The sequence below is a fragment of the Microbacterium sp. NPDC089321 genome (assembly GCF_040684935.1).
In the GTDB taxonomy this organism is placed as follows: Bacteria; Actinomycetota; Actinomycetes; order Actinomycetales; family Microbacteriaceae; genus Microbacterium.
On the sequence record NZ_JBFBGX010000002.1, the window covers coordinates 395,325 to 451,997 of the forward strand.

50 protein-coding genes and 2 pseudogenes (2 of these 52 running past the window's edge) are annotated in these 56,673 nt (G+C 68.4%); 34 read left to right on the forward strand and 18 right to left on the reverse strand.

Annotated features, from left to right (window positions below):
- Window positions 1-532, reverse strand: the 5' portion of a protein-coding gene (locus AB0N59_RS09890) for an asparaginase (protein ID WP_363482261.1). Its footprint begins 464 nt before the window's first position; the window shows 532 of its 996 coding nt (coding positions 1-532); its start codon is at window positions 530-532; its stop codon lies beyond the left edge, outside the window.
- A 40-nt stretch (window positions 533-572) separates the two neighbouring features.
- Between AB0N59_RS09890 and AB0N59_RS09895 the strand changes: the two genes are divergently transcribed.
- On the forward strand, window positions 573-1,061 hold the full coding sequence (locus AB0N59_RS09895) for an OsmC family protein (protein ID WP_363482264.1): 489 nt from the start codon (window positions 573-575) through the stop codon (window positions 1,059-1,061).
- Window positions 1,062-1,073: 12 nt separating this feature from the next.
- On the opposite strand, the gene AB0N59_RS09900 is transcribed toward AB0N59_RS09895, so the two are convergent.
- Window positions 1,074-1,862 carry a lysophospholipid acyltransferase family protein gene (locus AB0N59_RS09900; protein WP_363482267.1) on the reverse strand — a complete coding sequence of 263 codons (789 nt, stop codon included), beginning with the start codon at window positions 1,860-1,862 and terminating at the stop codon, window positions 1,074-1,076.
- Between the two features lie 160 nt (window positions 1,863-2,022).
- Between AB0N59_RS09900 and AB0N59_RS09905 the strand changes: the two genes are divergently transcribed.
- Both AB0N59_RS09905 and dxr read left to right on the forward strand, forming a co-directional pair.
- Window positions 2,023-2,937 carry an FKBP-type peptidyl-prolyl cis-trans isomerase gene (locus AB0N59_RS09905; protein WP_363482270.1) on the forward strand — a complete coding sequence of 305 codons (915 nt, stop codon included), beginning with the start codon at window positions 2,023-2,025 and terminating at the stop codon, window positions 2,935-2,937.
- A 60-nt stretch (window positions 2,938-2,997) separates the two neighbouring features.
- Window positions 2,998-4,080: a 1-deoxy-D-xylulose-5-phosphate reductoisomerase gene (dxr, locus tag AB0N59_RS09910; protein ID WP_363482273.1), complete on the forward strand. Its 1,083-nt coding sequence runs from the start codon at window positions 2,998-3,000 to the stop codon at window positions 4,078-4,080.
- Window positions 4,081-4,138: 58 nt separating this feature from the next.
- Here the strand turns inward: dxr and AB0N59_RS09915 are convergent, their stop codons facing one another.
- Window positions 4,139-5,749 carry a UDP-N-acetylmuramoyl-L-alanyl-D-glutamate--2,6-diaminopimelate ligase gene (locus tag AB0N59_RS09915; protein WP_363482276.1) on the reverse strand — a complete coding sequence of 537 codons (1,611 nt, stop codon included), beginning with the start codon at window positions 5,747-5,749 and terminating at the stop codon, window positions 4,139-4,141.
- Between the two features lie 87 nt (window positions 5,750-5,836).
- On the opposite strand from AB0N59_RS09915, the gene AB0N59_RS09920 reads away from it, so the two are divergent.
- Window positions 5,837-7,150 carry a site-2 protease family protein gene (locus AB0N59_RS09920; protein WP_363482279.1) on the forward strand — a complete coding sequence of 438 codons (1,314 nt, stop codon included), beginning with the start codon at window positions 5,837-5,839 and terminating at the stop codon, window positions 7,148-7,150.
- Between the two features lie 21 nt (window positions 7,151-7,171).
- On the opposite strand, the gene AB0N59_RS09925 is transcribed toward AB0N59_RS09920, so the two are convergent.
- Both AB0N59_RS09925 and AB0N59_RS09930 read right to left on the reverse strand, forming a co-directional pair.
- Window positions 7,172-9,052 (reverse strand): chorismate-binding protein, encoded by a 1,881-nt coding sequence (locus AB0N59_RS09925; RefSeq protein WP_363482282.1) that lies wholly within the window; start codon window positions 9,050-9,052, stop codon window positions 7,172-7,174.
- 188 nt (window positions 9,053-9,240) lie between these two features.
- On the reverse strand, window positions 9,241-9,867 hold the full coding sequence (locus tag AB0N59_RS09930; protein WP_363482285.1) for a pyroglutamyl-peptidase I: 627 nt from the start codon (window positions 9,865-9,867) through the stop codon (window positions 9,241-9,243).
- 79 nt (window positions 9,868-9,946) lie between these two features.
- Between AB0N59_RS09930 and ispG the strand changes: the two genes are divergently transcribed.
- Together ispG and AB0N59_RS09940 are read left to right on the forward strand one after the other, a co-directional pair.
- A complete protein-coding gene (gene ispG, locus AB0N59_RS09935; RefSeq protein WP_204977113.1) occupies window positions 9,947-11,077 on the forward strand; it encodes a flavodoxin-dependent (E)-4-hydroxy-3-methylbut-2-enyl-diphosphate synthase in 1,131 nt (376 codons plus the stop codon).
- A 20-nt stretch (window positions 11,078-11,097) separates the two neighbouring features.
- Window positions 11,098-11,952, forward strand: a complete 855-nt coding sequence (locus AB0N59_RS09940) for a hypothetical protein (RefSeq protein WP_363482288.1) — start codon at window positions 11,098-11,100, stop codon at window positions 11,950-11,952.
- Between the two features lie 188 nt (window positions 11,953-12,140).
- Here the strand turns inward: AB0N59_RS09940 and AB0N59_RS09945 are convergent.
- Window positions 12,141-13,526: pseudogene (locus AB0N59_RS09945) on the reverse strand (RNB domain-containing ribonuclease); the annotation flags it as partial.
- A gap of 78 nt (window positions 13,527-13,604) precedes the next feature.
- Here AB0N59_RS09945 and AB0N59_RS09950 point away from each other — a divergent pair.
- Genes AB0N59_RS09950 through AB0N59_RS09960 form a run of 3 tightly spaced genes read left to right on the forward strand, consistent with a single transcriptional unit; the run spans window position 13,605 to window position 17,251 of the window.
- Window positions 13,605-14,375, forward strand: coding sequence for an isocitrate lyase/phosphoenolpyruvate mutase family protein (locus AB0N59_RS09950; RefSeq protein WP_363482291.1), 771 nt, complete (start codon window positions 13,605-13,607; stop codon window positions 14,373-14,375).
- A 42-nt stretch (window positions 14,376-14,417) separates the two neighbouring features.
- Entirely contained in the window at window positions 14,418-16,172 is a 1,755-nt protein-coding gene (locus AB0N59_RS09955; RefSeq protein ID WP_363482294.1) for a proline--tRNA ligase, read from the forward strand.
- A gap of 44 nt (window positions 16,173-16,216) precedes the next feature.
- Window positions 16,217-17,251, forward strand: coding sequence for a TIGR00730 family Rossman fold protein (locus AB0N59_RS09960; protein ID WP_363482297.1), 1,035 nt, complete (start codon window positions 16,217-16,219; stop codon window positions 17,249-17,251).
- Between the two features lie 5 nt (window positions 17,252-17,256).
- Here AB0N59_RS09960 and AB0N59_RS09965 read toward each other — a convergent pair whose 3' ends face one another.
- Complete coding sequence (locus AB0N59_RS09965) at window positions 17,257-18,612, reverse strand: NAD(P)/FAD-dependent oxidoreductase (RefSeq protein ID WP_363482300.1); 1,356 nt, start codon at window positions 18,610-18,612, stop codon at window positions 17,257-17,259.
- Window positions 18,613-18,717: 105 nt separating this feature from the next.
- Between AB0N59_RS09965 and AB0N59_RS09970 the strand changes: the two genes are divergently transcribed.
- From AB0N59_RS09970 to rbfA, 5 genes are all read left to right on the forward strand, one after another.
- Window positions 18,718-20,772 carry a PhoX family phosphatase gene (locus tag AB0N59_RS09970; protein ID WP_363482303.1) on the forward strand — a complete coding sequence of 685 codons (2,055 nt, stop codon included), beginning with the start codon at window positions 18,718-18,720 and terminating at the stop codon, window positions 20,770-20,772.
- Window positions 20,773-20,924: 152 nt separating this feature from the next.
- A complete protein-coding gene (gene nusA / locus AB0N59_RS09975) occupies window positions 20,925-21,908 on the forward strand; it encodes a transcription termination factor NusA (protein ID WP_363482306.1) in 984 nt (327 codons plus the stop codon).
- A 60-nt stretch (window positions 21,909-21,968) separates the two neighbouring features.
- Window positions 21,969-22,241 (forward strand): YlxR family protein, encoded by a 273-nt coding sequence (locus tag AB0N59_RS09980; protein WP_363482308.1) that lies wholly within the window; start codon window positions 21,969-21,971, stop codon window positions 22,239-22,241.
- Between the two features lie 94 nt (window positions 22,242-22,335).
- Entirely contained in the window at window positions 22,336-25,116 is a 2,781-nt protein-coding gene (gene infB, locus AB0N59_RS09985; RefSeq protein WP_363482311.1) for a translation initiation factor IF-2, read from the forward strand.
- A 64-nt stretch (window positions 25,117-25,180) separates the two neighbouring features.
- Window positions 25,181-25,609 carry a 30S ribosome-binding factor RbfA gene (rbfA, locus tag AB0N59_RS09990; RefSeq protein WP_363482314.1) on the forward strand — a complete coding sequence of 143 codons (429 nt, stop codon included), beginning with the start codon at window positions 25,181-25,183 and terminating at the stop codon, window positions 25,607-25,609.
- Window positions 25,610-25,627: 18 nt separating this feature from the next.
- Here rbfA and AB0N59_RS09995 read toward each other — a convergent pair whose 3' ends face one another.
- Window positions 25,628-26,485, reverse strand: a complete 858-nt coding sequence (locus AB0N59_RS09995) for an A/G-specific adenine glycosylase (protein WP_363484187.1) — start codon at window positions 26,483-26,485, stop codon at window positions 25,628-25,630.
- Window positions 26,486-26,570: 85 nt separating this feature from the next.
- Here AB0N59_RS09995 and AB0N59_RS10000 point away from each other — a divergent pair, with 85 nt between their 5' ends.
- The 7 genes from AB0N59_RS10000 (at window position 26,571) to AB0N59_RS10030 (ending at window position 33,504) form a co-directional block, all read left to right on the forward strand.
- On the forward strand, window positions 26,571-27,224 hold the full coding sequence (locus AB0N59_RS10000) for a hypothetical protein (RefSeq protein ID WP_363482317.1): 654 nt from the start codon (window positions 26,571-26,573) through the stop codon (window positions 27,222-27,224).
- A 19-nt stretch (window positions 27,225-27,243) separates the two neighbouring features.
- Window positions 27,244-28,137: a tRNA pseudouridine(55) synthase TruB gene (truB, locus tag AB0N59_RS10005; protein WP_363482320.1), complete on the forward strand. Its 894-nt coding sequence runs from the start codon at window positions 27,244-27,246 to the stop codon at window positions 28,135-28,137.
- Window positions 28,134-28,502 (forward strand): hypothetical protein, encoded by a 369-nt coding sequence (locus AB0N59_RS10010; protein WP_363482323.1) that lies wholly within the window; start codon window positions 28,134-28,136, stop codon window positions 28,500-28,502. Before truB ends, AB0N59_RS10010 begins: the two co-directional genes overlap by 4 nt.
- A 71-nt stretch (window positions 28,503-28,573) precedes the next feature.
- Window positions 28,574-28,966: a hypothetical protein gene (locus AB0N59_RS10015; RefSeq protein WP_363484190.1), complete on the forward strand. Its 393-nt coding sequence runs from the start codon at window positions 28,574-28,576 to the stop codon at window positions 28,964-28,966.
- Entirely contained in the window at window positions 28,963-29,910 is a 948-nt protein-coding gene (locus AB0N59_RS10020) for a bifunctional riboflavin kinase/FAD synthetase (protein ID WP_363482326.1), read from the forward strand. Before AB0N59_RS10015 ends, AB0N59_RS10020 begins: the two co-directional genes overlap by 4 nt.
- Window positions 29,911-30,104: 194 nt before the next feature.
- On the forward strand, window positions 30,105-32,255 hold the full coding sequence (locus tag AB0N59_RS10025; RefSeq protein WP_363482329.1) for a DEAD/DEAH box helicase: 2,151 nt from the start codon (window positions 30,105-30,107) through the stop codon (window positions 32,253-32,255).
- Window positions 32,256-32,475: 220 nt separating this feature from the next.
- Window positions 32,476-33,504, forward strand: a complete 1,029-nt coding sequence (locus AB0N59_RS10030) for a 6-phosphofructokinase (protein ID WP_363482332.1) — start codon at window positions 32,476-32,478, stop codon at window positions 33,502-33,504.
- Between the two features lie 93 nt (window positions 33,505-33,597).
- Here the strand turns inward: AB0N59_RS10030 and AB0N59_RS10035 are convergent, their stop codons facing one another.
- The gene (locus AB0N59_RS10035; RefSeq protein WP_363482335.1) at window positions 33,598-35,718 is read right to left on the reverse strand and encodes a S9 family peptidase; all 2,121 of its coding nucleotides are present in this window, start codon (window positions 35,716-35,718) and stop codon (window positions 33,598-33,600) included.
- Window positions 35,719-35,868: 150 nt separating this feature from the next.
- On the opposite strand from AB0N59_RS10035, the gene AB0N59_RS10040 reads away from it, so the two are divergent.
- From AB0N59_RS10040 to AB0N59_RS10055, 4 genes are all read left to right on the forward strand, one after another.
- Window positions 35,869-37,329 carry an inorganic phosphate transporter gene (locus AB0N59_RS10040; protein WP_363482338.1) on the forward strand — a complete coding sequence of 487 codons (1,461 nt, stop codon included), beginning with the start codon at window positions 35,869-35,871 and terminating at the stop codon, window positions 37,327-37,329.
- Window positions 37,326-37,658, forward strand: a complete 333-nt coding sequence (locus tag AB0N59_RS10045) for a peptidase (protein ID WP_363482341.1) — start codon at window positions 37,326-37,328, stop codon at window positions 37,656-37,658. The genes AB0N59_RS10040 and AB0N59_RS10045 overlap by 4 nt, the downstream gene beginning before the upstream one ends.
- Window positions 37,659-37,716: 58 nt before the next feature.
- Window positions 37,717-38,625, forward strand: coding sequence for a phosphodiesterase (locus AB0N59_RS10050; RefSeq protein ID WP_363482344.1), 909 nt, complete (start codon window positions 37,717-37,719; stop codon window positions 38,623-38,625).
- A 63-nt stretch (window positions 38,626-38,688) separates the two neighbouring features.
- The gene (locus AB0N59_RS10055; RefSeq protein ID WP_363482347.1) at window positions 38,689-40,149 is read left to right on the forward strand and encodes an aspartate ammonia-lyase; all 1,461 of its coding nucleotides are present in this window, start codon (window positions 38,689-38,691) and stop codon (window positions 40,147-40,149) included.
- A gap of 66 nt (window positions 40,150-40,215) precedes the next feature.
- On the opposite strand, the gene AB0N59_RS10060 is transcribed toward AB0N59_RS10055, so the two are convergent.
- The gene (locus AB0N59_RS10060) at window positions 40,216-41,085 is read right to left on the reverse strand and encodes a fumarylacetoacetate hydrolase family protein (protein ID WP_363482350.1); all 870 of its coding nucleotides are present in this window, start codon (window positions 41,083-41,085) and stop codon (window positions 40,216-40,218) included.
- Between the two features lie 59 nt (window positions 41,086-41,144).
- Between AB0N59_RS10060 and AB0N59_RS10065 the strand changes: the two genes are divergently transcribed.
- Window positions 41,145-42,416, forward strand: a complete 1,272-nt coding sequence (locus tag AB0N59_RS10065; RefSeq protein ID WP_363482353.1) for a PrsW family intramembrane metalloprotease — start codon at window positions 41,145-41,147, stop codon at window positions 42,414-42,416.
- 140 nt (window positions 42,417-42,556) lie between these two features.
- Here the strand turns inward: AB0N59_RS10065 and AB0N59_RS10070 are convergent, their stop codons facing one another.
- Complete coding sequence (locus AB0N59_RS10070; RefSeq protein ID WP_363482356.1) at window positions 42,557-43,264, reverse strand: cache domain-containing protein; 708 nt, start codon at window positions 43,262-43,264, stop codon at window positions 42,557-42,559.
- A gap of 88 nt (window positions 43,265-43,352) precedes the next feature.
- Window positions 43,353-44,144: a GntR family transcriptional regulator gene (locus AB0N59_RS10075; RefSeq protein WP_363482359.1), complete on the reverse strand. Its 792-nt coding sequence runs from the start codon at window positions 44,142-44,144 to the stop codon at window positions 43,353-43,355.
- A gap of 105 nt (window positions 44,145-44,249) precedes the next feature.
- On the opposite strand from AB0N59_RS10075, the gene AB0N59_RS10080 reads away from it, so the two are divergent.
- The 6 genes from AB0N59_RS10080 to AB0N59_RS10105 all read left to right on the forward strand — a co-directional run bounded on the left by AB0N59_RS10080 (window position 44,250) and on the right by AB0N59_RS10105 (window position 49,431).
- The gene (locus AB0N59_RS10080) at window positions 44,250-45,320 is read left to right on the forward strand and encodes an ABC transporter ATP-binding protein (RefSeq protein ID WP_363482362.1); all 1,071 of its coding nucleotides are present in this window, start codon (window positions 44,250-44,252) and stop codon (window positions 45,318-45,320) included.
- A gap of 56 nt (window positions 45,321-45,376) precedes the next feature.
- Window positions 45,377-46,561 carry an extracellular solute-binding protein gene (locus tag AB0N59_RS10085; RefSeq protein WP_363482365.1) on the forward strand — a complete coding sequence of 395 codons (1,185 nt, stop codon included), beginning with the start codon at window positions 45,377-45,379 and terminating at the stop codon, window positions 46,559-46,561.
- 77 nt (window positions 46,562-46,638) lie between these two features.
- Window positions 46,639-47,466, forward strand: a complete 828-nt coding sequence (locus tag AB0N59_RS10090; protein WP_363482368.1) for an ABC transporter permease — start codon at window positions 46,639-46,641, stop codon at window positions 47,464-47,466.
- A 7-nt stretch (window positions 47,467-47,473) separates the two neighbouring features.
- A complete protein-coding gene (locus tag AB0N59_RS10095) occupies window positions 47,474-48,286 on the forward strand; it encodes an ABC transporter permease (RefSeq protein ID WP_363482371.1) in 813 nt (270 codons plus the stop codon).
- A gap of 81 nt (window positions 48,287-48,367) precedes the next feature.
- The gene (locus AB0N59_RS10100) at window positions 48,368-48,736 is read left to right on the forward strand and encodes an FKBP-type peptidyl-prolyl cis-trans isomerase (protein WP_204976235.1); all 369 of its coding nucleotides are present in this window, start codon (window positions 48,368-48,370) and stop codon (window positions 48,734-48,736) included.
- Between the two features lie 146 nt (window positions 48,737-48,882).
- Window positions 48,883-49,431: a YceI family protein gene (locus tag AB0N59_RS10105; protein ID WP_363482375.1), complete on the forward strand. Its 549-nt coding sequence runs from the start codon at window positions 48,883-48,885 to the stop codon at window positions 49,429-49,431.
- A gap of 44 nt (window positions 49,432-49,475) precedes the next feature.
- On the opposite strand, the gene AB0N59_RS10110 is transcribed toward AB0N59_RS10105, so the two are convergent.
- Window positions 49,476-50,768: an MFS transporter gene (locus AB0N59_RS10110; RefSeq protein WP_363482378.1), complete on the reverse strand. Its 1,293-nt coding sequence runs from the start codon at window positions 50,766-50,768 to the stop codon at window positions 49,476-49,478.
- 139 nt (window positions 50,769-50,907) lie between these two features.
- Here AB0N59_RS10110 and rpsO point away from each other — a divergent pair, with 139 nt between their 5' ends.
- Entirely contained in the window at window positions 50,908-51,177 is a 270-nt protein-coding gene (gene rpsO, locus AB0N59_RS10115) for a 30S ribosomal protein S15 (RefSeq protein WP_018187174.1), read from the forward strand.
- Between the two features lie 198 nt (window positions 51,178-51,375).
- On the opposite strand, the gene AB0N59_RS10120 is transcribed toward rpsO, so the two are convergent.
- The gene (locus tag AB0N59_RS10120; RefSeq protein WP_363484193.1) at window positions 51,376-52,452 is read right to left on the reverse strand and encodes an amidohydrolase family protein; all 1,077 of its coding nucleotides are present in this window, start codon (window positions 52,450-52,452) and stop codon (window positions 51,376-51,378) included.
- Between AB0N59_RS10120 and AB0N59_RS10125 the strand changes: the two are divergent.
- Window positions 52,378-52,551: pseudogene (locus AB0N59_RS10125) on the forward strand (hypothetical protein); the annotation flags it as partial. The gene AB0N59_RS10120 and the pseudogene AB0N59_RS10125 overlap by 75 nt on opposite strands.
- 22 nt (window positions 52,552-52,573) lie before the next feature.
- Here the strand turns inward: AB0N59_RS10125 and AB0N59_RS10130 are convergent.
- The 4 genes from AB0N59_RS10130 to AB0N59_RS10145 form a co-directional block, all read right to left on the reverse strand.
- Window positions 52,574-53,599, reverse strand: a complete 1,026-nt coding sequence (locus AB0N59_RS10130) for a dipeptide ABC transporter ATP-binding protein (RefSeq protein ID WP_363482381.1) — start codon at window positions 53,597-53,599, stop codon at window positions 52,574-52,576.
- Complete coding sequence (locus tag AB0N59_RS10135) at window positions 53,596-54,606, reverse strand: ABC transporter ATP-binding protein (protein WP_363482384.1); 1,011 nt, start codon at window positions 54,604-54,606, stop codon at window positions 53,596-53,598. Before AB0N59_RS10135 ends, AB0N59_RS10130 begins: the two co-directional genes overlap by 4 nt.
- Window positions 54,606-55,607 (reverse strand): ABC transporter permease, encoded by a 1,002-nt coding sequence (locus AB0N59_RS10140; RefSeq protein WP_363482387.1) that lies wholly within the window; start codon window positions 55,605-55,607, stop codon window positions 54,606-54,608. Before AB0N59_RS10140 ends, AB0N59_RS10135 begins: the two co-directional genes overlap by 1 nt.
- Window positions 55,608-55,669: 62 nt before the next feature.
- Window positions 55,670-56,673: the 3' portion of an ABC transporter substrate-binding protein gene (locus AB0N59_RS10145; RefSeq protein WP_363482390.1), read on the reverse strand. Its footprint extends 715 nt past the window's final position; 1,004 of the gene's 1,719 nt are visible here — the last part of the coding sequence; its start codon lies beyond the right edge, outside the window; it ends in the stop codon at window positions 55,670-55,672.

The following is a 56,673-nucleotide window of genomic DNA, read 5'->3' on the forward strand; positions in this document are numbered from 1 at the left end:
CGGCAAGGCGCTCGACGACCTCGCGGATGTGCACCTGCAGGGGGTGGGTGGGGTCGAGGTAACCTTCGGTCGGCCAGCCGGTCGCCACGCACGCGCGCAGCATGAGGGCGTGCTTGCCGGAGCAGTTCATCCGCACGCGCGCCTTATCGGCATGATCGCGGATCATGTCCCGACGGGCTGCCGCGTCAGAGGGCCATGCGGCCGGGCAGCCGAGGTCGTCTTCGTTCAGGCCGCCGGCGGCGAGCATCTCGCGCACGACCTCGACATGCCGATCGGTGCCGCTGTGGCTGGCGGTGCCGAGCGCGAGCTGCTCGCCCTCGAGTGCGGCGCCTGCTGTCACGCTGGCGATCGCCTGCAGCGGCTTGAGGCTCGAGCGCGGAAGGACGAGCGCCTCGGCGTTGCCGTGCTGCGCGATGACCTCCCCCTCGGGGGAGAGCACGACCGCAGCACCCGCATGGCGGGACTCCACGAAGCCGTTGCGCTCCACGATCGCGAGTTCGACAGCGTCAGCGATGGTGAGAGTCTCGAGCACCAGACAAGCCTAATGCGCCGCACAGTGGCAGACTGGCGCAATGGCTCCGCTCGGCGAACACCACTACGCGCTCACCACCACCTGGACCGGAAATCGTGGCACCGGTACGAGCGGATACCGGGACTACGCGAGAGACGTCACCATCAGCATCCAGGGCAAGACCGATCTGCTCGCGTCATCCGACAAGCCGTTCCGCGGCGATCCTTCTCGCTGGAATCCGGAGGATCTGCTTCTCGCTGCCCTGTCCGAGTGCCACCTGCTCTCATACCTTCACGCCTGCGTCACCGCTGGCGTCGTCGTGACCGACTACCGTGACGAGGCTGAGGGCGTGATGCGGGAGGACGGTCGCGGCGGCGGGGCATTCGCCGAGGTCGTGCTCCGGCCGCAGGTGACCGTCGCAGACGAATCGATGCTCGAGGCAGCCCGCGACGCGCACCGCACGGCGAACGAGTGGTGCTTCATCGCGAACTCGGTGAACTTCCCGGTGCGTCATGAGGCCACGATCGCGGTCGCGGCCGCTGGCGACTGAGACCGTCGAGAGTCAACGGCGCTCGTGCGGGAACGCCTGCTTGATCTTCTCGATCGGCGTCTGCGCGGGGGGCTCGTTGTACACGCCCGCCAGCTCCTGACCGCTCAGTGCGTGGATGGCGGCCATGATCTCATCCGTTGCGAGCCGGCGGGCCTTGCCGCTGGTCGCGGGACCGTGCTTCGAGACATCGATCGGCGTGCCGAACCTGACCGTCACCCGCTCGCTCGTCGACGGCATCTTCGCGCCGACCGGCATCACCTTGTCGGTGCCGATCAGGCCGACAGGCACGACGGGCGCCCCGGTCTGCAGAGCGAGGAAGGCGACGCCCGTGCGGCCCTTGTACAGACGGCCGTCGGTCGAACGAGTTCCTTCGGGGTACAGCGCGACAGCGAGATCCTGCTCGAGCAGCTGGCGCTGCTGGTCGAGCGCGTCGAGAGCGGCCTGGCCTGCGCCGCGGCGCACGGGGATGGCGCCGACAGAGGTGAAGAACTGGCGCGAGAGCGCACCCTTGAAACCGGTGCCCTCGAAGTAGCTCGACTTGGCGAGGAAGTGCACGGGCCGAGGCGCGGCCACCGGGATCGCCATCGAGTCGATGAACGACAGATGGTTGCTGGCGAGGATGACGGCGCCACTGAGGGGCACGTTCTCGCGTCCCTCGATGCGAGGGCGGTAGACCACCCGCGCGAGGGGAGCGGCGATCATCCGCCCCAGTTTGTACTTGAACCCCGCGCGCTTCGGCGTGGAGTGCTCGGCCTCCCCGGACTCGGGATCGACGGGGGTGACCGAATGCTCAGAACTCACCGGAAGAGCTTATCTTTCCGTGCATGCCGAGCATGGAATGGCGGCTGCGTCACGGGAGCACTCAGCGGCAGCAAAGCCAGGTGGTTCACTATGGAAGATCCCTGTCCTGCGAATCCGAGGTCTCATCTTGCGCCTGCGCCCCGTCACCTTTGTCTCCACCGTGGCTCTCGCCGCGCTCGTGCTCACCGGATGCTCCGGTTCGCCGAAGCCCTCGGAGTCGGCCGACCCGACCGGCAGCGCCGACGCGTGCGCACAGGCGGCTGCGCCCGGGTCGTACACCGACGGCGTCAAGGTCGACGGGGAGGTCGGCAAGCCGGCGAAGGTCACCGTCGACAAGAGCAAGAAGGTCGGCGAGGTGCAGCGCACGGTCGTCAGCGAGGGCGACGGTGAGAAGGTCGCTGAGGGCGACTACATCGCCTACGCGATGAGCGCGTTCGACTCGAAGACCGGAGACCACCTCGGCGACCTGGGGTACAAGGAGGGCGAGCTCCTTCCTCAGAACGCTCTCGCGAACCAGGCGCTCGCCGAGGCGATCGGCTGCGCCACCATCGGAACCCGCGTCGCGTTCGCCCTGCCTGCGGCAGAGGGTGCGGACTCGCAGCTGTACATCATCGACGTGCTCGACAAGGTCCCCACCGCCGCGTGGGGAGAGAAGCAGAAGCCGGTCGACGGCATGCCGACCGTGAAGCTCGCGAAGGACGGCGAGCCCGATGTCGACGTTCCCTCCGGCGACGCTCCCAAGGAGCTGACGATTTCCGTGCTGAAGGAGGGCGACGGTCCTGAGGTCGCCGACGGCGACACCACGCTGCTGCAGTACTACGGCGTCGACTGGAAGGACGGCAAGAGCTTCGACTCGTCGTGGTCGAAGGGCGCACCGTACGCTGCCCCCGGCAACACCTACGTGCCGGGATTCGTGCAGGCGCTCGCGGGCCAGAAGGTCGGCTCCCAGGTGCTTGTCGTCATCCCCCCGGCGCTCGCCTACGGCGAGGATCCCGAGGCTCATGAGCTCGGTGGCAAGACTCTGGTCTTCGTCATCGACATCCTCGCGACGCAGCACGCGCCCGCTGGGCAGTGACCGACTGACGAGAGGGTGGCGATCCGGCGGGGTCGCCGCCCTCTCGCATAGGCTGGCGGCATGCGTCGCGTCATCGTCCTCGGCTCCACCGGCTCCATCGGCACCCAGGCGCTGGACGTGATCCGCAGCAATCCGCGCCGCTTCGAGCTCGTCGGCATCGCGGCGGGCAGCAACGGCGAGATGCTCGCAGAGCAGGCTGCCCAGTTCCAGCTGGAGCACACCGCTCTCGGCGCCGCAGACGCGGAGCAGATGGTGCGGGACGTCGAGGCCGACGTGGTGCTCAACGCCATCACCGGCTCCATCGGGCTCGGATCGACCCTGGCGGCGCTGAAGGCGGGGCGCACGCTCGCACTCGCCAACAAGGAGTCGCTCATCGTCGGCGGAGAGCTGGTGCGTGCGGCAGCCGCCCCCGATCAGATCGTGCCCGTCGACTCGGAGCACTCCGCCCTCGCCCAGGCGCTGCGCGCCGGCACCCGCGCCGAGGTCGGCAGGCTCGTGGTCACGGCATCAGGCGGCCCCTTCCGAGGCCGTACCCGGTCGGAGCTCGTCGACGTCACACCCGCCCAGGCTCTCGCCCATCCCACCTGGGACATGGGGCGCATGGTCACCACGAACTCGGCGACGCTGGTGAACAAGGGCCTGGAGGTCATCGAGGCGCATCTTCTGTTCGACGTGCCGTACGACGACATCGAGGTGGTCGTGCACCCGCAGTCGATCGTGCACTCCATGGTCGAGTTCGTCGACGGCTCGACCATCGCGCAGGCGTCGCCGCCCGACATGCGCCTGCCGATCTCGCTCGGCCTGGACTGGCCGCATCGCGTAGGAGGCATCGGACGCCCGCTCGACTGGCGCACTGCGACCAGCTGGACCTTCGAGCCGCTCGACGACGAGGCCTTTCCCGCGGTCGCGCTGGCCAAGGCCGTCGGCCGCGCCGGCAGCACGTTCCCTGCGGTCTACAACGCCGCGAACGAGCAGGCCGTGCACGCCTTCCACGACGGCCGCCTGACCTTCCTCGGAATCGTCGACACGATCCAGAGGGTCATCGATGCTCATGACGCGCCCGATGAGCTCACGATCGAGGCGCTCGCCGAGGCCGAGGCCTGGGCGAGGGCGAAGGCAGATGCCCTGATCGCGGCGTCCTGATCATCGAAAGAGCCGACCGCCCGGAATGGGCGGTCGGCTCTTTCGGTCGATGGCGGCGTCAGTCGGTGTACGGGACTGGCCAGTGGGATTCGGGGGCCGGCCATCCCGCGGCGATGAGCGCCCGGCGGGCGAGCTCGCGCGCGGAGTACGGGGTGCGCACACCCCGGATGTCGCGGTAGTCCTGGTGCCCCGGTCCCGCCCACAGGATGGCGTCCCCGTCTCCGACCAGGCTCACGGCGGTGACGATCGCGTCCTCCGGTGGCGAGACCTCATGGATCTCAGCGTCGGGGCGCGCCCGGCGCGCGCCCTCGACGAGAGTGGCGCGAATCGACGCCGGGTCCTCGAAGCGGGGGTGATGGTCGGTGATCACGAGGATGTCGCTGCCCTCGACAGCCGTGCGGGCCATGTCGGAGCGCTTGGTCGCGTCGCGGTCGCCGTCAGCGCCGAACAGCATGAGCACCTTGCCCGGTGTCACACGGCGCACGGCTGCGAGCGTCTTCTCGAAGGCATCCGGAGAATGCCCGAAGTCGACGTACACGGCAGGCCCGGTCTGGCCCGAGATGAACTGGGTGCGGCCGGGCAGGTGCGCGACGATGCGGCCGTCGCGGGCGAGGGCATCCGTGATGCGCTCCCAGGAGTAGCCGCCCTCGAGCAGCATGACGATCGCGAGTCCGGCGTTGGCCGCCATGTGCGGACCGATCACCGGCACGACCGTCGACAGGGTGCGTCCGCCGGGGCCGGTCAGAGTGAATGCAGTGCCGCTGGGGCGCTCGTCGTCGATCGTGACGACCCAGGCGGCCGATGCGGCGGTTTCGGGGTCTGCGGCGATCGCCGGCGTGCCGACGGTCACGACGGGAACGGTGGCACGGTCGACGACGACCGCTCCCGAGGGCGAGTCGACGCTGATCACAGCACGACGCGAGCGCTCTGGGGTGAACAGCGGCAGCTTCGCCTCGAAGTACTCGTCCATGTCGGCGTAGTCGTCGAGGTGGTCATGCGAGAGATTGGTGAAGCCCGCGACGTCGAACATGATGCCGTCGACGCGGTGCCGCGAGAGCGCCTGGGCGCTGACCTCGACCGCGACGGCCTCGACATGGCGCTCGCGCATGAGCGCGAGCAGGGCGTGCATCTCCGACGCCTCAGGAGTGGTCAGTCGCGAGACGATGACCTCGCCGGCGATGTGTCGCTCAGCGGTCGACGACAGGCCCGACACGACTCCGATCTGGTCGAGCAGTCCCTGCAGCAGGTGCGACACGCTCGTCTTGCCGTTGGTGCCCGTCGTACCGAAGAGCAGCGGAAGAGGATCGCCGGCGCCCGTGCCGTAGACCCAGGCGCTGAGCGCGCCGAGCACTCCACGTGGGTCGTCGACCACGATGACGGGCAGACCCGACGACGCGGCGATCTCGGCTCCCGCCTCGTCGGTGATGACCGCGACGGCGCCCTGATCGGCGGCGGTCTGCGCGAACTCGGCGCCGTGCTTGTTCACACCCTGGATGGCGACGAATGCCTCTCCTGCACGGAGGTCCGCGGTGGCGAGGGTGATGCCGCTCAGGTCGACGCCGGCGATGTCACCGCGGACGTCTCGGGCGAAGCGGTCGGCCAGCTCGGTCAGAGCACGACGGGGTGGGTCGGCCGGACGGAGCACTGGGGGCAGCGATGTCGTGGTCATATCCCGTCCATGATCTCACGCGACCCGCTCGCGCCCGCTCCGGTCCGGATCCAGGCGATTCCTCAGCGCTGCGGTTAGCGTGGTCGGGTGGAGATCCTGCTGTACCTGGGCGGCGTCGTGTTCATGCTGATCGGCCTCGGCCTCTCGATCGGACTGCACGAGGTCGGTCACCTGCTGCCCGCGAAGCTGTTCGGTGTGCGCGTCGGACAGTACATGATCGGGTTCGGACCGCGTCTGTGGTCGAAGCGCATCGGCGAGACCGAGTACGGCTTCAAGGCCCTCCCGCTGGGCGGCTTCATCTCGATGTCGGGCATGTACCCGCCGTCGGCCAGGAGCACTCCGGCCCGCGGCGTCTTCGCTTCGCTGGTGCAAGATGCGCGCACCGCGAACGACGAGACGATCGCCGACGGCGAGGAGCATCGGGTCTTCTACCGCCTGCCGGTGTGGAAGCGCGTGATCGTCATGCTCGGCGGTCCCGCGATGAACTTCCTGCTCGCGATCGCGATCTTCACGATCATGGCATCCGGAATCGGGGTCCAGCAGGCGAGCACGACCGTCAGCGCCGTCACCGAGTGCGTGCTGCCCGCCGGCAGCACACAGCAGGCCTGTGCGGCCGACGACCCCGTGGCGCCCGCAGCCGAGGCGGGTGTCGAGGCAGGCGACGTGCTCGTCAGCGTCGGAGGCCAGCAGGTGCAGACATTCGCCGAGGCATCGGAGATCATCCAGCGCTCGCCGGGAGAGCCGCTCGACATCGTCGTCGATCGCGACGGTGAGAACGTGGATCTGACCCTGACGCCCGTTGCGGCCGAACGGGGAGAGGTGGATGCCGAGGGTCGCCCTGTGGTCGATGCGAACGGCGATCCCGTGACGCGCACGGTCGGCTACGCCGGCATCTTCGCGCAGCAGGAGTACGTGCCGCAGCCGCTCGCCACCGGCACGGAGCTCGCTCTGCAGCAGACCGGTGCCGTCGCCTCGCTGGTCGTGAACCTTCCGGTCAAGCTGTGGAATGTGGGAGTCTCGCTGGTCACGGGCGCTGAGCGCGATCCGAACGGCCCGCTCAGCGTGGTCGGCGTCGGGCGACTCGCGGGAGAGGTCGCGGCGACGGACGCCCCGGTGCTCAACCGCCTCGTCGTTCTCATGAACCTGCTCGCAGCGCTGAACATCGCCCTGTTCGTGTTCAACCTCATCCCGCTTCTGCCGCTCGACGGGGGCCACATCATCGTCGCGCTGTGGGAGGGCGTGAAGCGGGCGTGGGCGAAGCTCACCGGCCGTGCTGAGCCCAAGCCCGTCGACGCCACCAGGCTCGTGCCGGTCACCGTCGTGGTCGCGGTGCTGCTGATCGGCATGGGAGCTCTGCTGATCATCGCCGACCTCGTGAAGCCGATGAACCTGCTCGGCTGACGCGTTCCAGCGGCCCCGCGTTCAGGTGAGGGCGTGCGCCGTCAAACGCTCGAGGGTCTCGAGCCCGTCGCGCGACAGGATCGACTCGAGGTGGCCCTGCACCGAGGCGAAGCGCTCGCCGCGCAGCGCGTAGACGTCTCCGCTGTCGGCATCCGCCGACACCTCGGCATCCCGCACCCGAGTCGTGCCGGGGGCGACGCGAGCGGTGAACGTGTTGTAGAACCCCACCGATGCGTTCTGACCGAACACCGGCACAGTCTTCTGCACGCCCTGATGCGGGAGGTCGAGCGGAACGAGGGAGATGCCGAGACGATCGGCGAGGATCTGGTGGCTGAGGCACACGGCCAGCAGCGGCGCGCCGGCGTCGCATCGTCGTGCGACCACGTGCTGCATCCGCGTGATGCGGGCTGACGCGGCGTCGCGCGGGTCTCCTGGTCCGGGGCCGGCGACCACAAGATCGGCGGCATCGATCGCGGCATCGGTCACGGCATCCCAGCTCGCGATCTCGACGTCCAGTCCGAGGTGGCGCAGCTGATGAGCGAGCATCGTCGTGAAGCGGTCTTCGGCATCGACGACCAGTGCATTCCGGCCCGCGAAGCGACCCCCGGGATGGGCGTCCTGCGGCTGCACCCAGAAGTCGGCGAGTCGCGTGTTGCGGGATGCCAGGAGTGCGGCGATCTCGGGGTCGTCGGCCAGTCTCGCGTCTGCCGGGGCGTCGTCGTCGCGCGCCTCAGCGGCGCGGTCCCGCTCGATGGCGCCGATGGCCCCCAGGACGCCCGCGGCCTTCCCGTGCGTCTCGTTCACCTCTCCCTGCGGATCGGAGTGACGCACCAGTGTGGCGCCGACCGGCACCCGCAGACGGCCGCCGTCGAGATAGACGGTGCGGATCAGGATGGGGGCGTCGAGATCGTGCCCGCCCTCCGCGTTCGGGGTGAACAGGGCGGCGACGCCCGAGTAGTAGCCGCGAGGCGACTGCTCGTGCCGGCGGATCACGGCGCACGCGTTCTGCATGGGGGAGCCGGTGACGGTGGGGGCGAACATCGTCTCGCGCAGGATGTCGCGCGGGTCGAGGCGGCTGCGCCCGCGCAGCATGTACTCGGTGTGAGTCAGCCGCGACATCTCCTTCAGGTGCGGGCCGGTGATGCGGCCGCCGTCGGAGCAGACCTGGCTCATCATCTTGAGCTCTTCATCGACGACCATGAACAGCTCCTCGGTCTCCTTCGTCGACGAGAGGAACTCGGTCAGCGACTCGCGTGTCGCCCCGCCCGCGGGGTGACGGAAGGTCCCTGAGATCGGGTTCATGGTGACGACGCCGTCGCGCGCGACGACGTGCGCCTCAGGGCTGGCGCCGACGGCGATCTGGCCGGGGGTGATGACGGCGAAGGTCCAGTACGCCCCGCGCTCGTGCTCGAGCAGCGCACGGAACCAGGTGAGCGCCGCGGTGCGGTCGTCGGCATCGAAAGCGGCGCGGTAGTCGCGGCGGATGACGAAGTTCGCGCCCTCGCCGTGGCCGATCTCGTCGGCGATGACCCGTCGGACGATCTCGGCGTAGTCGTCGTCGGAGATGTCGAACCCGCCGTCGGTGAGTGCGATCGGCGCATCGGGGAGTGCCGCGATCAGATCCGCGGGGTTCAGCTTCTCGTGCTCGGAGACCACGATGCATCGCAGCGGGGTGCCGTCGTCGTCGGCGTCGAATCCGCGCTCGCGAACCTGGCGGTATGGCACCATCGCGAAGACTTCGCGTGCCTCGGGCCCGTCGCCCAGCGGGATGTCGGCGAGACGGTCGACGTCGAGGAGTTCGCCGGTGAGCAGATCGACGCCGCCGTCGCGCGCGATGAGCACGAACGATGCCTCGTGGTCTGCGGCGAGCTCTGCCAGACGGGCAAGCGGAAGTGCGGTCATCGGGGTCTCCTCGGTCGGGGATCCGGTGCGGACAAAAAAAGACCGCCCCGGGAGGCGGTCTGATCTCGTGGGTACGCGAATCACCGCCTAGAAGGCGGGCCACCAGGAACGGGTCGCGGACATACCGTGAAAAGTAGCACATCGTGCTTCGCCGGTCGGCGCGTGTGACGTAGGGGAGTGACGATGCGTCACCAGATGGCACCGCCTGGCTCAAGGCGCTCGGGCTCGAAGACCAGGTCGACGCAGCGGCGCACCGCCCGCGCGATCACGTCGTCGGGCAGACTCGGCGCATCAGCAGGCGCCGTCGACATCGACCAGGGCACGTGCACGAAGCCGGCCGGCACTGTGGCGCGCACCGCCCCCAGAGCCGTGTAGAGCACGTGGTTGCACACGTAGGTGCCCGCCGACAGAGAGGCACGGGCGGGTATTCCCTCCTCGTCGAGCGCCGCGACCATGCGCTTGACCGGTGCCGTCGCGAAACGCGCCGCCGGTCCGTCGGGTTCGCAGGGCTGGTCGATCGGCCTCGCGCCGTCGTTGTCGGCGATCCTGGCATCCATCAGATTGATGCCCACCCGCTCGACGGCGACCCGATCGCTGCCGCCGGCGAGACCGGTCGCGATCACCGCGTCGGGGTCGTGCTCGTCGATCAGCGAGCGCAGCCGCAGCGCGGAGCCTGCGAACGACACGGGCAGAGTCGCGATGATCAGCCGCTCGGAGCCGTCGTACGACGCTGCGACGGCCGCGACCGCATCGGCCGACGGGTTCCGGCTGTCGCCGCCGAAGGCCTCGAACCCGGTGAGCAGGATGGTGCGCATGGAACACGAGCCTACGGACATCCAGCCGACCCCGATCCGGCGACGGTAGCCTGGAGTCGTGCCTGCAGTGAATCTTGGGATGCCGCGCGTCCCCGAAGTCCTCGCCCCACGTCGCAAGTCCCGTCAGATCCGGGTCGGCAAGGTGCTGGTCGGCGGCGACGCCCCGGTCAGCGTTCAGTCCATGACGACCACGAAGACCACAGACATCAACGGCACGCTGCAGCAGATCGCCGAGCTGACGGCCTCCGGATGCGAGATCGTTCGCGTCGCCGTCCCGTCCCAGGACGATGCGGATGTGCTGCACATCATCGCCAAGAAGAGTCAGATCCCGGTGATCGCCGACATCCACTTCCAGCCGAAGTACGTCTTCCAGGCGATCGACGCCGGCTGCGCGGCCGTGCGCGTCAACCCTGGCAACATCCGCAAGTTCGACGACCAGGTCGGCGCGATCGCGCAGGCTGCGAAGGCGGCCGGAGTCTCCCTTCGCATCGGCGTGAACGCGGGCTCGCTGGATCGCCGCCTGCTCGAGAAGTACGGCAAGGCCACGCCCGAGGCGCTCGTCGAGAGCGCCGTGTGGGAGGCATCGCTGTTCGAGGAGCACGACTTCCACGACTTCAAGATCTCGGTCAAGCACAACGATCCCGTCGTGATGGTGAAGGCATACCGCCAGCTCGCCGAGCGCGGCGACTGGCCCCTGCACCTCGGTGTGACCGAGGCCGGTCCCGCGTTCCAGGGCACCATCAAGAGCGCCACCGCCTTCGGCATCCTGCTCGGCGAGGGCATCGGCGACACGATCCGCGTATCGCTGTCGGCTCCTCCCGCCGAAGAGGTGAAGGTCGGCCACCAGATCCTGCAGTCGCTGAACCTCCGCGAGCGCAAGCTCGAGATCGTCTCGTGCCCGTCGTGCGGTCGCGCTCAGGTCGATGTGTACACGCTCGCCGAAGACGTCACCGAGGGCCTCAAGGACATGACAGTCCCGCTTCGCGTCGCCGTGATGGGCTGTGTCGTGAACGGCCCGGGCGAGGCTCGCGAGGCCGACCTCGGCGTCGCATCGGGCAACGGCAAGGGGCAGATCTTCGTGAAGGGGGAGGTCATCAAGACCGTGCCCGAGGCCGACATCGTCGCCACCCTCATCGAAGAGGCCAATCGCATCGCCGCCGAGATGGGCGCCGACGCCCCGCTCGGCACCGCACAGGTCGTCACCGGCTGACGCCCCGACAGGAAGAACACATGCAGTCGACGCTCGTCTCCTTTCCTGATGGCGCTCTCACCGGCGAGGGCGAGGTGCTGCTCGTCGATCAGGCCGCGTCCGTCGTGATCCTCGACGCGACGCCGTTCCACCCTGTCGATCACACCTGGCCCGACCAGCCTGGCGACGCCGGCGTGATCACATCCGGCGACGTGCGGGTGCGCGTCACCGAAGCGGTGATGGCGGCGATCAGCGACGAGGGTGCGCTCGCCGTCGGATCCGACATCCCGGTCAAGCGGGGCGGCGAAGGATGGACATGGATGGTCGGTCATCGCACCGACGGCGCCATCCCCGCTGATATCGCGGTCGGCGCGCGGGTCGCGCTGGAGGTGGATGCCGATCGCCGTGCGTCGCTGAGCCGCGGGCACACCGCGTGCCACCTGGCATCGCTCGCGCTCGACGCCGCGCTGGCCGACCTCTGGCGCAAGGAGATCGGCGCCGACCCGCTCGGCAATCCGGACTTCGAGGGCAAAGCGAACCAGTCGAGCCGCATTCACGCGGATGGCAGCGTCGACGAGTACCGCCTCGGCAAGAGCCTGCGCAAGGCCGGCTTCGACTCCGAGGGGTTCGCGTCTTCGCTCGCCGAGCGCCAGCAGCGGATCAACGAGATGCTCGCGGGCTGGGTCGCATCGGGCGGAGAGAGCCGCATCGTCGTCGACGGGCCGAGCATCATCGACCGCCGCTCGTGGCGCTGCACCCTGCCTGAAGGCGAGGTCGGCTTCCTCTGTGGTGGCACGCACGTGCGCTCGCTCGCGGAGTTCGAGTCGATCACGGTGTCACTCGATCTCAGCGACCCGCAGCTGCTCGTCATGACGACCACCGCTGTAGCGGCCTGATCGCCGCCGGTCACCATATTGCGCAGAGGATGCGCACCGCATCCTCTGCGCTGAGTCCCTCGCGGCGAGCCGCGGAGGTGAGCGCCCGGGCGGCACGCGCCACCTCCTTCGAGACAGGGGCGGCGGATCTGCTCACACGCGTGCCCGCTTCCGCTACGCGGTGAACTCGACGGTGCCTCCGAGACATCGACCGCGGCCACGCGCAGCTGCACGGTCGCGCCCGGCTCGACACCGGCGGCGACGGGCGCCGTCGCCGTCACGGCGGGGTCGGCGATCTGCACCGCGGCGCGATCTTCGCCGCGCAGCTCGATGATGGTGGCCTCGACCGTCTGGCCGACCAGGGGCTGCAGCAGAGCAGCCTCGACCCGGTTGATCGTCTCGGCGTCCAGCCGCGATGCCCGCTGCGCGGAGTCCTGCATCAGAGCGGGCAGCAGGGGCAGCGACTCCCGAGCCCACGCGGGTGCCGCCTCACCCTGAGACACAGCGAGGCAGATGGTCAGCGACCAGCGGTCGACCAGGCGACGCAGGGGAGCGGTCGTGTGAGCGTACGGGGCGCCGATCGCGGCCTGTGCGAGGTCGCCTTCGGGGAGCTGCCCGTCGAAGGTGATGTAGCCCGCGCCGCGGAACAGGGCAGCAGCCGCTTCGAGCACCGGCAGCGTCACAGGGTCGGCTGTGTCGAGCGCACGCAGATACTCGCCGTACCGACCCCTGGTCCATGGGCGACCCAGAGCCTCGGTCTGCCGCCGGAACCTGTCGAACGCGCGCTCGTCCGGCTGGGGCATGGTGCGCAGCACGCCGACCTTCGCGTCGATCATCAGTTCGGCGGCGGCCATACCCGTCATCAGCGACAGCTGCGCATTCCAGTCCTCGATCGGCAGGGGGCGGCGGCGCTCGATGTCGTAGCGGCCGTCGTCACGCTGCACGACCTCCTCATCAGGGAGGTTCAGGCTCGCGCCGCCTCGCTCTGCCTCCTGCGCTCGCCGCAGCTCGCCTATCTCCCGCAGCAGAGAGAGGTGGTCGTCGTCGCCGCGGTCGACGGATGCCTGTGCCGAGGCGTAGTCGAGCTGGGCGCGCGAGCGGATGAGCGCGCGCTCCAGCCGGAACCCGGTCTTGGCCCCCTCAGCGTCGAGGGCGAAGGTCCAGACGAGTGCGGGGCGCTCGACCTCCGCCAGCAGCGACGCGCGATCCTCCGACAGCACCCGCGGATGCAGAGGAATGTTCCCGTCGGCGAGATACAGGGTCTGACCGCGCAGACGCGCCTGGGCATCGAGGGAGCCTCCTGGCTGGACGAAGCTCGGCACATCGGCGATCGCATAGCGCACCTGATATCCCGAACCCGCGCGCTCGAGCTGGAACGCCTGATCGAGGTCCTTCGAGCCCAGCGGGTCGAGGGTCACGAACGGCACGTCTCGCAGATCCAGGTCGGGCGCAGGGGCGCTCGCCGCCCCGGCTTCGGCGATCGCCTCGGGCGGGAACTCGACCGGCGCCTCGATACCAGCCCGAAGCGCCGCCAGCGCCTCAGCGAGCTCGCTCTGCTCGGCGGAAGAGGAGACGTGTGATCGACGCTGAGGCATGCACCCACCCTACGCACGGGCTCCGCAACCTCGGGTAACAGCGGCCCTCCGTCGGTTCTCGCCCAGTAGCGTGATGACATGACGAACGCTGACAAGGCCCGCACCCTCATAGACCTCTACGAAGCGCCGGAGATCCTGCGCGTCGTCAACATCTGGGACGTCGTCTCGGCGAAGGCCGTCGCCGCTCTGCCCGAGACGAAGGCCCTCGCCACCGCCGGCCACTCGATCGCCGCGACCTTCGGATACGCGGACGGCCAGATCCCGCGCGACATCATGATCGATTTCGTCGGCCGCATCGCCGCCGCCGTCGACCTGCCGGTCACGGCCGACCTCGACGACGGCTACGGCGACGCGGGGGAGACCACTCGCCTTGCGATCGCCGCCGGGGTCGTCGGCGCGAACATCGAAGACCGACTCGCGCCCTTCGCAGAGTCGGTCGCGAAAGTCGAGGCCATCGTGAAGGCGGCCGAAGCCGAGGGCGTGCCCTTCGCCCTCAACGCCCGCACCGACGCGATCGTGCGCGGTGGCGACAAGCCGCTCGCCGACAAGCTCGCGGACGCCGTCGAGCGCGGTCGCGCGTTCATCGATGCCGGCGCGACCGCCGTCTTCGTGCCCGGCGTCCTGGATGCCGACGCCACCCGAACCCTCGTCGAGGGAATCGGGCACAACAAGGTCAGTGTCATCGGCCTTCCGGGCGCGCTCACGGCTGCCGAATACGAGGCGCTGGGAGCATCGCGCATCTCTTACGGACCGCTCACGCAGCGCGTGGCGCTCACCGCCCTGCAGGACCTCGCCACCGACCTGTACGCGAACGGTGTCATCCCTCAGAGCACCCGTGCACTGAACTGACCCACGACGGAACGCGCGATCACGGGTCACTAGACTTGGCCCGTGATCACCCGTCTGTCGAACTTCTTCCTCCGCACGCTCCGTGATGACCCGGCAGGCGCCGAGGTCGCCAGCCACAAGCTGCTGATCAGAGCCGGGTACATCCGTCCGCAGGCGGCCGGCATCTTCGCCTGGCTGCCGCTGGGTCTGCGTGTCAAGGCGAAGATCGAGGCGATCGTGCGCGAGGAGATGGCTGCGGCCGGAGCGCAGGAGGTGCACTTCCCCGCGCTCATGCCGCGTGAGGCCTACGAGGCGACCGGCCGCTGGGACGAGTACGGCGATCTGCTTTTCCGTCTGCAGGATCGCAAGGGCGGCGATTACCTCCTCGCTCCCACGCATGAGGAGGCGTTCACCCAGCTGGTGAAGGACCTGTACTCGTCGTACAAGGATCTCCCGCTGACGATCTACCAGATCCAGGACAAGTACCGCGACGAGGCGCGGCCGCGCGCCGGTCTCCTGCGCGGTCGCGAGTTCACGATGAAGGACGCGTACTCGTTCGATGCGTCGGACGAGGGGCTCGACGCCAGCTACATGGCGCAGCGTGATGCATACGAGCGCATCTTCCAGCGACTCGGTCTCGAGTACGCCATCGTTCAGGCCGACGCCGGTGCGATGGGTGGCTCACGCAGCGAGGAGTTCCTGCACCCGACCCCTGTCGGCGAGGACACCTTCGTGCGCAGCGAGGGAGGGTACGCGGCGAACGTCGAGGCCTACACCACCACCGCTCCGCATGCTGTGGGCTGGGACGGCGTTGGTCCGGCGACGATCTTCGACTCGCCCGACACCCCGACCATCGACACGCTCGTGGCCCACGCCAACGCCGTGCTCGACGGCGAGTACACCGCGGCCGACACGCTCAAGAACGTGGTCCTCGCTCTGTCGCACCTCGACGGCTCTCGGGAGCTGGTGATCGTGGGCATCCCGGGCGATCGCGAGGTCGACATGAAGCGCGCCGAGGTCGCCTTCGCGCCCGCCGAGGTCGAAGCGGCGACCGACGCGGACTTCGAGCGCAACCCGCTGCTCGTGCGCGGCTACATCGGCCCGTGGTCAGAGACCGGCGCGGTGCTCGGCGAGGAGTCGGCGACCGGCATCCGCTACCTGGTCGACCCGCGCGTCGCCGACGGCACCCGGTGGATCACCGGCGCCAACATCGACCAGAAGCACGCGCACACCGTCGTCGCGGGGCGGGACTTCATCGCCGACGGCACGGTCGAGATCGCGAACGTCCGCGAGGGCGACCCGGCGCCGGACGGCTCAGGCCCCGTCTCACTGGCTCGCGGCATGGAGATCGGCCACGTCTTCCAGCTCGGACGCAAGTACGCCGAGGCTCTCGGTCTGAAGGTGCTCGACCAGAACGGCAAGCTCGTCACGGTCACCATGGGGTCTTACGGCATCGGAGTCACGCGCATCCTCGCGATCATCGCCGAGCTGAACAACGACGACAAGGGCCTGATCTGGCCGGCATCCGTCGCTCCCTTCGACGTCCAGGTCGTCGCCGCAGGTCGCGACCAGATCGCTTTCGACGTCGCGGAGGACATCTCGAACCAGCTCGAGGCAGCCCGGCTCGAGGTGCTCTATGACGATCGCAAGAAGGTGTCGCCCGGTGTGAAGTTCGGAGACGCCGAGCTCGTCGGAGTGCCCAAGATCGTGGTCGTCGGCCGTGGGGCGGCCGAGGGGCAGGTCGAGCTGTGGGACCGCGCATCCGGTGAGCGCGAGGCGCTCTCGGCCGCCGAGGCCGTCGCACGACTGACCCGCTGACCGCGCCTGCGGCCCGTGTCTCCACCCTGTGCCAGGGTGGAGACATGACCGACGCCACGCTGAACGACGACCTGCGCCACGAGCTCACCGCGCTTCTCGACAAGGCCGGCATCCGCGCGGAGCGCGGTCTCGTCGCCAGGCTGCTGCAGACCTCGCTGTCGCTCGGGATGGAGAACACAGACCGTCTCGATCTGAAGATCGCCTCGGCCGCCCTGCAGGAGATGCACCTGGCGTTCCGGCTGTTCCAGCCGTTCCACCACGTGCCCAAGGTCACCGTGTTCGGCTCTGCGCGGACCGGCGAGGACGACCCGCTCTACCTGCAGGCCCGGGATGTCGCTTCGGCGCTTGCAGACGATGGCTGGATGGTCGTCACCGGCGCGGGGCCGGGGATCATGCAGGCCGCCGCGGAGGGCGCCGGATCGAAGATGTCACTCGGCGTCTCGATCCGCCTGCCGTTCGAGGAGCGTGCGAACACGATCGTCGCCGAGAGCACGCAGGTCGTGTCGATGAAGTACTTCTTCACCCGCAAGCTCATGCTCATCAAGGAATCGCGCGGGTTCATCTGCCTGCCCGGCGGGTTCGGCACGATGGACGAGATGTTCGAGCTGCTCACCCTCCAGCAGACCGGAAAGGCCGAGCCGATGCCGATCGTGCTGCTGGATGCGCCGAACGGCACCTTCTGGGGCGGCCTCAAGCGCTTCGTCGACGAGCACCTCGCGCCCGCAGGCGTGATCTCGCCACACGATCTCGATCGCGTGCTGATCACCGACTCCGTCGAGGAGGCGGCGGCCAGTGTCACCGGCTTCTGGCGCAACTACGACTCTCTGCGCTGGGTGGGCGACCGACTGGTGCTGCGGCTGGTGCACACGCCGACGGATGCCGAGATCGAGAGCCTGAACGAGCACTTCGGACACATGTGCGCGTCCGGCCGCATCGAGCGCACCGAACCGCTCGATGTGGAACGGACGGCGGGCGACGTCGTGGACCTGCCTCGCCTGGCGCTGCACCTCGAGCAGCGCAGTGTGGGCGGCCTGTATGCGCTGATCCGCGCGATTAACGAGCTGCCGTCGGCAGGCTGACCGCGTCAGCCGTCGGCGGATCGCTCCCTGTCGACGATCGCGGCGGCGAAGGCCGCGCGATCGACGGGATGCCCGAGGACGCTCTCGGCCGAGCGGCGGCCCGAGGCGTAGGCGGCGCCGACCGTCGCGGGCTCCTCGCCCCACGTCGCCTCGCCTGCGAAGCGCAGTCCGCCCGCGAACGGTCCCGCGAGCGCGTCGTGGTCATGATGCGAGGCGCCGATCGGCAGGTGAGAGTAGGACCCACGAGAGTACGGGTCATCTCCCCATCGGGTCACCCACGACCTCAGGGGCTGCCCGACCGCATCGCCGTACAGGGTGCGCAGTGCGTCCACCGAGTCGGCCACGATCTCGGCATCCGGAAGAGTCTGGAGGTGACGCCCCAGCGGACCGGCGGCGAAGGTGAGCAGAGTGGGGATGCCGCTGACCGCGGACACGTCGTACCAGGAGTGCCAACGCCCGCCGGCCTCGCCGAGAGCGCGGATCACATACGAGCCCTCGTTCCAGAACCGCTCGGCGAACTGCACGAACACCTTGTTGAACACTCCCATCCCGAGCTTCGCGATGCTCACGGATGCGCGTTCGGGCAGTGGCGGGTCGAACGTGATGGCCCCCGCCTGCAGGACTCCGAGCGGAACTGTGACGACGACGTCCGCGGCGTCGAAGGAGCCATCTCGGGTGCTCACGACCCAGCCCTCGCCGTGGCGGCGAATGGCGTCGACGACGTGATCGAGCCGTACGTCGAGCCCGGCGGCGATCCGCCGGGGCAGTTCGTCGTAGCCCCGCGGAAAGATGACCTCATCCCCGTCGATGGCATCCTCGTCCAGGCCGTGCGCGTCGAGGTCGCCGATCCACGCTCCGCACTGCTCCTCCACCCGATGGCGGAAGAACTCCCGGATCTCATGGATCCGCTCGGGGCCAAGCCCTGAGGCATCGAGCGCCCTCTCGGTCACGTCGAGATAGCTCTCACCGGGGGAGGAGCCGGCTATGACAGCGCTCAGCGAGCGGTCGACGGCCTCCACGTCGGAGATCCACCGTGCCGCCGCGACCGCGTCCATCCGCGCACCCGATCGGTCGAAGTGCTCCATGGGCCGCCCGCCGACCTGAAAGCTGCCGACCGTGAACTCGATAGTCGGGATCGAGAGCGCCTGCACCAGCTCCCACAGCTGCGAACCCCGAATGCCATGGATCCACGACGCTCCGAGGTCGACGGGAAACCCTGCGCCGCGGTCGGTCGACATGCGGCCGCCGATCCTGTCGCGGGCCTCCAGCACCACGACCCTCCGGCCGGCGTCCGCCAGCATTCGCGCGCAGGTCACGCCCGCCATTCCCGCACCGACGACAACAGTGTCGAATCGCTCCATGCACCCAGTATGCGCATCAGGTGCGCGGAGCATTAAAGCTCCGTTCACCTTCGCGTCAACAGTCCGCGGCATCCTGGCACCGATTCGCACCGACGAGGAGGACCGATGTCCCTGACCGAACCCACCCGACGCAGCCTGCCGATGGCCGACCACGTGCGCGGCAAGCGCTCGGCGGTCACCTGCCAGCTCAAGTGCGCCAACGCCTGCCTCGGTGCCGAGTGCAACACCTCGGCCAACGAGGACTTCCGCTCCATCGCCTCGGCCGTCTTCTCACGCCGCGCGCTGTTCGGCCTCGGCGCGGCCGCAGCGGTCGCCGTCGCGGTCGGCGTCGGGCGCCCCACTCCGGTCTCCTCGCCGGCGGCGGCCGGAGCGACCGGTGCCGGTGCGGCGTTCGCCCGACCCGGTCGCGCCGGACTCCCGTTCAGCGCCATCCCGCCGGTGCCTGCGGACGTCGACGCTTTCACTGTCCCCGACGGGTACACGTGGAAGCCCATCATCCGCTGGGGCGACCCGCTCTTCTCTCGAACGCCCGCATTCGACATCCGGAACCAGACGCCCAAGGCGCAGGCAGAGCAGTTCGGCTACAACAGCGACTACCTCGACATCGTCGCGGACCCGAGCGGCAAGACCGGCGTGCTGGTCAACAACCACGAGTACGTGAATCCGAACCTCATGTTCCCGGAGACGACCGACGCAGCGGAGCTGCGCCGCAGGGGCGATATCTACAAGGCGGCTCAGGGCATGTCTGTGGTCGAGATCCGCCGCCGCAAGGTCGGCGAGCCGTGGGAGTACGTCGTCGACGGCCGCCGCAACCGGCGGCTCACGGTCGAGACGGTCTTCGAGCTCACAGGTCCTGCAGCGGGATCCGACCTGGTGAAGACCGCAGCGGATCCGGAAGGTCGGTGGGTGCACGGAACCCTCGGCAACTGCGCGGGCGGCACCACTCCGTGGGGAACCATCCTCTCGGGCGAGGAGAACTTCAACGGCTACTTCGCCTGGGCTGCCGACACCCCTGAGCAGAAGCGCTACAGCAGCTCGGCCACGACGAGCACCTCGACCGGGTGGGAGGCCTATGACCCGCGCTTCGACGCGCACTCGGCCGAATACGTCAACGAGCCCAACCGCTTCGGATACATCGTCGAGGTCGACCCGCAGGATCCGACGTCGACTCCGCGCAAGCACACCGCCATGGGCCGGTTCAAGCACGAGGGTGCCAACGTGCACGTCGCGGAGGACGGCCGCGTGGTCGCCTACATGGGCGATGACGAGCGCAACGACTACCTCTACAAGTTCGTCTCGAAGAACCGCATCTCGGGCTCGCGCAAGAAGAACCTCACCCTGCTGAGCGAGGGCGATCTGTACGTCGCGAAGTTCCGCGGCAGCTCTCCGGCGGCGGAGATCACCGGCACCGGCGCACTCCCGGCCGACGGTGCGTTCGACGGCACGGGAGAGTGGCTCCCCCTGACGCAGCGCGGAGAGAGCGTCGTGCCCGGCTTCACCACCGAGGAGGTTCTGGTCTACACGCGCCTCGCGGCTGACGCGGTCGGTGCGACGAAGATGGACCGCCCCGAGGACGTCGAGCCGAACCCCGTCACCGGCAAGGTGTACGTCGCACTCACCAACAACTCCCGCCGCACCGCGGTCGACGAGGCGAACCCGATCACGGGCAATCGATACGGACACGTGCTCGAGCTCACCGAGACCGAGGGCCAGGCCGGCCGCCGGTTCGGGTGGAGCGTGCTGCTGCTCTGCGGCGACCCGAGCACATTCGAGAACGCCTATTTCGCGGGCTTCCCGAAGGAGCTGGTCTCGCCGATCTCCTGCCCCGACAACGTCGCGTTCGATTCGAAGGGCGACCTGTGGATCTCGACCGACGGCGCGCCGAGCACCATCGGGTACGGCGACGGGCTCTTCAAGGTGCCGCTGACCGGCTCCGAGCGCGGGCACGTGCAGCAGTTCCTGTCGGTTCCCCGCGACGCAGAGACCTGCGGTCCGGTGATCCACGACCAGGAGGGCCTCGTGTTCGTCGCGGTGCAGCATCCGGGCGAGGACGGCAGCTTCGAGCAGCCGCGTTCGCTGTTCCCCGACTACGGATCGAGCGCTCCGGGTGACGTCGCCGACGCACCGCGCCCGTCTGTCGTGCAGGTGCACCGGATCTGATCCCGAGCATGGCAGCCGGCGCGGATGCAGAGCGCCGCGCCGGCTGTCGTGGGCGCCTCCCGAGTAGCGCGTCATCTCGAGGTTTCGGCTATTCTGGTCTGATGCCCGCGGAGCACTCTTCCGCGGAGAGAGCTGAATAGAGGAGACCGCTGATGGACATCGAACTCGGACTGCTGCGCGGAATCGAGAAGGAGAAGGCGATCCCCTTCGACGAGCTCGTGTCGATCATCGAGCAGGCCATCCTCACCGCGTACGGCAAGCACGTCTCCGAAGACGGCACGGTCCCTTCCGGCGTGCGCGTCGAGCTGGACCGCAAGACCGGGCACGTGGCCGTGCTGCAGCCTGTCACCGACGAGGACGGCGCGGTCATCGGCGAGGAGGAGGCGACTCCCGAGGACTTCGGCCGCATCGCCGCCTACGCAGCCAAGCAGGTCATCAGCCAGCGTCTGCGCGATATCGCGGACGACGCCGTGCTCGGTGAGTTCCGGGGCAAGGAGGGCGACATCGTCGCCGGCGTCATCCAGCAGGGTCCCAACCCTCGCATGATCCACGTCGACCTCGGCACCGTCGAGGCGATCCTTCCGCCTGAGGAGCAGGTGCCGGGCGAGGAGTACGCCCACGGTCGCCGGCTCCGCGTGTACGTCACCAGCGTCGCCAAGGGTGCCAAGGGCCCGCAGATCACCGTGTCGCGCACCCACCCGGGTCTCGTCCGGAAGCTGTTCGCGCTGGAGGTGCCCGAGATCGCGGGCGGTCTCGTCGAGATCGTCTCGCTCGCGCGCGAGGCGGGCCACCGCACGAAGATCGCCGTCAAGGCCAACGATCCGTCGGTCAACGCGAAGGGCTCCTGCATCGGCGAGATGGGCCGTCGCGTCCGCGCCGTGACCGAGGAGCTCGCGGGCGAGAAGATCGACATCGTCGATCACCACCCCGACCTCGCGACCTTCGTCGCGCACGCGCTCTCTCCGGCCAAGGTCACCTCCGCGTTCGTGCTGGACGCGAACACGAAGGCCGTCCGCGCGCTGGTGCCCGACTACCAGCTGTCGCTCGCGATCGGCAAGGAGGGGCAGAACGCTCGTCTGGCCGCGAAGCTCACCGGCGCGAAGATCGACATCCAGCCCGACAGCGTGATGGAGTGACCCACCGCCACCCGTCCGCACGCGGTGCGGCGGGCATCGGTCTGCGTGGCGAGGTGTAAGATGGAACCTGTACGAACGTGCGTAGGTTGCCGCGGTCGTGCCTCTCGAACCGCCCTGGTCAGGGTGGTCGTGCAGAACGACCGGCTCGTCATCGACGAGCGGGCAGCTCTGCCCGGGAGGGGCGCGTGGCTGCATCCTTCGCCCGAGTGCCTGGACACCGCCCTGCGGCGACGGGCCTTCGCACGAGCACTCCGCGTGCCGCCGTCCATCGGTTTTCCCGAGGCGGAGGACGCGCAGACCATCCAACGGTACTTCCACCGGAACAAAGGCTGAACGGCTATGGAAACAAAGTGAACGGCTCGAAATGAGACCCGTCCGCGACTAGTGGTCTGCCCTGCCTGGGCGGACCGACCCAGACAGGAGAATTGTGGCTGCCAAACCACGTGTGCACGAGATCGCCGCTGAACTCGGCGTCGACAGCAAGTTCGCGCTCGCGAAGCTCAAGGAGCTCGGCGAGTTCGTGAAGAGTCCGTCTTCGACGGTGGAGCCCCCGGTGGCGCGCAAGCTGCGCGCCGCGATCGAGGCTGACCCGAACGCGAAGCCGGCTGAGAAGACCGAGGCGAAGCCGGCGTCCAAGCCCGCCGCCTCGTCCAAGGCCCCGACGCCCGGCCCCAAGCCCGGCCCGGTCAAGAAGGCGGCTCCCGCCGAGGCGCCTGCGGCGGCTGAGGCCCCCGCTGCGCCTGCGGCTCCCGCCGAGTCCGCGCCGAAGTCCGGCGCGCCCACTCCCGGCCCCGCAAAGCCCGCGGCTCCCAAGCCCGGCGGCAGCGCGCCGGCTGAGAGCACCCCGAAGCCCGGCGGTGCCCCGAAGCCCGGCGCCCCGCGTCCGGGCAACAACCCGTTCTCTTCCGCGCAGGGCATGGGACAGCGTCCCGCAGGCCCGCGTCCTGGCAACAACCCCTTCGCCTCGGCGCAGGGCATGGGACAGCGTCCGACGCCAGGCAACATCCCGCGTCCGCAGGCTCCCCGTCCCGGTTCGCCCCGCGTCGGAGCCCCGCGTCCCGGTCGCCCCGGCGGCGCCGGAGCACGTGGCGGTCAGGGCGGTCGTCCCGGTGCACCGTTCCAGCAGCGTCCCGGCGGTCCCGGCCGTCCGGGTGGCGCTGGTGCAGGTGCGGGCGCCGGTGGTGGCTTCCAGCGTCCTGGCGGCGGATTCGCCGGTCGTCCCGGTGGTGGCGGCGGTCGCGGCCGTGGTCCCGGCGGTGGCACCGCGGGTGCGTTCGGCAAGGGCGGCGGCAAGAGCAAGCAGCGCAAGTCGCGTCGGGCGAAGCGTCAGGAATTCGAGATGCGGTCGGCGCCGGTCGTCGGCGGCGTCAACGTCTCGAAGGGCAACGGCGAGATCATCCGTCTGCGTCGCGGCGCCTCGATCGCCGACTTCGCCGACAAGCTCGAGGCCCTGAACGGCTACACCGTGCAGCCCGGCACCCTGGTCACCATCCTCTTCAACCTCGGCGAGATGGCCACGGCCACCGAGTCGCTCGATGAGGCGACCTTCGAGGTGCTCGGTGCCGAGCTCGGCTACAAGATCCAGATGGTCTCGCCCGAGGACGAGGACAAGGAGCTCCTCGAGGGCTTCGGTCTCGATCTCGAGGCCGAGCTCGAGGCTGAGAGCGACGAGGATCTCGAGATCCGCCCGCCGGTGGTCACCGTCATGGGCCACGTCGACCACGGAAAGACGCGCCTGCTCGATGCGATCCGTCAGTCGAACGTCATCGCGGGTGAGGCCGGCGGCATCACCCAGCACATCGGTGCGTACCAGATCTGGACCGAGCACGACGGCATCGACCGTGCGGTCACCTTCATCGACACGCCGGGTCACGAGGCGTTCACCGCCATGCGTGCCCGCGGTGCGCAGGTCACCGACATCGCGATCCTGGTGGTCGCCGCCGACGACGGCATCATGCCGCAGACGGTGGAGGCGCTGAACCACGCTCAGGCGGCCGGCGTGCCGATCGTCGTCGCGGTCAACAAGGTCGACAAGCCCGAAGCCAACCCGGCCAAGGTCCGTCAGCAGCTGACCGAGTACGGTCTGGTCGCCGAGGAGTACGGCGGAGACGTCATGTTCGTCGACGTGTCGGCCCGTAACGGCACCGGCATCCAGGAGCTCGTCGACGCCGTCCTCCTGACGGCGGACGCAGGTCTCGACCTCACGGCCAACCCGAACAAGGCGGCCCGTGGTGTCGCGATCGAGGCGAAGCTCGACAAGGGCCGCGGTTCGGTCGCCACCGTGCTGATCCAGTCCGGCACGCTGCGCGTCGGTGACGCGATCGTCGCCGGCACCGCGTACGGCCGCGTGCGCGCCATGCTCGACGAGAACGGCGAAGCCGTCGCCGAGGCAGCGCCCTCGCGTCCGGTGCAGGTGCAGGGTCTGAACTCCGTGCCGCGCGCCGGTGACGTGTTCATCGTGACCGACGAAGACCGCATGGCTCGCCAGATCGCCGAGAAGCGCGAGGCCGTCGAGCGCAACGCCCTGCTGGCCAAGGCCCGCAAGCGCATCTCGCTCGAGGACTTCACCCGTGCTCTCGAAGAGGGCAAGGTCGAGACGCTCAACCTCATCATCAAGGGTGACGTGTCGGGTGCCGTCGAGGCGCTCGAGGAGTCGCTGCTCAAGATCGAGGTCGACGACTCGGTGCAGCTGCGCATCATCCACCGCGGCGTCGGTGCGATCACCGAGTCGGATGTTAACCTGGCGACGATCGACAACGCGATCATCGTGGGCTTCAACGTCCGTCCCGACACGAAGGCGCGCGAGGCGGCTGCCCGCGAGGGCGTCGACGTGCGGTTCTACTCGGTCATCTACTCGGCGATCGACGAGATCGAGAACTCGCTCAAGGGCCTTCTCAAGCCCGAGTTCGAAGAGGTGCAGTCGGGCGTGGCGGAGATCCGCGAGGTGTTCCGCTCCTCGAAGTTCGGCAACATCGCCGGTGTCATCGTCCGCTCGGGCACGATCACGCGCAACGCCAAGGCGCGCGTCATCCGCGACGGCGTGGTCATCGCCGATGGCCTCGCCATCGAGTCGCTGCGCCGCTTCAAGGACGACGTCACCGAGGTGCGCACCGACTACGAAGCCGGTATCGGCCTCGGCAAGTACAACGACATCCAGATCGGCGACGAGATCGAGACGACTGAGCTCGTCGAGAAGCCTCGCGGCTGATCACAGCGATACGGTGAGGGGCGCCTGCGGGCGCCCCTCATCTGTCCTCAGAAGGAACAGGAACATGGCTGGAGAACGACAGGCACGACTCGCGGACCGCATCCGCGTCATCCTCGCGGAGCGTCTCGAGAAGGGTCTTCGCGACCCGCGTCTCGGGTTCGTGACGATCACGGAGGTGCGCGTCTCAGGCGACCTGCAGCACGCCACCGCCTTCTATACCGTGCTCGGCACGGATGAGGAGCGCATCGCCAGCGGTGCTGCGCTCACCTCGGCGACCGGGCTGCTGCGCAAGGAGGTCGGTCGTCAGCTGAACGTGCGGCTGGTGCCGACCCTCGAGTTCATTCCGGATGCTCTGCCCGAGAGCGCGGGACACATCGCCGACCTGCTCCGCGAGGCGCGTGAGCGCGATGCCGAGGTCGCCAAGCTGGCCTCGTCGGCCACGCACGCGGGCGAGGCCGATCCCTACCGTCGCGACGACGAGGACGAGGACTGATCCGACCTGCTCCCGTGCTCAGCGGGGGAGCAGGAGCATGCCGTCGGCCGCCTCGATGAGGCCGTCGACCACGAGCGAATCGATCGCGCGGTCTCGCTGCGCAGTATCCGGCCAGTCGGCGACGACCTCGGAGGCCGGCAGTGCGTGACCGGACGCCTCGCGCAGGCTGCGCAGCACAGCTCCCCGCGCCTGTCGATCAGAGCCCTCGAACCGCGCCTGCCGCCGCCGTGTGTCGCCCGTGTCGGGTCGGCCTGCCGCGAGCCATGCGCAGGCGTATGCCACCGGGCAGGCGTCGCATCGCGGGCTCCGCGCCGTGCAGATGACCGCGCCGAGCTCCATCGTCGCTGCGTTGAACACCGCTGACTCCGCTTCGGACTCCGGCAGAAGCTCGCTCATGCGCGTCAGGTCGTGCTTGGCGGGCGGACCCGGCTGCGAGCGGCCGTCGACGACGCGGGCGATCACGCGACGGGTGTTGGTGTCGACGACAGGATGCCTGTCGCCGTAGTGGAAGACGGCGATGGCGCGTGCGGTGTACTCGCCGATGCCCGAGAGCGCCAGAAGCGCGGGTACGTCCCGAGGGACGATCCCGTCATGCCGTTCGACGATCTCGACCGCCGCGCGATGCAGCCACAGCGCACGCCTCGGGTAGCCGAGATTCGCCCACTGATGCACCACTTCGGCCGGCGTCGCAGAAGCCATGGCTGCCGGTGTGGGCCAGCGGTGCAACCAGGCCTCGAGGTGGGGGATGACCCTGTTCACCGGCGTCTGCTGCAGCATGAACTCGCTGACGAGGGTTCCCCAGGCGCCATAACGATCGGAGAACGCTCTCCGACGCCACGGCAGGTCGCGGGCCGCCTCTGAATACCATTCCACCAGGGCTGGACGCCACGCTGCTGCGGGGGATATCGGCAGGGGTGTCGGCACCACGCCAGCCTATTCGGCCGCTACGGAGGGTGAGCACATGACCAGTACGACGACGCGCAACATCATGCTTCTGGGAGCGGTGGTGATGACGGTCGCGCTCGGCGGCTGCGCGGCCACGCCCGCTCCGGCGGGGTCCGCAACCCCGACCTCCCCACCGGTGACATCGAGCGCGTCGCCGTCGCCGTCTGCCTCGCCTTCGGATGAGCCCACGCTCGACCTGAACGATCCCGCGACCTGGATCGTCACCCAGAGCTCGATCGGACCGGTGCAGCTCGGAGATCAGTTCTCGCAGGCGCGAAAGGCGGTGCCGACCTGGACGGTGGACGAGACGTGCTCCTGGGCCGCCTTCTGGAACGCGCCCGACCACTCTCAGACGGCGTACTTCGTGCACGACAGCTCGGAGCAGGACGGCGAGATCGACACCATCGACGTCGCGGCCCTCGTGCCGCTGGAGCCGGCGGACGGGCCTCGCACGCCAGAGGGCCTCGGCTTCGGATCGACTCGTGCTGAGGTGCTGGCTGCCTACCCGGATGCCGAGGAGCAGACGTCGACCATCGACGAAGCGAAGATGCTGCGGGTGGACGGTGCAGGCGATGGCTCGCTGTTCTTCACCTTCGGCCAGGGCGGCGACGCAGTGAGGGCCATCACGCTCACCGCTCTGGACGAACCGCCGTACGAGGTCTGCGGGTGACACGCTCTACGCTGGAGGGATGGTCTCACCCGGCATCCTGCTCGTCGACAAACCCGGCGGGCTGACCAGCCACGACGTCGTCGCCCGCACCAGACGCGCCTTCGGCACCCGCAGAGTCGGGCATGCGGGCACTCTCGATCCGATGGCGACCGGCCTCCTGGTGATCGGCATCGAAGGCGCGACCCGGTTGCTGACGTACATCGTGGGCGCCGACAAGACCTACACCGCGACGATCCGCCTTGGCGTCAGCACCACGACCGATGATGCCGAGGGTGACGTGGTCGAGTCGGCGAAGCCCGCGGCCCTCGAGACGGCTTCTGATGCACGCATCGGTGCGGGTATCGCCGCGCTCACAGGCGCGATCTCGCAGGTGCCCAGCTCCGTGTCAGCCATCAAGGTCGACGGCCGACGCGCATACGACCGGGTGCGTGCGGGTGAAGCGGTCGAGCTCGCCGCCAGGCAGGTGACCGTCTCACGCTTCGACGTGCTCGAGACGCGACGCGACGAGGCCGTCATCGACCTCGACGTCGTGGTCGACTGCTCTTCGGGAACCTACATCCGGGCCCTCGCCCGCGACCTCGGTGCGGCGCTCGGCGTGGGCGGACACCTCACCGCGCTGCGGCGAACCCGTGTAGGCGGGTTCGACATCGCGGGTGCCGTGAGTCTCGATCAGCTCGACGGAGCGACGACGCTGACGCCGGCCGCCGCAGCCGCCCGGACCATGCCCGTGCTCGATGTCACCGCGGACGAGGCCCGCGACCTTCGCCACGGCAAGCGGCTGAGCGGGCAGGCGAGCCGTCTGCAGGCATCGGAGGTCGCGGCGATCGATCCCGACGGCAGGCTGGTCGGCGTCGTAGAGGCACGAGGCCGAGACATCAAGAGCGCCATGAACATGCCGGAGGTGCACGGATGATCCTCTGGTTCACCCTCACGCAGATCGCCGTGGCGTGCGCCGCCGGCGTCTTCTGCGTGGCGGCCGGTCTCGCAGGCCGACGGCCGAGCGACTGGACCGTCGGCAGTCTGCTGCTGGTCGAGCTGCTGCTCATCGCCCAGGTGATCGTCGCGATCGTCGCGCCGCTCGCCGGCAACCCGCCCACCGGAGATCTTCTCGAGTTCTGGGTGTATCTGATCTCGGCGGCGCTGCTGCCCATCGGCGGTACGGCCTGGGCGCTGCTGGATCGAACGCGGTGGAGCACCGTCATCCTGGGCGTGATCGGGCTGTCTCTGGCCATCATGCTGTGGCGGATGCAGGCCATCTGGACGCTGCAGGTCGCGTGACGCCGCCGGTCGAGGGTGCCCACGAGCGTAAGATGGACGATGCAATGTCCCACACCGTTTCGCGCACCCGGATGACGGGCATCGGCAGAGTCCTCGTCATCGTCTACGCCGTGATGGCGCTCGCTGCCACAGGCCGCAGCTTCGTCCAGATCGTCCGGCGCTTCGACGAGGCACCTTTCGCGTACAGCCTGTCGGCGCTGGCGGCGGTCGTGTACATCCTCGCGACGCTCGCCCTCGTGCTCGCACACCGGCGCGGCTGGTACACAGTCGCGTGGGTGGCGATCGTCTTCGAGCTCACGGGTGTCGTCGTCGTCGGGGCGCTCAGCCTGCTCGCCCCGGCACTGTTCGGCCACGACAGCGTGTGGTCCTACTTCGGGATGGGGTATCTCTTCGTGCCGCTCGTGCTGCCCGTCTTCGGACTGTGGTGGCTGCGTACGCACCGCCCCGAGGGGGAGAGGGCATGATCGTCTTCCGCGACCCGTCCGAGGTGCCTGCCGACTTCGGGCGCTCGGTCGTCGCGATCGGCAAGTTCGACGGAGTGCATGTCGGGCACCGCGCCGTGATCGATCGCATGCGCGAAGACGCCCGCGCTGTCGGCGCGCGCACCGTTGCGGTCACCTTCGACCGGAACCCGCTCGAGGTCCTTCGCCCTGAGCTGTGCCCCGAGAACGTCGTGGCGACCGAGCGCAAGATCGAACTGCTCGGCGAGCTCGACCTCGATGCCACGCTGGTGCTGACGTTCGACCGGGCTCTCGCTTCCCTGCCCGCCGAGGACTTCGTTCGAGACATCCTCGTCGACGCGCTGCACGCGACCACGATCCTCGTCGGCCGCGACTTCCGATTCGGGCGCGGAGGCGCCGGCGACCCGGAGCTGCTTCAGAAGCTCGGTCCGCAGCACGACTTCACGGTCGATGTGGTGGATGACGTCACCCCCGAAGGGGGAGGAAGACGTGTGTCGTCGACCTGGGTGCGCGAACTGCTCGCCGCAGGAGACGTCGCGCAGGCTGCCGCCGTCCTCGGGCGCCCGGTGAGCGTCACCGGCGAAGTGGTGCACGGGCTCAAGCGCGGCCGCGAGCTCGGATTCCCGACCGCCAACCTGTCGGAGGTGATCGACGCCCTCGCGCCCGCGGACGGCGTGTACGCCGGCTGGCTTGTCGACCACGACACCGGCATCCGGCACCCCGCGGCGATCTCGGTGGGAACGAACCCCACCTTCGACGACGTCGACCGGCGACAGGTCGAGGCGCACGTGCTCGATGCGACCGGGCTCGACCTCTACGGCCACCGGGTGACGGTCGAGTTCACCCATCACCTGCGCGGGATGGTGGCGTTCGAGGGGATGGAGTCGCTCATCGCGCAGATCGCCGACGACGTCGCGGTCGCTCGCGATCGCCTCGCGCTCGGCTGATCGCGCTGCCCTCGGCGACTCGTCGGGGTTTTACCGGGCCGGATGGCCTAAACTCGAATCAGTGCTCGTCGACAGCCGCCATGTGCGTGCAGCCGAGCACGCATATCCGCACGGTCCTGGCTGGCGCCACACGCGGATGACAGCAACGAACCGAAGGCCGCTTCGGCACTTCGGCACTCACGCTCAGGAGGAGCATGCCGAGCACGGCGACCGCCGCCCCGCGGCGAAAGAAGACGTCCCGTCGAGATGAAGAGGCGCCACTGATCCCGATCCTCGCCCGCAAGGTGCGCGAGATCGAGGCCAAGGCGCAGCGCGCGAAGCTGGGCCCGACCAACCGGGTCAAGTTCCAGGTGATCGCGTTCCTGGTGCGCGAGGAGCGCGCACGGGTGAAGGCCGACAGCGAGCTCACGGATGCCGCCCGCGCAGAACTGCTCAAGCGGCTGGACGGCGTGGCCACCATCCTCGCCAAGACCGCCGCGCGGGACACCTCGCTCATCCAGCTGCTCGAGGCGGATCAGGCGACGTCCCCGGTCGCCAAGCGCATGCGCCGTGACTGGCTGCTCGAGTCGGGGGCGGAACTGGCGCCCGAAGAGCTCGTGATCACCGACATCGCCCCGATCATCCAGACGCCGGTCGTGCCGGCGGCACTCGCAGAGAAGCAGGTCACTCCGCCCTCGGTCGAGTCTCGCCTGCTGGCATCCCCCTTCCTCGCACCGGATCTCACCCCTCGCGCGACCGCCGTGCCTCGGCGTCGTCTCGACGGCTGGGAGCTGATGGGGCCGCTCTACAAGGCGTTCGAGACAGGAGCAGGCGGGGGAGCGGCCAGCATGGAGCTGCCACCGACCCCCGAGTACGACCACATCTCGCCTAAGGGCCGCGAGGTCATGGTTCACCAGTCGCGCTTCGTCGAGGCGGTTCGCGGTGGCCACCGCAGCTTCCTGCTCGCTGACGAGCCGGGCCTCGGCAAGACCGCCCAGTCGGTGCTCGCGGCGTCGGTCGCGAACGCGTACCCGCTGCTCGTCGTCGTGCCCAACGTCGTGAAGATGAACTGGGCGCGCGAGGTCGAGCGCTGGACTCCGCAGCGTCGCGCAGCGGTGATCCAGGGCGACGGAGCCGACATCGACGCGTTCGCCGATGTCTTCATCGTCAACTACGAGATCCTCGACCGGCATCTGTCGTGGCTGGGCTCGATCGGCCTGAAGGGCATGGTGGTCGACGAGGCGCACTTCATCAAGAACCTGTCGTCGCAGCGTTCGCAGAACGTGCTGGCACTCGCCGGCCGGATCCGCGATCGAGAGCGCAACCCGCTCATGCTCGCGCTGACCGGAACTCCGCTGATCAACGACGTCGAGGACTTCGATGCGATCTGGCGCTTCCTCGGCTGGACCAACGGCGAGAAGCCCGCTCCGGCGCTGATGGAGAAGCTGGATGCGACCGGCCTGACCCCTGCCGACAAGTCGTTCTACGCCGAGGCGCGCGACGCGGTCATCTCGATGGGCATCGTTCGGCGCAAGAAGAAGGACGTCGCCGCAGACCTGCCGGACAAGCTGATCGCCGACCTGCCCGTGCAGCTGGACGACGAGTTCGGCCGCGGCATCCGGGCAGCCGAGCGCGAGCTGGGGGAGCGGATGGCGGCCAAGTACCGTCGTATCGTCGAGGCGCGCACGGCGACCCATGGGCCTTCCGTGGGAGCGGGGGAGATCGACGACGACATCGTGCGTCTCGTGGCCCACAACGAGCTCGAGGAGTCCAAGGCCGCCGGGGCCGGTGGAGACAACGTCTTCACGATGGTCCGCAAGATCGGCCAGGCCAAGGCTCTGCTGGCTGCCGACTATGCGGCCCAGCTGCAGCGGTCGGTCGAGAAGGTCGTGTTCTTCGCCAAGCACGTCGACGTGATGGATCAGGCCGAGGCGCACTTCGCCGCCGCCGGGATCAAGTCGGTATCGATCCGCGGTGACCAGACCACGCCCGTCCGTCAGCAGGCGATCGACGCGTTCAACACCGACCCGGAGGTCGGCGTCGCGGTCTGCTCGCTCACGGCGGCCGGCGTCGGCGTGAACCTTCAGGTCGCGTCGAACGTCGTCCTCGCCGAGCTGAGCTGGACCGCAGCCGAGCAGACCCAGGCGATCGATCGCGTGCACCGCATCGGTCAGGACGAGCCGGTGACCGCATGGCGGATCATCGCGGCGCACACCCTCGACACCAAGATCGCCGAGCTCATCGACCAGAAGCAGGGCCTCGCCGCCCGCGCTCTCGACGGCGAGGCCGTCGCAGACGAGCCCGGCGAGTCGGTGCAGCTGGCCGCTCTCATGCACCTGCTGCGAGAGGCTCTCGGCGGCGAGTGACACACTCCCGAGAATGGGCGTTAAGAACCTCGGTTCTTAGCGCCCATTTTCTGTTGAACGGGCGCGTATCGACCAAGAACCGGTGATCGGCGCCCGTGGTGCGGCAAGATCGGTCATTTTCGCGGCCTTCGAATGGCTTCTCGGCGCGATCACCACTAGGGTCGACAACGGGCAGCGTCGCCTCCTCTACCCCTTTCCCTTGAAGCGCGAAGGCACCAGCATGAAGATCGGCATCCTCACCAGCGGCGGCGATTGTCCCGGGCTCAACGCGGTCATCCGCGGCATCGTGCTCAAGGGCACGACCAACCATCACCTCGAGTTCGTCGGGATCCGCGACGGATGGCGCGGCGTGGTCGACGGAGACTTCTTCCCCCTCACCAGGCACGAGGTGAAGGGCCTGTCGAAGGTCGGCGGAACGATCCTCGGCACGAGCCGCACCAACCCCTACGAGGGTCCGCGCGGCGGCGCCGAGAAGATCGCGAAGACGCTTGCCGCACACGGCATCGACGGCGTCGTCGCGATCGGAGGAGAGGGCACCCTGGCTGCGGCCGACCGCCTGTCGAAGGACGGCATCAAGGTGCTCGGCGTCCCCAAGACGATCGACAACGACCTGCACGCGACCGACTACTCGTTCGGCTTCGACACCGCGGTCAACATCGCCACCGACGCCATGGACCGCCTGCGGACGACGGGCGACTCGCACCAGCGCTGCATGGTCGCCGAGGTCATGGGCCGGCACGTGGGATGGATCGCCCTGCACGCGGGCATGGCCTCCGGGGCTCACGTGATCTGCATCCCCGAGGTGCCCATGTCGATGGACGAGATCTGCGACCTCGTCACGAGCGCGCATGATCGGGGCCGCGCTCCGCTCGTCGTCGTGTCGGAGGGCTTCACCCTGACCGGTATGGACGAGGCGTACAGTGACAAGGGTCTCGACGCGTTCAACCGCCCGCGACTCGGCGGCATCAGCGAGATCCTCGCTCCCGAGATCGAGCGCCGCACCGGCATTGAGACCCGCTCGACCGTGCTCGGCCACATCCAGCGCGGTGGCTCGCCCTCGGGCTTCGACCGCGTGCTCGCGACGCGACTCGGCCTCAACGCCGCCGATGCGCTGGTAGAGGAGTGCTGGGGCCAGATGGTCGCCATGCGCGGCACCGACATCGTGCGGGTGCCGTTCGCCGATGCGCTCGGAGAGCTGAAGACCGTGCCGCGCGAGCGCTACGACGAGGCCGCCGCGCTCTTCGGCTGACGCCCGACCGCTGCGCGGAGACCCGCTGAGATCCGGATGCCCGCCACCAGGGCATCCGGACCTGCCCGATTCACCGGATCGCGGCGAGCCCGGTCAGTCGGCCAGGCCGAGCACGTCGAGCAGCCAGGCGAGCTCGAACGCCCGCTCCCGCCACGAGTTGTAGCGTCCGCTGACGCCACCGTGCCCTGCGGACATCTCGCACTTCATCATCACGTCCGCTGCGCCCGCGTAGCGCAGGGCAGCGACCCACTTCGCCGGCTCGACGTACAGCACCCGGGTGTCGTTGAGCGAAGTCATGGCGAGGATCCTCGGGTAGGCGGCGCCCTCGCGGATGTTCTCGTACGGGGTGTACGACTTCATGTACGCGTACACCTCGGGGTCGTGCAGCGGGTCACCCCACTCGTCCCACTCGACGACCGTCAGCGGCAGCGAGGGGTCGAGGATCGAGGTGAGCGCGTCGACGAACGGCACACCGGCGAGGATGCCGGCGAACAGCTCGGGCGCGAGGTTGGCGACGGCGCCCATCAGCAGGCCTCCCGCACTGCCGCCCTCCGCCACCATCCGCTGCGGCGTCGTCACGCCGGCGTCGACGAGGTGCTGCGCGCACGCGATGAAGTCGGTGAAGGTGTTGCGCTTATACAGCTCCTTGCCCTGCTCGTACCAGGCACGGCCCATCTCGCCGCCACCGCGGACGTGCGCGACCGCGAACACGACGCCACGGTCGAGCATCGACAGCCGCATGGTCGAGAAACCAGGATCGATGGAGTGCTCGTACGAGCCGTAACCGTACAGGTGCAGGGCCCGCGGCTCGTCGCCGGGGTCGCCGAACGATCGGTTCCAGACCAGCGAGATCGGAACCTGTGCGCCATCGGGCGCGGTCGCCCACACCCGCTGCTGACCGTAGTCCGCCGAGTCGTACCCGCCGAGCACCGCCATCTGCTTGCGCAGGTGCTTCTCTCCTGTGGCGACCTCGAGATCGAGCACCTGCGACGGCGTGACGAACGAGGTGTAGGTCATCCGCAGGAAGGGGGAGTGCCATTCCGGGTTGCCGCTGAAGTACGCGTCGAACAGCGGCTCGTCGAACTCGACCTCGTCGAGCGCACCCGTGGCGAGGTCCATGACGCCCGCGCGCACCAGACCCTCGCTGCGGTACTCGAGCGTCGCGAAGTCGCGGAAGCAGTCCACGTCGATGATGCGCCTGCCCGGCCGGTGCGCCATGAGCACACGGCGATCGCCCTGCGGGTCGGATGCCGCGACCGAGACGAGCTCGAAATCGAGGGCGTCGTCATTGTGCAGGATGAAGAGGCGGTCCTCCCCGTCGACGACAGCGTGGTCGACCGAGTACTCGACACCGTCTCGCCGCGGCCAGACGACGCGTGCCTCCGCGTGCTCGGGATCGGCACGGAGGTCGGCGAGGTCGATCAGCAGCTCCTCGCTGGTGACCTTCGACCCGAGTCCGATCACGAGGTAGCGACGGCTGCGGGTGATGCCGGCGCCCATCCAGAACCGCTCGTCGGGCTCGTGGAACAGCTTGATGTCGGCATCGACCGGCGTGCCGATGCGGTGCAGCCACAGGGTGTCGGGCCGCCACGCCTCGTCGCGCGTCGTGTAGAGGATGGCGGTGCCGTCCGGGGTGAAGAACGCCTGGCCGGTGTCGGGGATGACGTCGTCGAGCTTGTCGCCGGTCACGAGGTCGCGAACGTGCACGGTGTAGAGCTCCGACCCCTCGACGTCGACGGCCCAGAGCAGCCGGGTGCCGTCGTCGGACACGTCGAAGGCTCCGAGCGAGAAGAACTCGTGTCCCTCTGCCTCGATGTTGCCGTCGAGAAGCACCTCCTCGCCGGGGACCGGAGAACCGGGCTCGAGCACGGGGGGAGTCCAGTCGTCGCCGGTGGCCGCTGTGCGGCAGTGGATGCCGTACTGCGCACCCTCCTCGGTGCGGCCGTAGAACCACCAGTCGCCGCGACGGGTGGGCACCGACAGGTCGGTCTCCTGCACCCGGGACCTGACCTCCTGGAACAGCTTCTCCCGCAGCGTCTCAAGATGCGCCGTTCGGGCTTCGGTGTAGGCGTTCTCGGCCTCCAGGTGCGCGATGACCTCGCCGTCCTCCTTGACGCGGAGCCACTCGTAGGCGTCGTCGAAACGGTCGCCGTGATGGGAGCGGGTGGTGATGCGGCGGGCGGCCTCGGGCGGCCGGATGCTGGTGTCGGTCACCCTGCCACGCTACCCGGCGAGTTGACCATGACGGGGCAGGGTGGGAGGATTCATGAGGGTCCTTTAACGGATGACAAACCCACGGTGAACTCTTCGTTCGTCACAGCCGAGCTCTCGGCCCCTCCCTGGCAGTCCCAACGAAAGAGACCGGTGGAAACCGCAGCCCTCGTCGTCGTGCTGGTCATCGCGCTGGCACTCTTCTTCGACTTCACCAACGGATTCCATGACACCGCGAACGCGATGGCGACGCCCATCGCCACCGGCGCGCTCAAGCCGAAGACCGCGGTGCTCCTGGCAGCAGTCCTGAACCTCATCGGCGCCTTCCTGTCGACGGAGGTGGCGAAGACCGTCTCCGGCGGCATCGTCCGGGAAGACGCGATCAGCAAGATGGGCGCGGAGGTGTTCCTCCCGCTGATCTTCGCCGGCCTGATCGGCGCGATCACCTGGAACATGCTCACCTGGCTGCTGGGCCTTCCCTCGAGCTCGTCGCACGCCCTGTTCGGCGGCCTGATCGGCGCGACCCTCGTGGGTGTGGGCGCGACGGGCATCGACTTCGGCATGGTGCTGTCGAAGATCATCCTCCCGGCCGTCATCGCACCGCTCACCGCCGGGCTCATCGCGTTCGCAGCGACCAAGGTCGCCTACGGCGTCACCCGCCGGTACGACGGGAAGCCCGACGGCCGCTCCGGCTTCCGCTGGGGACAGATCTTCACCTCCTCGCTCGTCGCGCTCGCGCACGGCACGAACGACGCGCAGAAGACGATGGGCGTCATCACCCTCGCCCTGATCACGATCGGGTGGCAGTCGGGGGTGCATCACGAGCCGCAGCTGTGGGTCATCATCGCGTGTGCCTTCACGATCGCGCTCGGCACGTACCTGGGCGGCTGGCGCATCATCCGCACCCTCGGCAAGGGGCTCACCGAGGTCAAGCCGGCACAGGGCTTCGCGGCTGAGAGCTCGACCGCAGCGACCATCCTCGCCTCGAGCGCTCTCGGCTTCGCCCTGTCGACCACCCAGGTCGCCTCCGGCTCGGTGATCGGCTCGGGGCTCGGCCGCCGCGGCGCCACCGTGCGCTGGGCCACCGCCGGCCGCATCGCGATCGGCTGGCTGCTCACGCTTCCCGCAGCCGGCGGTGTCGGTGCTCTCGCCGCCCTGCTCGTGATCTGGCTCGGCACCTGGGGCGTCGCGATCGACGCCGTGCTGGCCCTGGTCATCATCGTCGGACTCTTCCTGTACTCGCGCCGCAACGAGGTCACGCACGCCAACGCGATGAGCGACGTCGCCGAGTCGGGTCTCGCCGTCGATCAGCCCGAGGTGCCCGGGCCCACGCGCCGCGCGACCCGCATCGAGCTGATGCGCGCCCTCGAGCGCGCAGAGCGCAAGGCTGATGAAGCCGAGCGCGCCGCCCGCCGCGCGAAGAAGCTGAAGAAGGTCGGTGCCTCGCCGGCCGAGGTGAAGGCCGCGAAGCGCGCGGCGCAGAAGGCCGCCGAGAAGTTCGCCGAGGCCGAGCGCGCAGCCCAGGAATGGGAGCTGCTGAGCGCGAGCCGCAAGGAGCGCGCGAAGCTCGCCGAATGGGACATCGCGGTCGACGAGCAGGAGGACGCACGATGATCTCGATCGACTGGATCGCCTTCCTCAACGTCTTCGGCGCCGCACTGCTCGGTGCCGGATCGATCGTGCTCTTCTATGCCCTGGGTCTGCGGATGCTGGTGCGCGCGGGTCGCGTGCCGGTCGTGACCCCGGTGGAGTTCACGGATGCCATCACCGTGCTCTCCGAGAAGGAGATCAGGCGCGCCGCCAAGCAGGCCGAGAAGGCCGCCAGGAAGAGCCCGCTGAGCGAGGGCCAGAAGACGCTCGCCTTCGTCGCCGCGATCGCGTGCTTCGCCCTGTGCGCCCTCGCGGTGATCGGCGGCATCCTGCTCATCGTCCTCGGGCACTGACGCGGCCCTCGCGCCCGACCGCTGGGCGCTGCGGCGGGCCCGGCTCTAGGCTTGGGCCATGTCAGCTCCGTTCGCCTTCGGCAGCCACGACCCGGCGACCCACGTGGTCGTGCACCTCAGTGATCCGCATCTGCTCGCAGACGGCGGCCGGCTGGGGGAGCGCTACGACGTCGAGCGCAACCTGGACCGCACCCTCGACGCCATCCGGTCGACGCACTGCGAACCCGCGGCCGTCGTGGTGACCGGTGATCTCGCGGATCTCGGTGAGCCGGATGCGTATCGTCGGCTTCGCGCCGCCGTCGAGCCCTTCGCGGCGGAGCTGGGTTGCCCCGTGATCTGGGTGGCGGGCAACCACGACGAGCGCCCGGCCATGCGACAGCATCTCCTCGACCTGACGCCCACCGAGCAGCCGGTCACAGGTGTCTGGGATCTGCGCGGACTGCGACTGGTCGCACTCGACACGAGCGTGCCGGGCTGGCATCACGGCGACCTCGACGTCGACCAGCTCGACTGGCTGCGCGACGTGCTGAGCGAGCCCGCGCCGCACGGGACGATCCTCGCGATGCACCACCCGCCGGTGCCCAGCCACATCCCGCTCTTCGACATCCTCGAGCTGCGCCACCAGGACGAGCTCGCGCGCGTCATCCACGGCACTGACGTGCGGGCGATCCTCGCCGGTCACCTGCACTACTCCTCACACGGGACGTTCGCAGGCGTGCCTGTCAGCGTCGCATCGGCCACCTGCTACACCATGAACGTGGCTCGGCCGGCGGTGGAGGTCAACGGCATGGACGCGGCGCAGGCGTTCCAGCTCGTGCACGTCTACCGCGACACCATCACGCACACCGTCGTGCCCGTCGTCGAGGCGCCCACCGGAGACTTCTTCACACGCGAGTGGGCCGAGCGGATGGCATCCCTCACCCCCGAACAGCGACTCGAGGTGTTCTCTCGCAAGCCCGGTCGCTGAAGCGTCATAGACTGGAGACATCCCCCGAATCACTGATCGCCACTACCCCCACAAGGATGTGACATGGCCTCGTCTGAGCCTGTTGTTACCCGCACAGAAACCGATTCGATCGGAAGCCTCGAGATCCCGGCGGATGCGTACTACGGCGTCCACACGCTGCGCGCCGAGCAGAACTTCCCCATCACCAAGCGCCCCATCTCGGTGTATCCCGACCTCGTGCGCGGCCTCGCGATGGTCAAGCAGGCCAGCGCCCGCGCCAACAAGGAGATCGGGGTCCTCGACCCCGAGAAGGCCGATCTGATCGATGCCGCCTCGCAGCGAGTGATCGACGGGGAGTTCCACGACCAGTTCATCGTGGGCGTGATCCAGGGCGGGGCGGGCACCTCGACGAACATGAACGCGAACGAGGTCATCACCAACATCGCGCTCGAGATGGCAGGACGCGAGAAGGGCGACTACTCGTTCCTGTCGCCGATCGACCACACGAACCGCAGTCAGTCCACCAACGACGTCTACCCGACCGCGGTGAAGATCGGTCTCTCGCTGAACCTCGTCTCGCTCCTCGACGAGCTCGACCTGCTGCGCAAGTCGTTCCTGGGCAAGGCGAACGAGTTCCACGACGTGCTCAAGGTCGGCCGCACACAGCTTCAGGATGCTGTGCCCATGACGCTCGGTCAGGAGTTCAACGGATTCGCGACGACCCTCGGCGAGGATCACAGCCGACTCACCGAGAACGCGTCGCTCCTCACCGAGATCAACATGGGCGCCACGGCGATCGGCACGGGCATCACGACTCATCCCGACTACGCGCCGACCGTGCTCAAGCACCTGCGTGAGATCAGCGGCCTCGACCTCAGCACCGCCACCGACCTCGTCGAGGCGACCAGCGACACCGGTGCCTTCATGTCGTTCTCATCGTCGCTGAAGCGCAACGCCATCAAGCTGTCGAAGATCTGCAACGACCTTCGCCTTCTCTCGTCTGGTCCGCAGGCCGGCATCGGCGAGATCAACCTGCCCGCCATGCAGGCCGGCTCCAGCATCATGCCCGGGAAGGTCAATCCGGTCATTCCGGAAGCGGTCAACCAGGTCGCGTTCGCCGTCGCGGGCGCCGATGTCACGGTCACCATGGCCGTGGAGGGCGGTCAGCTGCAGCTGAACGCTTTCGAGCCGGTCATCGCGCACTCGATCTTCCAGTCGATCACCTGGATGCGTCAGGCGATGTGGACGCTTCGGGTCAACTGCGTCGACGGCATCACCGCCAACCGCGAGCGCCTCGGTGCCATGGTGGGCGCGTCGGTCGGCGTCGTCACGGCGCTGACTCCGTTCATCGGCTACGCGGCCTCCGCCGCGCTCGCCAAGACGGCGCTGCTCACCAACCGGAACGTGGCCGATCTGGTCGTCGAGGCGGGGCTGATGTCGCGCGAAGAGGTCATGAAGCAGATCTCGCCGGCGCGGCTGTCGGGTCTCGAGACCGTGACCGCGGCGATCCCCGTGATCGCTGCGGAGGACCTCCCCGAGAGCTGACCCCGGACCATACGGAGAGAGGTGGGCGCCCGCGGCACCCACCTCTCTTCGTGTATGCGCCGGTGATCAGTCGATCATGCGGCAGTGCGTGGTCAGCTCGCCGATGCCGTCGACTCCGACGGTGACGGTGGATCCGTCACGGAGGAAGATCTGCGGGTCACGCGAGTACCCCGCCCCGCCCGGGCTGCCGGTGGAGATCAGAGTGCCGGGCTGCAGGGTTGCCGACGACGAGAGGTGGGAGATGAGCGTGGCGACGCTGCGCACCATCTGATCGGTGCTGGCGTCCTGCACCGTCTGTCCGTCGACGATGGCCCAGATGTGCAGATCCTGCGGGTCGGCGATCTCATCCGCGGTGACGACGACAGGGCCGGTGGGGGTGAACCCGTCGAACGACTTGCAGCGTGACCACTGCGCCTCGGCGAACTGGATGTCACGCGCGGTGATGTCGTTGACCACGGTGTAGCCCCAGACGCTGTCCAGCGCTTCGTCGGTCGAGACGTCCTTCGCGGCTCGCCCGATGATCACCCCGAGCTCGGCCTCGTAATCGACCGACTCGCTGAGGGCCCGCGGCCACGAGGTGGTCGCCTCGTGGGCTCCGAGGGAGTTCGGCCACAGCGTGAACACTGTGGGCGCGGTGTCGGTCTTCAGTCCGAGCTCGCTGGAATGGGCGGCGTAGTTGAGGCCCACGGCCAGGATGATCGGCGGGGCGATGACGGCGGGACCGAAGCGCAGGTCGGTCAACGGATGCCGGGGTGCGTCGCCTTCGGCGAATGCGCCGCGGACTCGCTCGAGCAGTTCGTCACCGCCCTCGATGAGCTGCTGCAGGGTCATGGGGGCGGGAGAGAGGAGGTCGCTGACGAGGATCGCCTCGTCGCCGTCGATGACGGCGAGCTGCAGGGCGTCGGAATCGCGAGCGCTCAGGTGGGCGAAACGCATGTCTCTACGGTACCGGGCGCGGTGCCGCCCGTGGCAGAGGCGGCCAATAGGCTTTGGGCATGAGCTTTGGAGGACAGCCCCCGGCCGCGCAGCCGTCGGATCCCGTGTACGGACAGCCCCCGCGGCCTCTGCGCCCGCAGTCGGGCGGCACTCGCTCGCTGTCGAGCGGCCCGTTCCCCACTCTGCTCGCCGGTCCGACGGCGTACGCACCGCCCACACCGGCTGCGCCCGCGCCGGCTCCGGCTATGCCCGCCCTTCCCATGCCCGCACGGCGAGGCCGCAGCGCCTCGGTGTGGGCATTCGGCGCTCTGGGGTTCGCGATGCTCGCGCTCATCGCCTACTTCGCGCTCTTCCTCGGCGCGGGCGCCTCGATCGTCGGCCTGGTGCTCGCGCTCGTGCCTCTTGCGATCGTGCTCACCGGCGTTCGGCTCATCGACCGGTGGGAGCCCGAGCCCAAGAGCCTCATGATCTTCGCCCTCGCATGGGGAGCCGTCGCGGCGGTCGGCATCACCCTGCTCGTCGATCTCGCACTCACCCTGGCTGTGGGGCTGCGCACCGAGTTCTTCAGCGCGGTGATCCAGGCCCCCGTCATCGAGGAGATCGCCAAGGGGCTCGGGGTGCTGCTGGTGTTCGTCATCGGTCGCAGAGCCTTCGACGGCCCCGTCGACGGGGTGGTCTACGGCGCCCTCGTCGGCGCGGGATTCGCCTTCACCGAGAACATCCAGTACTTCGGCACGAGCCTGATCGACGGCGGTGCAGGGCAGCTCACTCTCACCTTCGTGCTGCGGGGACTGGTGTCGCCGTTCGCTCACGCGATGTTCACCGCGCTGACGGGTTTCGCGATCGGCCTGGCCGCGCGTCGCGGTGCGACCACCGCGACGGCTCTGGGATCGGGCGCACTCGGACTGCTCGGTGCCATCGCGCTGCACGCCTACTGGAACGGGTCGTCCCTGCTGGGTGACTTCCTCGCGCTCTACGTCAGCACGCAGGTGCCGCTGTTCATCGGCTTCATCGTGGCGATCCTCGCTCTGCGGCGGGAGGAGGCGCGTCTGACGCGCGTTCGGCTCGGCGACTACGCGGCAGCGGGCTGGTTCACTCCGCAGGAGGTCGAGATGCTCGCCACGCCCGGGGGCCGACGGACGGGTCTGCAATGGGCATCCGGTCTTCGCGGAGATCGTCGCGACGTCATGCAGCAGTTCATCCGCGATGCGGCCGCGCTGGCGGCCGTGCGGCAGCGAGCGATCACTGGCCGCGACCCGCTCGCGGCGGCCGACGAGCACGCGCTGCTGATGCGAACCCGCGATGCCAGGGCTCGACTGCTCGCATACTGAGAGCCGCTGACCACTGCCGGAGACAGACTCAGCGCCCGGTGCTGCGGCGATGCCTGCGAGTCTCCCGGGCGCTGAGTTGATCTACAGACAGGGTGCCTCGCGCACTGGTCGAAGTCAAGACCTCCACGCGAATCAGGGGATCAGATGCTCTCCACGATCACGTCGAGCGCGACGCCGGCACAGGACACACGGGGCAGGTCGGCGAGGCGGCTTCCGCGAACAGAGTCTCCCGTCGCGCATCGCGGATCAGTGGACACCACCACGCGCCCCACGCCGTTGGTGAGTGTCACCTGGTGCCCGAGAGCCGCGAATCGAGGCGTCAGCTCGCGCTCGACCTCGGAGACCAGGAGGTCGAGCCCGGCGACGCCGAGTAGCCGCCCGTCAGCGACCGTCGGAACGGCGATCGTGATGGTGTATTCGTCGCTGCACAGATAGTCGACGTAGGGGCCGGCGACGTGCGGCTGGCCCGTGCTCATCGGCACGCGATACCACTCGAGCTCGCTGTAGTCGATGTACTCCTTGTTCACGGTCTGCGAGGCGAGCACGAGCTTGCGGCCGTCTTCTCCCTGCCACCATGCCAGGTGGCTGTGCGCATCCGTGAGCAGGTCGATCGCCGCGATGAACCCGGCGCCGTACACGGGCACGTCGTCGAGCGCGAGGGTGCGTGCGGCGTACGGCTCGACGACGGCATCCAGTCGGGGGCGCGTCAGAGATCCCTCGCTGAGAAGCTGGGCGAGCTCCTGCGCACAGGGGCCGACCCAGCTGTCGAGCATCCGGATGGGGGCGCCGAAGTAGTCTTCGACGATCCGGGCGGCGTCAGCGGGGGCTGTGGTGGTCTGGGTGCTCATCGCGTCCTCCAGTGCACGTCGATGGAACTGCTCGAGGGGGAGAGGGCGGGTCGAGGGGGACCGATCCGTCCGGGAGAGGGGGAAGGGGTCATGGGACGCCAGGTGGCGAGCTCTGCAGGTGGATCAGCGCGTCTATGACGTCGGCGACCAGCTGCTCGGTGCGCGAGCCCGCCGCGTCCGGGTCGTTCTGCTCGACAGCGGCGATGATGCCCGCGAGCGAAGCGGACTGCGTCTGAAGGCCAGCGTCATCGGGGGCGGCGAGCCGCAGATACGGCGAGAACTCGGCCTGCAGCTTCATCTGCTCGCGGGTGAGCCGAGCCGACTGGCTCAGCGAGACGAGCTCGACCAGCACATCGTCGAGCACGCGGCGCTGCTGATCGACATCGAGATCCTCGAGCCGCTCGAGCCGCCGTAGAACCCGGTTCGCCTCGCTGGGGTCGGCGCGGCGGGCGGCGAGACGTACGGCCGCGGCGGTGATGGCGCTGTAGTGCGCGCCCATGTCGCGCAGTGCCAGCCGAGAGGTGCGCAGAAGAGCGGTGCGGGCGAACGCGAGGGGGTCGGCGTCGTCGACGACGAAGCTGCCGCCGTTGCGACCGCGCCGCGTCACGATCAGCCCCTGTCCGCGAAGGGTGAGCAGTGCCTCGCGCACGGTGACGGGGGCGACCCCGAAGCTGCGGGCGAGTTCGGATTCGGAGGGGAGGCGCTCTCCGGCCCGCAGGTGTCCGCGGTGGATGGCGTCGACCAGACGCCGCTCGACGAGCTCAGCCCTGCCCTCGTCGCCGATGGGCTGGAAGAGGGCGCCCTGGAGGCGATGCGGATGACGGCTGCGCTGACGATCCTGCTCGGTGCGGGCACCGGGGGAGGAGGTCAGCGATTCCATTCCTGGATTCTTCCACGGGAGCTCGTCGAGAAGAAGACTTGAAATATGACCTACGGTTTTATATGTTTAATCCACCTTCCGAGTCGATGAGGATCGAGGAGCACGATGACGACTGCCGCGATGGCCACTGATGCCGCGAGCGACACCTCCGCCAAGGGCAGCGTGTCGCTGACCGGCCTTACCAAGTCGTTCGGCGAGTTCACCGCCGTGCGCGACCTCGACCTGCACGTGGCGCCGGGCGAGTTCCTCTCCATGCTCGGTCCCTCGGGGTCAGGCAAGACCACGGTGCTGCGCATCATCGCAGGTTTCGAGGAGGCGACCTCGGGCACGGTGCGGCTCTCGGGTGTCGATGTCACCCGCATCCCGCCGCACGCCCGCGACGTCAACACGGTGTTCCAGGACTACGCCCTGTTCCCGCACATGACGATCGCCGAGAACGTGGGCTACGGCCTGCGGGTCAAGGGCACGAGCAAGGGCGAGCGCACGGAGCAGGTGGCAGAGTCGCTGCGTCGCGTGCGCCTCGACCACGTCGCCGACCGCCTGCCCCACCAGCTCTCCGGTGGTCAGCGTCAGCGGATCGCACTCGCCCGCGCGCTCATCCTGCGCCCCCAGGTGCTGCTGCTCGACGAGCCGCTCGGCGCCCTCGACAAGCAGCTGCGCGAGCAGATGCAGATCGAGCTCAAGCAGATCCAGCGCGAGGTCGGCATCACCTTCATCTTCGTCACGCACGACCAGGAGGAGGCGCTGACGCTGAGCGACCGCGTCGCGGTCTTCAACAACGGCCGCATCGAGCAGGTGGGCAGCGCCCGCGAGGTGTACGAGGAGCCGCAGACCGAGTTCGTCGCGCGGTTCCTCGGCCTGTCCAACCTCATCGGCGCCGAGCTCGCCGGCGAGCTCACGCGAGATCGACGCACCATGAGCATCCGACCCGAGCGTGTGCGCCTGCACGCCGCATCCGACGCGCTCGCCGACGGCGATGTGGGACTCGTCGGCACGATCTCCGAGGTCGTCTACACCGGACCAGCCACCCGCTACCTCATCACCTCGGACGCCGGCATCGACATCATCGCCGAGCGGCCGAACGCGCACCACCACGCCTCCGGCGCCGGCGAACCCGGCCGAGGCGATCGGGTGCGCGCCACCTGGAACCCCGCGCACGCCGCGCGGCTTCCCTGAGCCCGATCCCAGCAGTACCGACACACTCGCGCACCGCGATCACGAAGGAGAGATCCATGCGAAACAAGATCCTGGCCATCTCGGCCCTGACCGCAGCCGCAGCCCTCGCGCTGTCCGGCTGCTCCGCCGCTAGCGAGCCCGGCGGCGGCGGCGACGGCGGCCTGTCGATCGACGTCCCCGACGTTCCCATGATGGAGAAGCTCGGAGACAACGAGAAGGAGGTGAACATCATCGCCTGGTCGGGGTTCGTGGAGCCCGCCTGGTCGGACGCCTTCACCGAGGAGACCGGCTGCACGGTCAACCGCCGCGTGGCGGGAACCAGCGATGAGATGGTTCAGCTCATGCGCACCGGCGACTACGACCTGGTCTCGGCATCGGGCGACGCGAGCCTGCGCCTCATCGCGGGCGGCGACGTGCAGCCTCTCAATCTCGAGTTCATCCCGAACTTCGGCGACGACATCGTCGAAGGCATGAAGGGTCAGATCTACGACACCATCAACGGCAAGTCGTACGGCATCCCGATCGGCCGTGGAGCAAACATCCTGCAGTACAACAGCGAGGTCGTCACGGAGGAGCCCACCAGCTGGGACGTCGCCTGGGAGAAGGACAGCCCGTACGCCGGCAAGGTCATCGCGTACGACGCGCCGATCTACATCGCCGACGCGGCCGTCTATCTCATGGCGCACGAGCCCGACCTCGGCATCGAGAACCCCTACGCACTCGACGAGAAGCAGCTCAAGGCCGCCGTCGACCTGCTCAAGCAGCAGAACGAGATCGTCTCGGAGTACTGGGCCGACCCTGCCGCGCAGATCACGTCGTTCGCCGGGGGCACGACGGTGCTGGGCACCTCGTGGGAGGTGCTGCGCAAGCTCACCGAAGACGAGAAGTTCAAGAGCGTGCTGCCGGAGGAGGGCTCGACCGGTTGGTCGGACGCCTGGATGCTCGCCGCGAAGTCGAAGAACCCCAACTGCGCGTACGCGTGGATGGACTACGCCTCCTCGCCCGAGGTCAACGGAGCGATCGCGATGAACTTCGGCATGGCCCCCGCAAACGCCGCCTTCTGCGACACCAGCGAAGAGGCGAAGGCGCACTGCGAGTACTACAACGCCACGAACGAGGAGTACTTCAAGAAGGTGTGGTTCTGGACTACCCCGATCGAGCAGTGCATCGATGGTCGCACCGACGTCAAGTGCACCAACTTCCAGCAGTGGACCGACGCCTGGACGAGCGTCAAGGGCTGATCCGGCCCGCCTGACCCCGGGGCGGGGGAGCATCTCCTCCGCCCCGGACCCACCCTCTCGACGACGACAGGAACGACATGACGCGCCGCGTTCGCATCGCCGGCCTGCTGGCCCTGCCGATGGCCTGGCTCATCGGCATCTACATCTTCTCGCTCGTCATGCTGCTGGTGACGGCGTTCTGGGTGACCGACCCGTTCACCTCCAAGGTCAAGCCGGGCTTCACCTTCGACAACTTCGAGCAGCTGGTGGCCAATCCCGCCTACGCCTCCACGGCGCTGCGCACACTGGGCATCGCTCTCGGGGTCACCGTGCTCTCGATCGTCGTGTCGGTGCCGCTCGGGATCTTCATGGCGAAGGTCGCCTCGCCGTGGCTGCGCGCGGTGCTGGCCGTCTCGATCACGCTGCCGCTCTGGGCCGGGTACCTCGTGAAGGTCATCGCGATGCGCATCACGTTCACCGAGCAGGGCTTCTTCAACTGGATGCTCGCGCCCTTCGGTATCCGCGGCCCCGGGTTCACCGTCTTCACAGTCGTGCTCACACTCACGTACCTGTGGCTGCCCTACATGGCCGTTCCGGTGTACACCGCGATCCGTCAGCTCCCGGCCAACCTCTTCGACGCCTCGGCGGACCTCGGCGCGGGGTCGTGGCGCACCATCCGCACCGTGGTGCTTCCGCTCATCAAGCCGGCCATCATCGCGGGCTCGGTGTTCACGTTCTCGCTGAGTCTGGGCGACTATCTGGTTGCGAAGTTCGTCGGCGGCGACACCCAGATGATCGGAAGCGTCATCGCCTCGAACATCAACCTGAACCCGCCCCTGGCGGCGGCGTTCTCGGTGGTCCCCATCGCCTTCGTCGTCATCTACCTGGTGAGCGTGCAGCGCACCGGCGCCCTGGAAAGGATGTGAGCCGACCATGCTGAGACTGTCACGAACGTCGAAGATCGTGCTCGGGATCATCGTCGCGGTCATCCTCGCGTTCATGTACGTCCCGCTCATGCTCGTCGTGATGAACTCGTTCAACTCGGCGCGTATCGCCAGCTGGCCCGTCAGCGGGTTCAGCCTCGAGTGGTGGGGCCGGGCGTTCACGAGTCAGCCCGTCCGGGACGCGCTGCTGAACTCGGTGCTGGTCGCGACAGGCGCCACGGCCATCGCCGTGGTGCTCGGCACGCTCGTGGCCTTCGCGCTGCAGCGGTACCGCTTCTTCGGACAGCGAGGCGTCAACCTCCTCGTGGTGCTGCCCATCGCGCTGCCGGGCATCGTCACCGGTGTCGCGCTGAACAACACGTACAACCAGATGCTCGAGCCGATCGGCATCCAGGTCGGATTCTGGGGCATGATCATCGCCCACGGAACCTTCTGCATCGTGATGGTCTTCAACAACGTGCTGGCGCGCCTGCGGCGGATGAATCCGAGCCTCGAGGAGGCGTCGCAGGACCTCGGGGCGACGCCGTGGCAGACCTTCCGCATGGTGACGTTCCCACAGTTCCGCAGTGCGCTGGTGGCGGGCGCGATCCTCGCCTTCGCTCTGAGCTTCGACGAGGTGTACGTGACGATCTTCACGGCGCCCCCCGGTGTGGACACGCTGCCGCTGTGGATCATGAATCAGATGGCGCGGCCCAATGAGGCGAACGTCGTGAACGTCGTCGCGACGGTCGTCATCCTGGCATCCTTCATCCCGGTGTGGGTCTCGCAGCGACTCTCGCGCGACGTCGCCGACCGGGACTGAGCGGCGTGGACAGCCGCCGGTTACGCGCTCAGCGGACGTGTCGCATTGACCACGGCCCGAGAAGCGGGGTTGGATGGACTCATGACTGAACGCACGAAGCCCGAGTTCGACGCGCCCACCGGACCCGCTCCCGCAGAGCTCGTCATCCGCGACATCATCGAGGGCGATGGCGCCGAGGCCAAGCCCGGCGACACCGTCACGGTCCACTACGCCGGCGTCGAGTACGACTCCGGTGAGGAGTTCGACTCGTCGTGGGGCCGCGGCGAGACCATCCAGTTCCCGCTGCGCGGCCTGATCCAGGGATGGCAGGACGGCATCCCCGGTATGAAGGTCGGCGGTCGCCGCGAGCTCGTGATCCCGCCGCACCTGGCCTACGGGCCGGCCGGCGCAGGTCACTTCCTCTCGGGCAAGACCCTCATCTTCATCATCGACCTCGTCGCCGTCGGCTGATCCGACAGACGCTCTGAGAACCCCTGTCCGCCTCGGCGGAGAGGGGTTCTCTCATTTTCTCGAACAGCCCGGGAATACATGCACGTGAATGTAAGTTATCCTCGGTACTGCGCGAAAGCGCCCGATGAACGTCAAGGAGAACACTTATGTCGATCGAGATCCCCGGCTACCGTCCCGGCACCTGGGTCCTGGACCCCAGCCACAGCGAGGTCACCTTCAGCGTGCGCCACATGATGATCTCGAAGGTGCGCGGCTCCTTCGGCATCAAGAACGCGACCCTGATCGCTCCCGAGAACCCGCTCGAAGCCAAGGTCGAGGCCACCGTCGACGTGAACTCGATCGACACCAACGACGAGGGTCGCGACACCCACCTGCGCTCGGCTGACTTCTTCGACACCGAGAACTTCCCGACCATGGAGTTCGTGTCGACCGGTGCGCGCGTCGACGGTGACGAGTTCTACGTCGATGGCGACCTCACCATCCGCGGCATCACGAAGCCGGTCAGCTTCGAGTTCGACTTCGGTGGCTTCGGCTCCGACCCGTGGGGCAACTACAAGGCAGGAGCGTCGGCCAAGACCGTCATCAACCGCGAGGACTTCGGGCTGACCTGGAACGCCGCTCTCGAGACCGGCGGCGTGCTCGTCGGCAAGGACATCACGATCAACCTCGACCTGCAGGGCGCCCTGCAGGCCTGAGGCAGCCAGACCCGGACCCGGGGGCTCGAGTCGCTGACCGCGACTCAGGCCTCCGGGTTCAGTGCGTCATAGGCGCGGAAGCGCGGGGTGAGGCGCGCGATCATCGCGGCGAAGCCGATCACCAGCAGCCCGCCGAGCAGCGGCGGGAACCACAGGGTGGTGATGGTGGCCAGCGCGCCGGCGTACAGGGCGCCCAGTCGCGGGCCCCCGGCGACGACGATGATGAACACGCCCTGCAGACGCCCGCGCATGGCGTCGGGCACAGCCGCCTGCATCATCGTGTTGCGGTAGATCGAGCTGATGTTGTCTGCCGCGCCCGAGAGCGCCAACGCCACGCACGCGCCGACGATGAGCGGCACATCGGGGGAGTGCTCGGATGCCGGCGGCAGGAACGCCCCGATCAGCACGATCGCTCCGAACAGGGCTATCGTCGCGCCGTACGCCTGCACTGCGCGGGCGATGCCGGCGCCGTGCCAGCGGTACTGGACGATCCGGCCCGAGAACAGGCTCGACACGAACGTCCCCACGGCGACCGACGCCGTGAGAAGGCCGGTCGTCACCGCGCCGCCACCGAGCAGGACCGTGCCGAGTGCGGGGTAAAGGGCGAGTGGGTTGCCGAAGGTCATGGCCGCGATGTCGAGCAGGTACTGGGCGCGGATGTTCCCGGCGCGACGCAGGAAGCGCCAGCCGTCGACGAGGGATGCCAGACCGGGCCGCACGACGGTGCCCTCCGGCAGAAGCGCCGGAAGCGTCCAGAGGCCCAGGAACATGCACAGCATGAGGATCACGTCGATCGTGTACGTCCACCCGAACCCGGTGAGCGCCACCAGCATGCCGGCCACGGCGGGGCCGACCATGACCGTGAGTCCGAAGGCGACGCCGTTGAGCGCGGATGCCGCGGCGAGCTGAGCGAGCGGGATCAGTCTCGGCACGATGGCTGTGCGCGTGACCATCCCGACCGAGTTCGCCGCGGCGATGATCATGCTGAGCCCGTACAGCCACCAGATCGTCTCGGCGCCGGTCCAGGTCAGCGCGGTGAGAAGGGCGGTCGCGGCGAACGCGATGGTCGCGGCGATCAGCGCGACGCGGCGCCGGTCGAACGCGTCGGCGAGCATGCCGCCGTAGAGCCCGGCGAGGATCATCGGCACGAGTCCAGCGACCGCGATCATCGAGACGGCGAACGTGCTGCCGGTCAGCTCGAAGACGTGCAGCATGACGGTGACGATGGTCAGCTGTCCGCCGATGCCGGCCAGTGCCGAGCCGATCCACATGCGGGCGAACGCGGGGCTGGTCCTGAGAGGAGTGAGATCGATCAGATGAGCGCGGGAGAACTGCACTCATCGAGGCTATCGGTGCGCATTCCATGCGGCTGGATGCTGTAAGCTGTTCAGGTTGCCGTTTGATCGGCCGCGGATAAAGAGAGCCCACGCATTCGGCGTCGGGCACCGCGCAACAAGCAGAGAGGGGATCGAATCTATGGCACTGGAAGCAGACGTCAAGAAGGCGATCATCGAAGAGTACGCGACGCACCCCGGTGACACCGGATCCCCCGAGGTGCAGGTCGCAATGCTGACGCAGCGCATCAAGGACCTCACCGAGCACCTCAAGGAGCACAAGCACGACCACCACTCGCGTCGTGGTCTGTTCCTGCTCGTCGGTCAGCGCCGTCGCCTGCTGGGTTACCTGCAGGACGTCGACATCAACCGTTACCGCTCGCTCATCGAGCGCCTCGGTCTTCGTCGGTAATCGACCAGCGTTCAATCGCGCAGAACATTCTTGGAGAGCCGCCCACGGTGTGGGCGGCTCTCGTCATATGTGCGGACGTGGCACCGCCCTTGGGAACGCACGAAATACAGGAGTCCAGTCGAAACGCAGGAGGGATGCCCTGATCCGTTCCTGCGTTCCGAGAGAACTCCTGCAATTCGCGAGCGCCCGATAGGGCGCTCAGAGCCCGATGACCTGCAGCCCGTCCGCGACGACGCGTCCATCGTGGATGACCGTGCGGTCGTCGCCACGATCCATCACTGCGCTGGTGGGCGTCTCGCCATCGACCAGCAGCAGATCGGCTCGGTCGCCGACCGCCGCACCGGGTCGCTCGCCGGGGCCGGTGGGGCGGGGTGAGTCGGGCGACATGATGCTCGCGCCGCCCATCGTGCCGACAGCGAGGGCCAGCTCGATCAGGTCGTCGCGACGGAAGCCGTTGACGAACGCGAGCTGCCATGTGCGATCGAGCATGTCGCAGTTGCCGTACGGGCTCCAGTAGTCGCGCTGGCCGTCCTCGCCGAGGCCGACGCGCACGCCCGCCTCGACGAGCTGCACGAGAGAGAGATGGTTGCTCGTCGACGGGGCGACGGTGGCCATCGAGATGTCGAGTTCGGCGAAGGTGTCGATCAGTCGGCGACTGGTCGCCTCGTCGACGGCGCCCAGGTCGTACGCGTGCGACATCGTGACCTTGCCCTGCATGCCCAGGGCCCGTGTGCGCTCGGTCACGAGATCCGTGCTGAACACCCCGAGATGACCCGGTTCATGCAGGTGGATGTCGACCTCGACCTGGTACTTCTCTGCGAGGCCGAACACGATGTCGAGATGCCTGGCCGGGTCGCGGTCGAGCATCGACGGATCGATGCCGCCCATCACGTCCGCACCCTGCTTGAGCGACTCCTCGAGCAGCTCGACCGTGCCCTCCTCGCGCAGGATGCCGGCCTGCGGGAAGGTCATGATCTGCACGTCCGCGTGCGCGGCGAACTTCTCTTTCGCGGCCATCACCGAGTCGAACTTCTCGAGTCGGCAGTCCACGTCGACCTGCGCGTACGAGCGCACGCGGGTCGTGCCCTTCGCGATCATCCGCTCGAGGGTCCCGGCGACGATGTCGGCGTGCGGCACATCGGTGTTGCGCCAGTTGCGCCGGTCGTTCATCATCATTCCCCACACGCCGGGGGCGCCCGTGTGCTCTCGGAACGGCAGGCCGATGCGCGACGAGTCGAGATGCACGTGCACGTCGCTGAACGACGGGAGGAGCAGTCGACCGCGCCCGTCGACATCGTCTTCCCGCAGGGCGGCCGACTCATCGTGCGGCCGGATCTCAGCGATGCGGCCGTCGACGATCTCGACGTCGGCGGCGGCGGCACCCCACGGGCGGGCATTACGGATGAGCATGGAGGGTCCTCTCTTGGGGTGTGCGCGCCGCGAACTCCGCAGCGTCTGAGGGATGGTGGCATGCGACCGCACCCGAGGGTGCGTTCTGCATGCACATCTGCTGTTTCTCCTCGCTGAGGAGCGGTCTGAGCGGGCAGCGGGTGCGGAAGACGCAGCCGCTCGGCGGGTTCGACGGATGGGGCAGATCGCCTGTGAGCCGGATGCGACCGCTGCGGTCGGCGTCAGGGTCGGGCGAGGGCACCGACGACAGCAGGGACTGCGTGTAGGGGTGCACCGGGCGGCCGAAGACATCGTCACGGCTGCCGAGCTCCATGATCTTGCCGAGATACATCACGGCGACATCGTCGGCGAAGTGCTTGACCACCGAGAGGTCGTGCGCGATGAACACGTACGAGATCCCGGTGTCGGCCTGAATGTCCTGCAGCAGGTTGATCACCTGCGCCTGCACCGACACGTCGAGGGCCGAGACGGGCTCGTCGCAGATCACGATGTCGGGATCGAGGGCGAGCGCACGCGCGATCCCCACGCGCTGCTTCTGCCCACCGGAGAACTCGTGCGGAAAGCGGTTGTAGTGCTCGGGTCGCAGACCGACCCGGTCCATCAGAGATGCCACGCGGCTCTTCATGCCCTCCTTGGGACTGACGCCCTGCGCGTGCAGCGGAGCAGCGATGGCGGAGCCCACCGTCTGGCGGGGGTTCAGCGACGACGACGGGTTCTGGAACACCATCTGCACGCGGCGACGGAACTCCTGCAGCTCCCGACCCTTCAGGCCGGCGACGTCGGTGCCGTCGAGCAGGATGCGGCCGGACGTCGGACTCAGCAGACGCATGAGAAGGCGGCCCGTCGTGGACTTGCCGCACCCCGACTCGCCGACGAGCCCGAGCGTGGAGCCGCGCTCGAGTGAGAACGACACCCCGTCGACGGCTTTCACGTGCGACGTCGGGCGCAGAAAGCCCTTCTTCACCGCGAAGTGCTTCGCCAGGTCTTCGACCTGCAGCAGGGGAGTGCTCATGACAGGACCTCCAGGGTCGCGGCGGTCACGGTCTGCTGTGGGAGGTGGCACCGGGAGCGATGGCCCCCCTCGCCTGCCAGCACGGGGCGCTCGGTGCGGCAGCGGTCGCCCGGCACGAGATGCGACACCGGGCAGCGATCCGCGAACAGGCAGCCCTGTGGCAGGTCCAGCAGCGACGGGGGGAACCCGGGGATCGGAGTCAGCCGCCCCGCCTCGTCGGCCATCGACGGCATCGAGGCCAGCAGGCCCTTCGTATAGGGGTGGGCGGTCTCGAAGAATGCGTCCCTGACAGCCGCCTCCTCGACGCACTGCCCGCCGTACATGACCACGACACGCTGACAGACCTCGGCCACGACACCCAGATCGTGGGTGACGAACACCACAGCCGATCCTGTCTCCGCCTGAAGCGACGAGATCAGATCGAGGATCTGCGCCTGCACCGTCACATCCAGAGCGGTGGTCGGCTCGTCGGCGATCAGCAGCTCGGGCTCGCAGATGAGCGCCATGGCGATCATCGCGCGCTGGCGCATACCGCCCGAGAACTCGTGCGGATACGCGTCGAACCGGGACACGGGGTCGGGGATGCCGACCCTGTTCAGCATGTCGATGGCCTGCGTGCGCGCAGCCTTCGCGCTCACCCTGTTGTGCACCCGGTACGCCTCGGCGATCTGACGGCCCACCGTGTAGAACGGGTGCATCGCCGACAGGGGATCCTGGAAGATCATGCCGATCTTGCGTCCTCGGTACGGTCGCATCGCGTTCTCACTGAGGGGAACGAGGTCGACGCCGTCGAGCACGATCTGGCCGGTGACCCTGGCGCTGGTGCCCTTGAGCAGGCCCATCAGCGCCTGACTGGTCACGGTCTTGCCAGAGCCGGATTCGCCGACGATTCCGACGGTCTCGCCGCGGTGCAGCGTCAGGTCCATGCCGTTCACGGCGTGCACCAGACCGTCGTCTGTGGGGAAGGCGACGCGGAGGTCGCGGATGTCGAGGAACGGGGAGCTCATCAGCTGACCCTCACTCTCGGGTCGACGCTCGCGTACGCGACGTCGACGATGACATTGGCAGTGATGATGAAGAAGGCGGCGAGCATGGTGATCGCCATGGTGACGGGAAGGTCGCCTGAGGTCGCGGCGCGCACTGCGGTGAAGCCGAGGCCGGGAACGGAGAAGATCTGCTCGGTGAGCACAGCGCCACCCAGCAGCACGCCGATGTCGAGTCCGAGCATCGTGACGATCGGGGTGATACCCGCTCGCACGCCGTGGCGGAACGTGATCTCACGGCGGCCGAGCCCCTTGGCCCTGGCGGTGCGCATGAAGTCCTCGCCGAACGTCTCGATCATGTTGTTGCGGGTGATGCGGATGTACTGGGCGCTGAACAGGATGGCCAGCGCGACCCAGGGGAGCAGGTAGTTGGCGAACCACGCTCCAGGACCCGCGGGGCCGAACGGGCTGCTGATCTGGTTGCTCGTGAAGGGCAGCCAGTGCAGCGTGCTGACGAAGACGAGCAGCAGCATCAGGCCCGAGACCGGGATCGGCAGCGAGACGCCGATGGATGCGGCGCCGACGATGATCTTGTCGGTCGCCTTGCCCTTGCGGAGTGCTGCGAGCAGTCCGAACCCGACGCCGACGACGGTCCAGAGCACGATGGCGCCGATCGAGATCGAGATCGTGTAGGGGAGTGCCCTGGCGATCACATCGGTGACGTTCTCGTTCGTCTGGAAGGACTTGCCGAGGCACGGCCACGCGCACAGCTGCTCTGCGCCCGGTGCGCCGATCATGCGGCCGCCGAAGAATCCGGAGAGGTACGTGAAGTACTGCTCGAAGAAGGGCTTGTCCATTCCGAGAGCGACCCTGGCCTGCGCGATGCGATCAGGGGTGCACTCCTGACCGCATGCTGCGGCGGCGGGGTCTGCGGGGCCGAACTGGAAGAGCGCGAAGGTGATGAAGCTCACCACGACCAGCAGCGCCACGAGTGCGAGCGTGCGGCGAACGAGGAATTCGAACATGTCTGTCCCGTGCGGGGGCCGGCCGATGGCCGGCCCCGTCCTTTCAGATGGTGATCAGGTCGTCACTTCGCGACGCCGACGGTGGACAGGTCGATGCTTCCGAAGAAGTAGCCCACCTGAGCGTTGCGGATCTTCGATCCGACGACGCTGTTGGTGAAGGTGCGCACCAGCGGCACGATCGGGTACTGCTCGCTCGCCTTGTTGTAGAGCTCGGTCCACTGGGTGTTGAGCTCCTCGGACGAGCCGTTGGTGTTTCGCAGCTCGTACATGGCCTTCGCGATATCAGGGTCGTGCAGACGTGAGATGTTGCTGAAGCCGTACGTGGTGCCGTCGAGGCTCGGGCCGAGGTTCGGGTCGACCGTCGTGCGGGTGGAGCCGGAGGCGGCGCCGCCGCACCAGCCGGAGCGGGCGATGTCGGGCATCTGGTCGCCCGCGAGGGTGGTGTAGTAGTTCGGCGCGGGGATCGCGACCATCTCGAGGTCGATGCCCAGTTCCTTGAAGTTCTGCTGCAGCACGGTGCCGAGGTTCTTGTAGCGATCGGTGGCGTTGGAGTAGCCGTAGGTCAGCGACGCCGGGACGTCCTTGCCTTCGAGCAGCTTCTTCGCCTCATCGAGCTTCGGCTTGCCCTCGGGATCGATGTCGATCGTCGGCTCGATCCAGCCCACCTGCTGCTCGTTGAGGTACGAGTTGGTGAGCTTGCCGAAGCGCTGGCCGCCGTACTGCACCTGGATCGCGGCGCGATCGATGGCGAGAGCCAGGGCGTGACGCACGTCAGGATCGGTGATCGTCTCGGTGTTGAAGTTCAGCACGTCGGTGCAGCCGAGCAGGCCTGCAGCGGTGCGGCCGGCGATGGCCGCGTCGGTGAGGCGTGCGGTGTCGGATGCCTGCAGGGCACCGTTCGAGTCGAGGGTGATGGCGGTGGGGTCGGAGTCGCTCAGAAGCTGCTGCGAGATCGTCGCCTGCGCCGTCGACAGCGAGAAGGTGAAGGTGTCGGGAAGCGCGCTGCGGTTCTCGTCGGTCGCGGGGTCCCAGTTCGGGTTGCGGACGAGCGTGAGCTCGCGCCCGC

Bases quoted from the DNA above. Each gene is read 5' to 3' on its own strand.
- AB0N59_RS10075 (WP_363482359.1), bottom strand. From the start codon at position 44,144: ATGGAATCGCTGACCTCCTCCCCCGGTGCCCGCACCGAGCAGGATCGT.
- AB0N59_RS10135 (WP_363482384.1), bottom strand. From the start codon at position 54,606: ATGAGCTCCCCGTTCCTCGACATCCGCGACCTCCGCGTCGCCTTCCCC.
- AB0N59_RS10000 (WP_363482317.1), top strand. From the start codon at position 26,571: ATGACCAGTACGACGACGCGCAACATCATGCTTCTGGGAGCGGTGGTG.
- AB0N59_RS10010 (WP_363482323.1), top strand. From the start codon at position 28,134: ATGATCCTCTGGTTCACCCTCACGCAGATCGCCGTGGCGTGCGCCGCC.
- AB0N59_RS10020 (WP_363482326.1), top strand. From the start codon at position 28,963: ATGATCGTCTTCCGCGACCCGTCCGAGGTGCCTGCCGACTTCGGGCGC.
- AB0N59_RS09925 (WP_363482282.1), bottom strand. From the start codon at position 9,052: ATGACCGCACTTCCGCTTGCCCGTCTGGCAGAGCTCGCCGCAGACCAC.
- AB0N59_RS09970 (WP_363482303.1), top strand. From the start codon at position 18,718: ATGTCCCTGACCGAACCCACCCGACGCAGCCTGCCGATGGCCGACCAC.
- rpsO (WP_018187174.1), top strand. From the start codon at position 50,908: ATGGCACTGGAAGCAGACGTCAAGAAGGCGATCATCGAAGAGTACGCG.
- AB0N59_RS10130 (WP_363482381.1), bottom strand. From the start codon at position 53,599: ATGAGCACTCCCCTGCTGCAGGTCGAAGACCTGGCGAAGCACTTCGCG.
- AB0N59_RS10100 (WP_204976235.1), top strand. From the start codon at position 48,368: ATGACTGAACGCACGAAGCCCGAGTTCGACGCGCCCACCGGACCCGCT.
- AB0N59_RS10060 (WP_363482350.1), bottom strand. From the start codon at position 41,085: ATGCGTTTCGCCCACCTGAGCGCTCGCGATTCCGACGCCCTGCAGCTC.
- rbfA (WP_363482314.1), top strand. From the start codon at position 25,181: ATGGCTGGAGAACGACAGGCACGACTCGCGGACCGCATCCGCGTCATC.
- AB0N59_RS10140 (WP_363482387.1), bottom strand. From the start codon at position 55,607: ATGTTCGAATTCCTCGTTCGCCGCACGCTCGCACTCGTGGCGCTGCTG.
- truB (WP_363482320.1), top strand. From the start codon at position 27,244: ATGGTCTCACCCGGCATCCTGCTCGTCGACAAACCCGGCGGGCTGACC.
- AB0N59_RS09940 (WP_363482288.1), top strand. From the start codon at position 11,098: ATGCAGTCGACGCTCGTCTCCTTTCCTGATGGCGCTCTCACCGGCGAG.
- AB0N59_RS10090 (WP_363482368.1), top strand. From the start codon at position 46,639: ATGACGCGCCGCGTTCGCATCGCCGGCCTGCTGGCCCTGCCGATGGCC.
- dxr (WP_363482273.1), top strand. From the start codon at position 2,998: ATGCGTCGCGTCATCGTCCTCGGCTCCACCGGCTCCATCGGCACCCAG.
- AB0N59_RS10055 (WP_363482347.1), top strand. From the start codon at position 38,689: ATGGCCTCGTCTGAGCCTGTTGTTACCCGCACAGAAACCGATTCGATC.
- AB0N59_RS09950 (WP_363482291.1), top strand. From the start codon at position 13,605: ATGACGAACGCTGACAAGGCCCGCACCCTCATAGACCTCTACGAAGCG.
- AB0N59_RS10105 (WP_363482375.1), top strand. From the start codon at position 48,883: ATGTCGATCGAGATCCCCGGCTACCGTCCCGGCACCTGGGTCCTGGAC.
- AB0N59_RS10025 (WP_363482329.1), top strand. From the start codon at position 30,105: ATGCCGAGCACGGCGACCGCCGCCCCGCGGCGAAAGAAGACGTCCCGT.
- AB0N59_RS10050 (WP_363482344.1), top strand. From the start codon at position 37,717: ATGTCAGCTCCGTTCGCCTTCGGCAGCCACGACCCGGCGACCCACGTG.
- AB0N59_RS10080 (WP_363482362.1), top strand. From the start codon at position 44,250: ATGACGACTGCCGCGATGGCCACTGATGCCGCGAGCGACACCTCCGCC.
- ispG (WP_204977113.1), top strand. From the start codon at position 9,947: ATGCCGCGCGTCCCCGAAGTCCTCGCCCCACGTCGCAAGTCCCGTCAG.
- AB0N59_RS09895 (WP_363482264.1), top strand. From the start codon at position 573: ATGGCTCCGCTCGGCGAACACCACTACGCGCTCACCACCACCTGGACC.
- nusA (WP_363482306.1), top strand. From the start codon at position 20,925: ATGGACATCGAACTCGGACTGCTGCGCGGAATCGAGAAGGAGAAGGCG.
- AB0N59_RS10015 (WP_363484190.1), top strand. From the start codon at position 28,574: ATGACGGGCATCGGCAGAGTCCTCGTCATCGTCTACGCCGTGATGGCG.
- AB0N59_RS09915 (WP_363482276.1), bottom strand. From the start codon at position 5,749: ATGACCACGACATCGCTGCCCCCAGTGCTCCGTCCGGCCGACCCACCC.
- AB0N59_RS10065 (WP_363482353.1), top strand. From the start codon at position 41,145: ATGAGCTTTGGAGGACAGCCCCCGGCCGCGCAGCCGTCGGATCCCGTG.
- AB0N59_RS09930 (WP_363482285.1), bottom strand. From the start codon at position 9,867: ATGCGCACCATCCTGCTCACCGGGTTCGAGGCCTTCGGCGGCGACAGC.
- AB0N59_RS10085 (WP_363482365.1), top strand. From the start codon at position 45,377: ATGCGAAACAAGATCCTGGCCATCTCGGCCCTGACCGCAGCCGCAGCC.
- AB0N59_RS10045 (WP_363482341.1), top strand. From the start codon at position 37,326: ATGATCTCGATCGACTGGATCGCCTTCCTCAACGTCTTCGGCGCCGCA.
- AB0N59_RS09980 (WP_363482308.1), top strand. From the start codon at position 21,969: ATGGAACCTGTACGAACGTGCGTAGGTTGCCGCGGTCGTGCCTCTCGA.
- AB0N59_RS10095 (WP_363482371.1), top strand. From the start codon at position 47,474: ATGCTGAGACTGTCACGAACGTCGAAGATCGTGCTCGGGATCATCGTC.
- AB0N59_RS09960 (WP_363482297.1), top strand. From the start codon at position 16,217: ATGACCGACGCCACGCTGAACGACGACCTGCGCCACGAGCTCACCGCG.
- AB0N59_RS09965 (WP_363482300.1), bottom strand. From the start codon at position 18,612: ATGGAGCGATTCGACACTGTTGTCGTCGGTGCGGGAATGGCGGGCGTG.
- AB0N59_RS10030 (WP_363482332.1), top strand. From the start codon at position 32,476: ATGAAGATCGGCATCCTCACCAGCGGCGGCGATTGTCCCGGGCTCAAC.
- AB0N59_RS10070 (WP_363482356.1), bottom strand. From the start codon at position 43,264: ATGAGCACCCAGACCACCACAGCCCCCGCTGACGCCGCCCGGATCGTC.